This window comes from Achromobacter sp. ACRQX (genome assembly GCF_022346505.1).
GTDB lineage: Bacteria > Pseudomonadota > Gammaproteobacteria > Burkholderiales > Burkholderiaceae_B > Achromobacter > Achromobacter animicus.
In genome coordinates this window covers 56937-113719 of the sequence record NZ_JAKRML010000014.1, presented here as the reverse complement: position 1 = coordinate 113719, position 56783 = coordinate 56937, and the positions used below count along the sequence as shown (strand labels likewise).

Sequence of the window (56783 nt, the reverse complement as noted above, 5' to 3'; positions counted from 1 at the left end):
CTGGTTCGTGAATTCCACGATCAGGATGCCGTGCTTGGTGATCAGGCCGACCAATGTAATAAGCCCGATCTGGCTGTAGATGGACAGCGTGCCGCCCGTCAGCCACAGCGCCAGCAATGCGCCGGTCATGGACAGCGGTACCGACAGCATGATGATGAACGGATTGCGCCAGCTTTCGAACTGCGCGGCCAGCACCAGATAAATGAACGCCAGCGCCATCGCGAACACCAGATAGATGCTGCCCGACGAATCGCGGAACTCGCGCGACTGGCCGTCCAGGTCCGTGATGATCGTGTTGGGCAGGACCTCACGCGCCACCTGGTGCATGTGTTCCAGCACTTCGCCCAGCGCATAGCCGGGCGCGACAGCCGCGTCGATCTTCACGGCGCGCAGGCGGTTGAAGTGGTTGAGCGACTGCGGCGACACGCCTTCGTGCACGCCCAGCAGGTTGTCCAGCTGGACCATGCTGCCGTCGCGCGCGCGCACGTAGATGCCCGAGATGTCGGTGGGATTGGCGCGGTCGCGCGGCGTGACCTGCACGATCACGTCGTACTGCTCGCCTTCGTCCTTGTAGCGGGTGACCTGGCGGCCGCCCAGCATCGATTCCAGCGTGCGGCCCACGACGTCCACGTTGGCGCCCACGTCGGCCATCTTGTCGCGGTCCACGCGCACGCGCAGCTCCGGCGTGTTCAGGCGCAGGTCGGTGTCCAGGTTCAGCAGGCCGGGATACTTGCGCAGCTCGGTCAGGAAAATCTGGGTCAGCCGCGACAGCTCTTCGTACGAGGCCTGGCTCATGATGATGAACTCCACCGGCTTGGATCGGGCCGACTGGCCCAGCGACGGCGGATTGGTCGGAAAGGCGCGCACGCCCGGCAGCGACGCGAACTGCGGCTGCAACTGCTGCGTGATGGTCTGCTGCTTGCGCTCGCGTTCTTCCCAGGGCTTCAAGCGCAGGATCGCCGTGCCGTCCGTGACCGTGGGAAAGCCCACCGTGACCTGGCTGCCGCTGGCTTCCGGAATGTCGGCATAGAACTTCTCGATGCCCAGCATGCTGTCCAGCGTGTAGTTCAAGGTCGCGCCCTCGGGCGCGTTCACGATGCCGAACACCACACCGCGGTCCTCGACCGGCGCCAGCTCGCTCTTGACCACCTTGAACAGCACGCCGCTGCCCGCGGCCACGGCCAGGCCGATCACCACGACGATCCAACGATGCCGCAGCGACGCGCCCAGCATGCGGCGATAGCCGTTGCTCATGCCGTTCAGCCAGCCTTCGATCAGGTTGTACCAGCGGCTATGGCTGGTCTCATGCCGCAACAGCACGGAACACATCATGGGCGTGAGCGTCAGCGCCACGAAGCCCGACACCAGCACCGCGCCGGCCAGCGCCAGCGCGAACTCAATGAACAGCCGGCCGGTGCGCCCCGTGGCGAACGCCAGCGGCGCATACACGGTGACCAGCGTCATGGTCATGGCGACCACCGCAAAGCCGATTTCCTTGGAGCCGCGCAGCGCCGCTTCCTTGCGTGGCATCCCGTCCTCGATGTGGCGGTAGATGTTCTCCAGGACCACGATCGCGTCGTCCACCACCAGGCCGATCGCCAGCACCATGGCCAGCAGGGTCAGCGTGTTGATGGAAAAGCCGAACAGGTACATCAGCGCACACGCGCCCACCAGCGACACCGGAATGGTGACGATGGGAATGATGCTGGCGCGCAGGTTGCGCAGGAAGAAGAAGATCACCAGCACCACCAGCACAATGGCCTCGATGATCGTGTGGAACACGGAATCGATCGACCGCTCGATGAACACGGACGAGTCGTACGCGATATTCAGCTTCATGCCGGCCGGCAGGGTCTCGTTCAACCGGGCGACTTCCTGGCGCGCCGCCTTGGACAGTTCCAGCGGGTTGGCGGTGGACTGCCGCGTGACGCCGATGTTGATGGCGGGCTTGCCATTGAAGCGGGACAGGATGCGGTCATTGGCTGCCGCGATCTCAACCTTGGCCACGTCGCGCATCCGCACCGGATAGCCCTTCACGTTGGCGACGATCACGTCTTCAAATTGGGCCGGCGTCTGCAGGTCGGTCGCGGACACCACCGAGAATTCCCGCGCGCGCGATTCAATGCGCCCCGCCGGAATTTCCACGTTCTGGCTGCGCAGCGCGGCCTCGACGTCCTGCACCGTCAGGCCGTACGCGGCCAGCTTGTCGCGGTCGACGTAGATGCGCATGGACGGCAGCCGCTCGCCAAAGACGCGCACCTCGGCCGCCCCCGGCAGCACCGACAGACGGGTCTTGATATAGCGGTTGATGTAGTCGGACGTCTGGATGGCCGAGAACGATCCGGATTCCACCGCGATGTAGATGATGGGCTGGGAATCCGCCTCGACCTTGCCGATGATGGGCTCGTCGATCTCATCCGGCAGAAAGCGCCGCGCGCGCGAGACCTTGTCGCGGACTTCGGCCGCCGCGGCGTCCGGGTCGCGCGTCAGGTTGAACTTGATGTTGATCTGGCTGCGCTCTGACCGGCTGCGCGAGGTCATCACGTTGACGCCTTCGATGCCGGCCAGCTGGTCTTCCAGCGGCTTGGTCACCTGCGATTCGATCACCTCGGGCGAGGCGCCCTTGTACGTGGTGTCGACCGACACGATGGGTTCGTCGATCTTGGGGTATTCGCGCACCGTCAGGCGCGAGTACGAAATCAGGCCGATCAGCACGATGATCAGCGACAGGACCGACGCGAACACCGGGCGCTTGATACAGGTTTCCGAGATACGCATGGCGCTATCGCTGAAAGGGTAAGGGGCCGGCTATTGGCCGTTGCCCACAATGGTCACGGGCGCGCCATCGGTCACGCGCTGCAGGCCCGAGACCACCAGCTGGTCGTTCAGGGCGACGCCGGTCAGGATCTCGACGCGGCCCTCGCGGCGCTCGCCGATGGTCACTTCGCGCCGATGCGCCACGCCGTTCTCGACCCGGTAAACGTACTGCGTTTCGCCCGACGGCGATAGCGCAGCCTCGGGCGCGACCAGCGCCTTATCCTCGTTGAACAGCAGTTGCACCCGCGCGAACATGCCGGGGCGCAGCACGCCGTCCTGGTTGGCCACGGTGGCGCGCAGCAGGATCGACCGGCCGCCCGCGTCGACCAGCGGGCTGACCGCGTAGACGAGTCCCCGGCGCTCCTGGCCGGGCAAGGCGTCCAGGCGCAGCGTCAGTTGCTGGCCGACCCGCACCTTGCTCAAGTACATCTCGGGCACGCGGAAATCCACCTTGAGCGGATCGATCGCCTCGAGCGGCGCCAGGTCCTGCCCCTGGTTCACGTAGTCGCCCACCGACACGCTGCGCAGGCCGACGATGCCCGCGAAAGGCGCGGTAATCGTCATCTTGTCGAGCCGCGCCTGGGCCAGCGCCACGGCGGCCTCTTGCACCTTCAGCGTGCTGGCCGACTCGTCGCGCGCCTGCTGGCTGACGAAGCCCTTGCCCTGCAGCTCGACGGCGCGGCGGTAATGGCTTTGCGCCAGCGTGAGGTTCGCGCGCGCCTGCGCAAGTTCAGCGCGCGGCACCGAATCGTCCAGGCGGATGAGCAACTGACCCTGCTTGACGGGCTGGCCTTCTTTGAAATCAATGGCCTGGATGCGCCCGGCCACTTCGGGGCGCAGGACGACGGACTCATCGGAACGCAGGCTGCCCACTGCGGACAGACCGCGTGCAAAGGGGATTTCCTGGACGGCGGCCACGGCCACGCGGGACGGCGCGGCGGGCGCGGCTTGAGATTTGGTGGTGACCGGGGCGGGAGCGGCGGACGGCGCCAGCCAGCGCGGCACAAACACGCCGAGCGCGGCCCCCGCGGCCAACCCTGCCGCGACGGCGGCCAGCAGTACAGCTTTTTTCATGCGCGAAAGTGGCGGTGTTGCGGCGCGGACCGGGCATGCCCCACTCGGACGTCGCCGCAGGAACTGGAGGAAGGGAAGGCACTTTAGCACCCGGATTTACATACTGGAACAATCCTGAAGCGCGATGAAAGAACTAAATCTGCCCTAGTGGGCCGATTTGAGGGTATTTCCGGATGCCGGCGGGGCGGCCCGATACCGTTCAGGCGCGGCGCGCGACGTCGACGCCCATGTTGGCAAGCTGGTCGGCGCGCTCGTTGCCGGGGTCGCCCGCGTGACCGCGAACCCAGCGCCACGACACCGTGTGCCGCTGCACCTGCTCATCCAGCGCCTGCCAGAGCTCGGCATTCTTGACCGGCTTTTTCTCGGCGGTGATCCAGCCGCGCCGTTTCCAGTTGGCCAGCCACTCGGTCATGCCCTTCATGACGTATTGCGAGTCGGTGTGGATGGTGACGACGCACGGACGCTTGAGGGCGCGCAGGCCTTCAATGACCGCCAGCAGTTCCATCCGGTTGTTGGTGGTCTGGAGTTCGCCGCCATGCAGCGTCTTTTCGTGCGCGCCGGCGCGCATCAGCACGCCCCAGCCGCCGGGACCCGGATTGCCCTTGCAGGCGCCGTCGGTCCACATTTCCACTTTCTGATCGTTCGCTTTGTTGTCCTGCATGGTGCTGCGTGCGTGTCCTTGTTCTTGCAATGTGAGGCCGGCCCGGCCGTTCAGGAGGGATCGAAGCCGTCGTCCGCCTGGCGGTTGACCACCACCGACGCCGCGCGTGCGCGCTTGGGTTTGGTCTTCCAGGCAGGCCCGATGATACGCATGCCGGTCACGCGCTTGACCGCCGAGACCATGTAGACCGCCCCGCCCAGGCTCCACCAGCGGGCGCCGGCGGATTCCAGGAAGCCCCAGCGCTGCAGCCATTTTTCGCTGCGGCAGGCCGGCGCGTAGCAGCCGAACTGGCTTTCATCGACCTCCAGCGACAGCAGCTTGAACCAGTCCTTGAGCCGCACAAGCGACACCTGGGACGACGGCGGCTGCGGCAGCCAGGGCTCCATGCCGGGCATGCGGGTGCGCGCGCCCCACATGCTCCAGGGATTGAACCCCGAAATGACGACCCGCCCCTCGGGCACCAGCACGCGCTCGACCTCGCGCAGCACGTTGTGCGGATCGGGCGTGAGTTCGAAGGTGTGCGGCAGGATCAGGAGATCGACGCTTTGCGATTCGAACGGCAGGGCCTCGGGCTCTGCGACGACCACGCGCGACTGCCAGCCAGGCATGTTCTCCGGCGCAGGGGTCTCGGTGCCCACATAACCCTTGAACGGCATCCGGTTCGCCCGCAACAGGTTCAGGTCGGCAAGGCCGACCTGCCAGGCGTAATATCCGAAGACATCCGCGACGGCCGCGTCGAACTGGGCCCGTTCCCAGGCCAGCACGTACTGGCCCGGCGGCGTCTGGAACCATTCGGCCAGTTCTACAATCGGCGGAGTTTCTTCTGCCACGTTTTTTCCTTCGAATCCCATGCAAGCCTTGACCGCCCCCGCAGGCGGCCGCGAACGCAACGCCGCGGTCTTGCCTTTGCCAGCCTTTTCCGACAACTACATCTGGGCAATCGTCCAGGACGGCCTGGCGGCTGTCGTGGACCCCGGCGAAGCCGGCCCCGTGTTGCAGTTCCTGGATCAGCATGGCTTGAAGCTGCGCGCCATTCTACTCACGCATCACCATGGCGACCATGTGGGCGGCGTGCTCGAATTGTCCCGCATCGAGGGCATCACCGTATATGGTCCGGCGCGCGAAAAGCTGCCGCGCTGCGACGTCCGTCTGGCCGAAGGCGACCGCGTGACGCTGCCGGAACTGGACCTGGACCTGACCGTGCTGGACGTCCCGGGCCACACCGCCGGGCACATCGCCTACGCCGGCCGCGCGGCCGGCGTCGAGCACGCGCTGTTCTGTGGCGACACGCTTTTCGCGGGGGGCTGTGGCCGGCTTTTCGAAGGCACCCCAGCGCAAATGTTTGATTCCTTGGAAAAATTTTCCGCTTTACCGCCGGATACAAAAGTTTTTTGCGCACACGAGTACACTCTAGCGAACCTTCGCTGGGCATCGGCCGTCGAACCGGCCAACCGCGACCTGCAAACGTGGCAACTGCGGGCCCAGCAATTACGCGCGGATGGTCACCCCACGCTTCCTTCGACCATCGGCCAGGAACGCGCGACCAATCCGTTCTTGCGCACGCAGCAGCCCGACGTCGTCCAGGCCGCCGCAAGCTGGGCCGGACGCCACCAGCAAACGCCGGTAGAGGTTTTTGCCTCCCTTCGTGAATGGAAGAACGATTTCAAGTGACCACCTGATGAATCTATCCCGACTCCTTCTGCCGCTCATGCTGGCAGTCCTCGCCGGTTGCGCAGGAACCAAAGCCCCCGATAGCAAGAACCTCACCACCAATTCCCAAGGCCGATACATCGCCCGGGACACTTCCCGCACGATCGACCTGACCAACCCGCCGGCCGACGCCTGGGACCGCATCCGCCGCGGTTTCGCGATCCCCAACCTGAATACCGACCTCTCCAAGCAGTGGACCGACTACTACGCGTCCCACCCCGAGGCGGTGCAGCGCATGGCGGAACGCGCGGGCAAATACCTGTACTTCATCGTCGACGAGATCAACCGCCGCGGTCTGCCGACCGAGCTGGCGCTGCTGCCCTTCGTGGAAAGCGCGTACAACCCGACGGCGCTGTCCCGCGCGCAGGCTTCGGGCCTGTGGCAGTTCGTGCCGGCCACGGGCCAGCATTTCAACCTGAAGCAGGACTGGTGGCGCGACGAGCGCCGCGATCCCATCGCCTCGACCAACGCGGCCCTGGACTACCTGGAAAAGCTGTTTGAAATGCAGGGCGACTGGTACCTCGCCCTGGCCTCTTACAACTGGGGCGAAGGCTCGGTGCAGCGCGCCATGGCCAAGAACGAGGCCGCCGGCCAGAACACCGACTACCTGTCGCTGAACATGCCGGACGAGACCCGCAACTACGTGCCCAAGCTGCAGGCCATCAAAAACATCATTGCGGATCCGCAGCGCTATGCCGTGGCCCTGCCGCCCGTTGGCAACACGCCGTACTTCGTGACGGTGCAGAAGAACAGCGACATCGACCTTGAAATCGCCGCCAAGCTGGCCGAAATGCCGCTGGACGAATTCAAGGCCCTGAACCCGTCCTTCAACCGCCCGGTCATCCGCGGCGACCATGGCCCCACCCTGCTGCTGCCGGCCGACCGCGTCGAAATCTTCAACGCCAACCTCACCAACTACAAGGGCGACCTGTCCGCCTGGAAGGTCTACCACTCCCGGCGCGGCGAGTCCTACGCGGCCATCGCCAAGCGCTTTGGCGTGTCCGAGGCTTCTCTGCGCGAGACCAACGACATCAGCCGCCGCCAGAAATCCGCGAACGGCCAGGCGCTGCTGGTGCCGGGCGACCCCGGCACGGGCGGCGTGCAGATCGCATCGCTGGCCCCGCCGGTGGGCGCGCTGGACGCGGCGCCGCAGGACAACAAGGCCGCCGCCCCGCGTGGCCGCACCACGCAGGCGCCCGCCGCCCGCGTTTCCAGCGCCCGCCCCAACGTCCGCAGCCACAAGGTCCGCCAGGGCGACACCCTGTTCTCGCTGGCCAAGCAATACGGCACCACGGTCGACGCGCTGCGTGCGCTCAACAACATCAAGGGCAGTGCCCTGAAGATCGGCACGCAGCTCCGCGTGCCGGGCACAAACGCGCGCGGGTAACCTCCCGCCATAATCGCCGCACACTCGGCGCGACACCCCGGCGCGGCACCCCGCAAGGGGGCCGCGCCGTCTCGCCCGCTGGACCGCCAAATTCCCTAAAATAGGCGGCCTCCAGAAGGGAAAAATTTCAAGGACACATCTATGGGCTTTCTCGCCGGCAAGCGCATCCTGGTCACCGGGGTGCTTTCCAACCGTTCCATCGCCTACGGCATCGCGCGCGCCTGTCATCAGCAAGGCGCCGAACTGGCGTTCACCTACGTGGGCGACCGCTTCAAGGACCGCGTCAGCGAATTCGCCGCCGAATTCGGCAGCAACATCGTGCTGCCCTGCGACGTGGCCGAAGACAGCCAGATCGACGGCGCCTTCGCCGAACTGGGCAAGCACTGGGACGGCCTGGACGGCCTGGTCCACTCCATTGGCTTCGCCCCGCGTGAAGCCATTGCCGGCAACTTCCTGGACGGCCTGTCGCGCGAAGGCTTTCGCATCGCCCACGACATCTCGGCCTACAGCTTTGCCGCCATGGCCAAGGCCGCGCTGCCCCTGATGGAAGGCCGCAACGGTTCCGTGCTGACGCTGACGTACCTGGGCGCCGAGCGCGTGGTTCCCAACTACAACACGATGGGTCTGGCCAAGGCGTCGCTTGAAGCCAGCGTGCGCTACCTGGCCACGGCGCTGGGCCCGCGCGGCATCCGTGCCAACGGCATCTCCGCCGGTCCGATCAAGACCCTGGCCGCCAGCGGCATCAAGGACTTCTCGGCCATCCTGAAGTTCGTGGAAAACCAGTCCCCCCTGCGCCGCAACATCACCATCGAAGACGTCGGCAACGTCGCGGCCTTCATGCTGTCGGACCTGGCTGCCGGCGTGACCGGCGAGATCACCCACGTGGACGGCGGCTTCTCGACCATCGTTCCGGGCATGGAAGAGTAAGACTTTCCTGGGGCGGGGCCTGGCGCCCCGCCTTGCCGAACGGGGCCGTTTTCTACGGCCCCTTCTCAGATTTCCTGTTTCTCAGTCCGGCCGCACGATCAGCGTGGACACCTGCACGTCCACGGCCGTCATCAGCTTGTGGATCGGGCACTTCTCGGCCACCGCCAGCAATTCGTCGATCTGCGCATCGGACAAGTCGCCGTGCAGCGTCAGCTTGGCGGTCAGACGGTAGATGCCACGGCGTTCCTCGCTGGCATCGCGCACCACTTCCACCCCCACCGATTCCAGCGGCAGGCCCTTGCGCTGCGCGTAGACCATCAGCGTCATCGCCTTGCAGCCGCCCAGCGCGGTATCGAAGTAATCGTGCGGATCCGGCCCCTCGCCTTGCGGCTTGGGCATGTCCAGCGGCAGGTCGTGGCCTTCGGCCGTTGCGGTGAATTGCAGGGACTGGGGCGCATTCTGGCGCACGCGGATGCTCATGGGTCGGTTCTCCTGTGTTGGGACTACCAGGGACAGCCTTGGATGATCTGGCTGCGCCTGCGTGGGGCGGCCGGTCGGCCGGCGACAAGGACGGTTGTAGCACTTGCCGCAGCCTTCCGGGGCCGGATCAACCGCCTGACGGTTAGCTGAACTTCCTGCGACGGCCACGGTCCGATATCCCTGACCGACCGTTTTACAGGAGGCCGCATGAGCGCCCGGCAATTACTTGATCAACTGTTGCAGTCCGGACAAGGGCTGCTTTCCGACACGACGAACCGCGTGCAGAACGCCACGGGCGGCAAGGGATCGTCCCTGCTTTCCGGCTTGGGCGGCGGCGCCCTGGGCGCAGGCGCCCTCGGCCTCTTGATGGGCAGCAAGAAGGCCCGCAAGATCGGCGGCAAGGTCGCCATGTACGGCGGCATGGCCGCGCTGGGCGCATTGGCCTATCGCGCCTACGGCGACTGGCAGCGCAAGCAGGCGGGCGCGCCCACTGCCCCGCCCCAGACGCTGGACCGCCTGCCCGCCCCCGAGGCCGAACAGCACAGCAACGCCGTCCTCACCGCCATGATCGGCGCGGCCAAGGCCGACGGCCACATCGGCCCCGAGGAGAAAACCCTGCTGGAAACGGAACTGGCCAAGCTGTCATCCGACGCCCAGGACCGCCGCTGGCTGGAAGCCGAGCTGTCCCGTCCGCTGGATCCCAGCGTCATTGCCCAGTCGGCCAAGACGCCCGAAATGGCGGCGGAAATGTACCTGGCCAGCCTGCTCGTCGTGGACGAGGAAAGCTACATGGAGCGCGCGTACCTGGATGAGCTGGCGCGTCAGCTCAAGCTGGAACCGGGCCTGAAGGAGCAATTGGAGCAGCACGCCAAAGCGGCTGTCTGATAACAGCGGCTGACGCTGCAACCGTAGTTCCAGCCCCCTCCGCGGCCGATTCCGCGCATCACGCGCCGGATCGGCCGCTTTGCCGTTCAATCTGCCCGCAATCCGATCGCCTCGGTCAGCGCCGTATAGCGGTCGATGTCCGCGCCGATCATCTGCTGAAACTCTTGCGGCGAGCTGCTGGCAGGCGTAAAGCCCTGCTCACGCAGTGCGGCCTGCACATCCGGCCGCCGCACGATCTTCCCCACCGCCGCATTCAGCTTGTCGACCACTGCCGGCGGCGTCGCCGCCGGGGTCAACAGGCCGTGCCACTGATCCAGCGCATAGCCTGACACGCCCTGCTCGGCCACCGTCGGCACGGTGGGCATGAGCGGTGACCGCGCGGGCGACGTCACGGCCAGCGCGCGCAGCTTGCCCGCGGCGATCAACGGCGCCGCGCTGGAAGCCGTCACTACCCCCACGCCCACCTGCCCCGCCATCACGTCGGTCAGCGCCGGGCCGCATCCCTTGTACGGCACCTGCTGCATCACCGCGCCCGTCTTGCGCGACAGCATCTCGCCCGCCAGATGCTGCGGTGTGCCGTTGCCGCACGTCGCAAACGCCAGCGGCTTGTCCGGCACGGCGGCCACGATCACGTCATCAAGATTGCGCAAAGGGGACGCCGCCGGCACGACAAACACCGAGGGCACGAAAGCCACATTGATGACCGCCGAAAAATCCCGCTTCGGCGAGAAGCCCAGATTGCGATAGACGCCCGGGTTGATCGCAAACGAGCTGTTCACCATCAGCAGCGTGTAGCCGTCCGGCGGCGACTCGGCCACGATCCGGGCACCGATGTTGCCGCTGGCGCCCGGCCGGTTCTCCACCACCACCGGCTGACCCAACGACTCCTGCAGACTGGCGCCGATGCGGCGTGCAAGCAGATCGGTCCCGCCGCCGGGCGGAAACGTCACGACGATCGTGATGGGATGCGACGGATACGACGCATCGCCCGGCGCCTCGCCCGAGGGCGGATTACCGCAGGCGGTCAGCGACAGCACAACAAGCGTAAGAGACGAAAGCAGCAGGCGTTTCATGTTCGCGACCAATAAAATGTCAGGCGTCCAGACCAATGTCCAGCACCTTGGCGCTGTGCGTCAGCCAACCCACGGCGATCTGGTCCACGCCGGTAGCGGCCACGGCCGCCGCGGTTTCGGGCGTGATCCGGCCCGAGGCTTCCGTAATCGCCCGGCCCCGCGCCATCGCGACGGCGCGGCGCAGGTCATCCAGGCTCATGTTGTCCAGCAGCACCACGTCTACGCCCAGCGACAGCGCCACTTCAAGCTGCTCCAGCGTGTCCACTTCCAGCTCGATCTTCACCATGTGGCCCACGCCGGCGCGCGCCCGTTCGACGGCCGTCGCCACGCTGCCGGCCAGCGCAATGTGGTTGTCCTTGATGAGCACCGCGTCGTCCAGCCCATGACGGTGATTGCTGCCGCCGCCCACGCGCACCGCGTACTTCTGCACCGCCCGCAGCCCCGGCATGGTCTTGCGCGTGCACGTGACACGCGCGCCGAAATCCGAGATGGCCCGGGCGATCGACGCCGTGGCTGTCGCCACGCCGCTCAGGTGACACAGAAAATTGAGCGCCACCCGCTCCGCGCTAAGCATCGCGCGCGCATTGCCCTGGATGCGCGCGATCTCCATCCCGGGCTCGAGATCGCTGCCATCGCGGCGCGACACCGTGAATGCCAGGTTCGGGTCCATCGTGCGGAACGCCAGCCGGGCCAGATCCAATCCCGCCAGCACGCCCTCCTGCCGCGCCACGAGCCGCGTTTCGGCCGTGGCATCGGCCGGCACGATGGCGTCGGTCGTCAGGTCGCCAGCGCGGCCCAGGTCCTCCAACAACGCCGCCCGCACGAGCGGCTCCAGCATGACGTCCGGCAGCGGCGGAACGGGAAGGCGATCGGCTGCGAGAGGCTTTGCGGCTTTAATGCTCATTTTGAGTATTTGTAGCGTAAAAAAAGGCGCGCAAGAATTGCGCACCAATTATGCTAATTATGAGTATAAGCCTTGTCAAGCATCAAACGACGCGCGACACCGGCAGCTTGCTGCCTGCAATGGCCCGCTCCAACAGCACGTCGCGCCGGAACCGGAACAGTTTGGCGGGCCGGCCGGCGGTGCCGGTCGCCATGGCGCCGGTCTCTTCGACCAGATCCTGCTGTTCGATGAAGCGGCGGAAGTTCTGCTTGTGCAACCCACGCCCCGCCAGCGCCTCGACCGCCATCTGCAGCTGCAACAGCGTGAACTCGTCCGGCATCAGTTCAAACACCACCGGGCGGTACTTGATCTTGGCGCGCAGCCTCGCAATGCCGGTGGCCAGGATGCGCCGGTGGTCGTGGCGCATCGGCTGTCCGGGTACCACCGCGGTTTCGCCGGTGCGCCGCACCGCCTCGGGCACCAGCCCGGCTTCGAACAACAGTTCGTAGCGCTGCAGCACCATGTCCTCATTCCACGCCGCGCCATCCAGTCCAAAGGTGATCGCCGCGCGCTGCTGGCGGCGCGCGCGGACCGATGCGTCCGCGCTGCCTTCGCACCACGCGGTGAGCCGCGGCACGATCACCTCCTCGACGAGCGCCGGCGTGCCCGCGCGGCGGTCTTCCCACGGAAAGTAGCGATACCAGTCCTGCCAGCCGACTTGCGCAACGCCCGTCTCGCCCGCTTCGCGCGTGAGGCCCAGGTAGCTGACCGAGATGACCCGCCCGCCGGACTCATCCGAGCGATCGCCGTCCGCAAAGGTATACAGCTGCTCGACATACCCCAAAGGATGATGCGTCTGCGCCTCGACCCAATCGCGCAGGCCGGCCTGCAGCGACCGGTGCGACAACTCGAACGGCCCGGCCGGCAACGCCCTGGCATCGTCCGTCGTCAGCACCCGCGGCTCGCCGTTGGTCACCGCAACCAGCACGGCAACGAGTTCAGCATGGACGGAGCGTTCGACGGATTCGGTCAAGGTGGGCGTGGGGGTATCGAGGATGGGCGGTCGGCAGAAAATGGCGGCGCGAAGCTCGAGATTATAAGGACGCAGTGTGGCAAGTTTTGATGGCCTCGTCCTGCAACAGCCCCTTGCAATCGTGACATCCAGAACGCTGCCTCACCGGGATGGGGGTTCTAAGATGGACCAATGTCCAGGCGCGGCGCCATCCTGGCCTCGCGCGCAGTCGGAGCAATCGCCATGCTGAAAACCACCCCTGATCCCACCACTGCGTCCAAGGGTGCGGACGAACAAAAGCCCCCGACCGACCCGCGCAAGGGTACGGAGACCCTGCCCATGCCGGATGAAAGCAACGTCGTCGCAGGCATGCCGCGGCGGGGCCGCGCCATTGCGGAACCCGGGGAGCCGGGTGTCATCACGCCGGAAGACGACGTGCTGGATACGTCGTACGACACACCCAAGACGTGACACGCACGGTGTTCCGCGCATAGGGATCGCCGGCGCAAAGCCGGCGATCCCTCAGTCCAGCTTCACCTTCGCACCCTCGATCACAGGCTTCCACTTCTGGTAGTCCTGCTTGATGGTCGCCGCGAACTGTTCCGGCGACGTGGGCATGGCCTGCGCGCCCTGAGCCGCCAAGGCCTCCTGCATCGCCGGCAATGCCAGCACCTTGTTGAGCTCCGTGTTCAGCGTCTGGATGATGGGCTTGGGCGTCTTGGCGGGCGCCAGCAATCCATACCAGACCCGTACGTCAAAGCCGGGATAACCCAGTTCCGCCACGGTCGGCACGTCGGGCAGCGCCGGGCTGCGCTGCGGCGAGGTGACGGCCAGCGCGACCGCGCTTCCGGCTTTGAGCTGCGGCGCCGCCGACGGGATGGACGTGAAGATCACCGGCACCTGCCCGCCCAGCAGATCCGCCATGGCGGGCCCCGACCCCTTGTACGGCACGTGGACCAGCTTGACGTCCGCGCGCTGCTGGAGCAGTTCGGCAGCCAGGTGCGTGATGGTGCCGGCGCCGGGCGACCCGTAGTTGACGGCCCCCGGCGCCTTGCGGGCCGCTTCGATCAGCGCCTGCAAGGTCTGGTAGGGACTGGATTTGCCCGCCACGATGACCAGGGGCGCTTCGCCCACGATGCCAATCGGCGCAAAGTCCTTGATCGGGTCGTAGGAAAGCTTGCTGTAGATGGAAGGCGCCACCGCCAGGTTGTCGACCTGCCCCATGACGATCTCATAGCCGTCCGGCTTGGCCCGCGCGGCCGCGCCGATGCCGATGGTGCCGCCTGCGCCCGGCCGGTTCTCGGCCACCACGTTCCATTTGGTCGTCTCGCCCAGCTTGGCGCTCACTGTGCGCGACAGGAAGTCCGTGCCGCCGCCTGGCGTGAACGGCACGATGATGCGGATGGGTTGATTCGGGTAGGACTCTTGGGCGTGGGCGCCTGCCGCGACGCCCAGCACGCAAGCTGAAAGCAGAAGGTTGCGTAGCATGTCGTTTGTCTCCGTCGTTATTGCTTTATGGGCAGGCTGTGTCGCCTTGGTGGTCCTGCCGCGGCGCATTCAGATGACGCCGCGTTCCTGCAAACCGCGGATGTCGTCCTGCGCGAATCCGAATCGCAGCAGCACATCACGAGTATCGGCGCCCAGCGCGGGCGCGGCTTGCACGGGCCGGGCTTCGGCCTGCGCAAACTTGATCGGGAAGCCCAGCATCCGCACATCGCCGTGGCCGCCATGCGGCACGTCGATGGCCATGCGCTGGTCCTGCACCTGAGGATCCTCGAACACTTCCTGCAGGTTCAGCACCTGACCGCACGGCACGCCGAACCGGTTCAGGCGTTCGATCCAGTGGGCGCTGGTGTGCTGACGCGTGCGCGTCTGGATGGCCTCGGTGATGGCACCACGATTGCGCATGCGATCGGCGTTCGTCGCAAAACGGGGATCGGCGCGCAGTTCCGATAGCTCCAACGCGTCCAGCAGCTTGTGATAGACGACGTCGTTGCTGGGCGCGATTGCGACCTGCCCGTCGGCCGTCTCGAACAGCCCGTAGGGCGACGCGATGCCGTGATCGTTGCCCGTGCGCGCAGGCAGCCGGCCGTCGGCAAAATAGTTCGACGCCTGAAAGCTCAAGAGGCCGATCATGCTGCCCAGGAGGCTCACGCTGACGCTGTCACCCTGCCCGGTGCGCTCGCGCCGCAGCAGTGCCGCCACGATGCCGAGCGCGCCATTCATGCCGGCCACCAGATCGCTGATGGGGGGGCCCGCGCGCATGGGCGGCTGACTTTCCGCGCCATTCAGGCTCATGAACCCGCTCATCGCCTGCGCGATGAAATCGAATGCCGGCCGGTCGCGATAAGGCCCCGTCGTACCAAAGCCGTTGATGCTGCAATGAATGATGTCGGGCTTGAGCGCCTTGAGCGCCTCGTCGCCCAGCCCCATCTTCTGCATTACGCCCGGCCGGTAGTTCTCGACGATGACATCGCATTCGGCGATGAGGCGCCGCAGCACGGCCTTGCCTTCCTCGCTGTAAAGGTCGAGCGTGACAGATTTCTTGTTGCGGTTGTAGTTGGCGAAGTACCAGCTCAGGCCGTCGCGTATCACGCCCTGGGCGCGCACCGGGTCGCCTTCGCCCGGCGTCTCGATCTTGATGACCTCTGCGCCCATGTCGGCAAGCAGAGAGGTGCAGAACGGACCCGAGATGATGCGGGTCAGGTCCAGAATGCGGAATCCGGATAAAGGCATGGGTTCTTTTGAATCCAGGGTTGCGGAAATCAGCCGACGGCGGCCACGGCGCCGTCGTAATCGTGCAAGGCAAGACGCGGCCCGGCCTTCATCACCTGTCCTGACAACCGGCGCTTCATCACCTGCTCAAGATGCCGCGACGCCTGGATCAGCGCCGCCAGGTCGATGCCCGTCTCGATGTCCATCTCGTGCAGCAGGTTGACCGTGTCCTCGGTGCAGACATTTCCCGTCGCCCCGGGCGCGAAAGGACAGCCGCCCAAGCCGCCCAGCGACGATTCAAAGGATGTGATGCCGGCATGCAGCCCCTCGACCACATTCACCAGCCCGAGGCCGCGCGTGTTGTGAAAATGCAGCGAAAAGTCCATGGCCGGAAACGCGGCGCGCAGCGCGTCCACCGTCTTGCGCACCAGCCGCGGCGTCGCCATGCCCGTCGTGTCGCCGAGCGTGACGGCGTCGAAATCCAGGCGGGCAAACTCGGCCACGATGGTCTTCAACGTGGCGATATCGACATCGCCTTCAAACGGACAACCGAAAGCGACCGCGATGGCGCCCTTGCGCCGCATGGGATGTTCCTGCAACAGCGCCGCCACATCCTCGATGTCGCGCAGCGATTGCTCCACGGACCGGTTCAGGTTCTTTCTGTTGTGGCTTTCGCTGGCCGACAGGAACACCACGACCTCATCGGCACGCGATGCCAGCGCGCGTTCAACGCCGCGCGGGTTCGGCGCCAGCGCGCTCAACACGACGCCCGGCCGCTTGTCCGCCAGCGCCAGCAACTCCGCGGCGTCGCGCATCTGCGGCACCGCCCGGGGCGACACGAACGAGGTTGCCTCGATGTGGCGCACGCCGGCGGCAATCAGTTCATTCAGGATGGCAGCCTTGGTGTCGGTGGGCACGAACTCGGACTCGCTTTGCAGTCCGTCCCGCAGTCCCACCTCCACGATCTGCACTCGGCTTGGAAGGCTCACGTCTCTCTCTCCTCGCGCCCGCGCGGCGGGCGGTCCATGGGCTTGATGAGCCATCTTCCGAGGTCCGCCGGCGTGGCACAAATCGCGATTCTTCAGCGGGGCATCGCCATTCGCGATGGCTGCGCGCGGCGGCGCCTGCATTGGCCGTCCGGATTTTGCTACGCAACATCCGGATCCGAATCCGGAAAGACCTGCCTCAATTGCTGGAGGCGGCGGCCTCTTGCAGCAGGTGCTCCATCAGCAACCTGGCAGCGCCGGACAGGGGCTCATTGCTGCGCACGCACAACTTGAGCTGGCGACGCGCCCACGCGTCCGTCAAAGGGATAATCCGTAGATCGCCGCAATCGAAGAGGGACAGCGCCTCCACGGGCACGATGCCAATGCCCAGCTCGCAGCGCACCATCGACACCAGCGCATCGTATGACGTGACCTGGAACCGCAGCCGCACCGTCCGATTGATGGCTGCCGCCTCGCGCGTGAACAGGTAGTTCGCCGCGCTGCCCCGGTGCATGCCGACGTGGTCGTATTCCAGCGTGTCGGCAAACGCCACGCGCTCCCGCGCAGCCAGCGGATGAGACCGGTTGGCCAGCAGCGTCATCACATCGCGCCGGTACGGAAAACTCTGCAGCCCGCTGTCGTCGTCGGTCTGGGTATAGATACCGATATCGCTCATGTTCTGCTGCACCGCTCGCGTCACCGCGGAACTGACGTTCTCCTCCAGATCGATCTGCACGCCGGGGTGCAGCGTCAGAAAGCGCCGCAGATCCTGGGGCAGGAACTGCGTGATGGAAGAGAGGTTTGCCGCGATGCGCACATGCCCGCGCACGCCCGACGAAAAATCGCGGATCTCGTCGGTGAGGCCGCGCGCCTGATGCAGCAGCGCCCGCGCATGGCGCGCCAACGCATGCCCCGCGCCCGTCGCCGCCACCCCTCGAGCATGCCGCGTGATCAGCACCACATCCAGGATGCGCTCCAGCTCCGACAGCCGCTTGCTCAGCGCCGAGGGCGCAATGTGCTCACGCGCGGCGGCCGCGGCAATGCTGCCCTCTTCGACCACGGCCACAAAGACCTGCAGGCTGTAGAGATCCAGGCGAGGCGCGGATGATCGAATCGGCAGGTCGAAAGTCATGGCACGAGCGTACCGTAACGATTCCCGGAAATGCAAAAGGCCCCGGTCTCTGGGAGATCGGGGCCTTTTTTGGCTTGGCCGCTTTTTAGCGGGCTTGGCGGCCTTGCCAGGATTCCTGGCGGACAGAGGGGGATTCGAACCCCCGATACGCTTTTGACGTATACACGCTTTCCAGGCGTGCGCCTTCAACCACTCGGCCACCTGTCCTACTGCACTTCCAGGGGCCTTTCGGTGCTGATGAAGGGCGCTGCTGAAAATGCGAATCCGCGATTCTAGCAGAATCGGCAACAGCACAGCAAGCGGGCAAACAAAAAGGGACGCACTACGCGCGTCCCTTCCCCTGCCGGCGCCATTACTTCGACGCGGGCGGGTCCTGCTCCCGGTAGGAGCTGATCGTGCCGTCCGGTTCGGTTTCTTCCAGCCGGACGCGGAATCCCCATAGACGTGCCAGATGCTTCATGACCTGTTCGGCATCTTCACCGGCCAGCGGTCGGCCGCGGCTCTTCAAGTGGCGCAGCACCAGCGAGCGGTCGGTGTCGCGGTTGAAGCGGACGACCTGGATGTCGGGCACCAGGTTGTCGCGATTGTGCTGCGCAGCGAGCAGGCGCCGGATGTCGCGGTAGCCCTCGTCGTCGTGGATCGCGGCCACTTCCAGCTTGGGGTTGGCCTGGTGGTCCGAGATCGCGAAGAAGCGGAATTCGCGGATCAGGCGCGGGGACAGATACTGCGAGATGTAGGACTCGTCCTTGAAATTACGCATGGCGAAGTCCAACGTCTTCAACCAGTCGCCGCCCGCGATGTCGGGGAACCAGCGGCGGTCTTCGGGCGTGGGCGCTTCGCAGATGCGGCGGATGTCCGACATCATTGCAAAGCCCAGCGCGTACGGGTTGATGCCGCCATAGCCGCGCTCGTCAAAGCCGCGCTGGCTGACGACGTTGGTGTGGCTTTGCAGGAACTCCATCATGAAGCCGTCGTTCACCAGACCCTTCTCGTGCAGGCGGTTCAGGATCGTGTAGTGCCAGAACGTGGCCCAGCCTTCGTTCATGACCTTGGTCTGGGTCTGCGGATAGAAATACTGCGCGACCTTGCGGACGATGCGCACCAGCTCCTTCTGCCACGGGGCCAGCTTGGGCGAGTACTTCTCGATGAAGTACAGCAGGTTTTCCTCGGGCTCGGGCGGAAACACGGACGCCGCGACGCGCGTGTCCTTGTCCGCTTCGATGCGCGGCAGCGTGCGCCACAGGTCGTTGTACTGCAGGCGCGCGTGTTCCTCGCGCTCGGCCTGGCGGGTGGCCTCTTCCTTGAAGGAGACCGGCGTGGGACGCTTGTAGCGGTCGACGCCGTGATGCGACAGCGCATGGCACGAGTCCAGCAGCGACTCCACGGCGTCGATGCCGTAGCGGTCTTCGCACGCCATCACGTACTTGCGCGCGAACACCAGGTAGTCCAGCACGCCGTCGGCGTCTGTCCATTGCCGGAAGAGATAGTTGCCCTTGAAGAAGGAATTGTGCCCGTAGCAGGCGTGCGCGATCACCAGCGCCTGCATCGGCATGGAATTCTCTTCCATGAGGTAAGAAATGCACGGGTTGGAATTGATGACGATTTCGTACGCCAGCCCCTGCATGCCGCGTCGGTAGTACTGCTCGTTGCGGATGAATTCCTTGCCGTACGACCAATGCGGGTAGCCAATAGGCAAGCCCGCCGACGCGTACGCGTCCAGCATCTGTTCCGAGGTGATGACCTCGATCTGGTTCGGATACGTGTCCAAGCCATATTCGCGCGCAATCTGCGAGATCGCGTCGTCATAGGTCTGGATCAGTTCGAACGTCCATTCGGAACCCTGCGAGATCGGCCGGACACCGCCGTCCGATCCCGGCTCCACGAGCGCACCCATGTTGGCGTTCATGCGGTCTCCTTCTTGAACAGGTCGTGGAACACGGGAAAGATTTCCCCGCGGTCGCAAATGCGCCGCATGACGAAGTGCGGTTCCAGTTTCTGTTCATACTCGGCCCACAGACTGCTCTTGCGGGCTTCCTGCGAGTCGGGGATTTCGATGTAGGCAAAGTAGCGCGACGAAGGCAGCAGATGCTCGGCCAGGAATCGTGCGCTCTTGCCCGCATCGGCGCCAAACGAGTCGCCGTCGCTCGCCTGCGCCGCGTAGACGTTCCACGCGGACGGCGGATAGCGCTTTTCCAGGATCTCGCGCATCAGCTCCAATGCCGACAACACGATCGTGCCGCCGCTCTTGGGGTCGTAGAAGAACGTGTGCTCGTCCACTTCCTCGGCGTTGTCGGTGTGGCGGATGAACACCAGATCGACGTGCTCGTACTTGCGCGACAGAAACAGGTAGAGCAGCGTGAAGAAGCGTTTGGCCAGATCCTTCTTGCCCTCGTCCATCGAGCCGGACACGTCCATCAGGCAGAACATGACGGCGCGCGCCATGGGGATGGCGACCGACACGCGGTTGCGATAGCGCAGATCCAGGTCGTCCAGAAACGGCACGCGCGCCAGACGCTCGCGGCAATCCTCGACCTCCTGTTCCAGCTCGCGGATTCGAGCCTGCGACACACCCGCAGCCTTGGCCTCTTCCAGCGCGTCCTCGGCATCGCGCAGGTCGGCACGCGCCTTCACGCCCAGCGACACGCGACGCGCCAGCGATGACTTCAGCGTGCGGCTGATGCTCAGCGTGCTGGGCGAGCCGGTGGTGGTGTAGCCGGCGCGCTGCCACTTTTTCTGGCTGACTTCGCCCAGCTGGTTGCGCGCCAGGTGCGGCAGTTCCAGATCCTCGAAAAAGAGGTTCAGAAATTCGGCGCGCGACAGGCTGAAGGTGAACTGGTCCACCGATTCACCTTCACCCGGCTCGGAGCCGCCCTCGCCCTGCCCGCCCTGCGGCCGGTCGAAGGTGTCGCCCTTGGCGAATTCGCGGTTGCCCGGATGCACCATTTCGCGGTCGCCGCCCGCGCCGTGCCGGAATGTCGGCTCGGAAATATCGCGGGCGGGCAGATTGATCTCACCGCCTTGATCCATGTCCTGGATCGAGCGGTCACGGATCATCCCGTGTACCGCCTTGCGGATCTGATCCTTGTAACGCCGCAGAAAGCGTTCCCGGTTAACGGCGCTCTTGTTGCGACCGTTAAGACGGCGATCGATCAGTGAATTCATGATTCACCTCGCTCAGGAAGACTTCCTCACACGGAGATACCACTCGCACAGCAGCCTGACCTGCTTTTCCGTGTAGCCCTTCTCCACCATCCGGTCGACGAAGCTCTGGTGTTTCGTCTTGTCCTCGGCCGAGGCCTTGGCGTTGAACGAAATCACCGGCAGCAGGTCTTCCGTGTTCGAGAACATCTTCTTCTCGATCACTTCGCGCAGCTTTTCATAGCTGGTCCAGTTCGGATTGCGGCCGCTGTTGTTGGCGCGCGCCCGCAGCACGAAGTTCACGATCTCGTTACGGAAGTCCTTGGGATTGGCAATGCCTGCGGGCTTCTCGATCTTTTCCAGTTCATCGTTCAGCGCGCTGCGGTCGAAGCTTTCGCCGGTTTCAGGATCGCGGAACTCCTCGTCCTGGATCCAGCAGTCGGCAAACGTGACGTAGCGGTCGAAGATGTTCTGGCCGTATTCGGAGTAGGACTCCAGGTAAGCGGTCTGAATCTCCTTGCCGATGAACTCCGCGTAACGCGGCGCCAGGAAGCCCTTGATGAATTCCAGATAGCGCCGGCGGATTTCGTCGGGATAGTCTTCGCGGCCGATGCGCTGCTCCAGCACGTACATCAGGTGCACCGGATTGGCGGCCACTTCGGTCTGGTCGTAGTTGAAGACGCTGGAAAGGATCTTGTACGCGAAACGCGTGGAGACGCCGGTCATGCCTTCATCCGTGCCCGCGTAGTCCTTGTATTCCTGCAGCGCCTTGGCTTTGGGATCGACGTCCTTCAGGCTTTCGCCGTCGTAGACCCGCAGCTTGGAATAGATGCTGGAATTCTCGGGTTCCTTCAAGCGTGTCAGCACCGAGAACTGCGCCATCATGTCCAGCGTACCGGGCGCGCACGGCGCTTCGGACAGCGAGCTGTGATGCAGCAGTTTTTCGTAGATGCGGACCTCTTCGGACACCTGCAAGCAGTAAGGCACCTTGACGATATAGATACGGTCAAGGAACGCCTCGTTGTGCTTGTTGTTGCGGAAGGTCTGCCATTCCGATTCGTTCGAGTGGGCCAGGATCGTGCCGTTGAACGGGATGGCCGAGAAGCCTTCCGTGCCCTTGAAGTTACCTTCCTGGGTAGCCGTCAACAGCGGATGCAGCATCTTGATCGGGGCCTTGAACATTTCCACGAACTCGAGCAGACCCTGGTTCGCCAGGCACAAGCCACCGGAATAGCTGTACGCGTCCGGGTCGTCCTGCGAATGGCGGTCGAGCTTGCGGATATCAACCTTGCCCACCAGCGACGAAATGTCCTGGTTGTTTTCGTCGCCCGGTTCGGTCTTGGCGATGGCGATCTGCCGCAACACCGACGGATTCAAACGCACCACACGGAACTTCGAGATGTCGCCGTCGAACTCCTTCAGGCGCTTGACTGCCCACGGCGACATGATGCCGGTCAGGTAGCGCTTGGGGATGCCGTATTCCTTTTCGAGCGTGTCGCCGAATCGCTCCGGATGGAACAGCCCGAGCGGCGATTCGTTCACCGGCGATCCCTTCAACGCGTAGATGGGAAAACTTTCCATCAGCGCCTTGAGCCGTTCCGCGATGGACGACTTGCCGCCGCCCACCGGCCCCAGCAGATAGAGGATTTGCTTACGCTCTTCCAGTCCCTGCGCGGCGTGTTTGAAGAACGCGACGATCTGTCCGATCACGTCCTCCATGCCGTAGAACTCCTGGAACGCGGGATAGCGCCGGATGGTCCGGTTGGAAAACAAACGGGAAAGACGTGGGTCGTTGCGCGTATCCACGATTTCAGGTTCACCGATCGCGGCAAGCATGCGCTCAGCGGGGCTGGCGTAGGCCATGGGATCGCGCTTGGCGAGGCTCAGATACTCCTCGAGCGAGAGCTCTGATTCCTGCTCTCTTGCATACTGCGACTTGAAGCCTTCGACGATGTTTTGCACGGAAACCTCCTACATACAACACGCGAAAAATTCAATACGTCCCTACATGCCCATTGTGCATCAGCGCCTGCGAATTACTAAACAACTTCGCTGTTGGCGTTTTCGGCAAGTTGTTATGTTGCTTTCGCCACACATCAACCATAAGCACGATCGGACCCTTTGTGTTTAGGCTGCACCCCTTTCGCACTAGTTCCGTCAGGGATTGCAACTAACGTGAGCAAGTTAACTCGTCGTCTCGAGCATAGACCCGCATATAGCGTGCCTGACGCAACCGCACATGAAATGGTCGGCAACGAAACGACGGAATGAGCGATATCCGATGGATTCTTGTTGGCCCGGGATAAACCCGGAGCGTTCGCCATGCGATCGCAGCGAACGGGCTGAACGGCGCTGGGCGACTTCGTTCAGTGGCGTGCCGGTCGGTGTTGAACTGCGCCGATTCGCGGCACGGGAATCCGTGGTGACGAGGGCGCGAAGCGGCTGTGCGGGTGGTCCGTGAGCGCGTAGCGCCAAGTCATGCTGCTTATGCTAAGCCCGTGACTCTTTTGTGGCAATTCATTTTGCGCGAATAATTGCTCGTGTAATCACGCGAAACGCCTTCGTGCGCGGTGTGGTGCGCGCCCACCGCGCATGCCGATCCGCACGCATCGATAGGGTGAATCGTGCAGACGCAAGCTGTGCGCGGCTTTCAAACGATTGGCAGCCGAACGCGCGGAGTGCTAACAGCAAATCCGTTACGACAACGTGGGCAACGCGACGCTTTCCATCAATTGCCGCCACGTGCCTGCCACGCGCGCGCGCACAGACAGATCGGCGCCAACGCGCGCGATATCGGTAAATTCGTAGCGCCGCGCGGCGTCCAGGTGTTCGAGCATCGGCAAGCGCACCATGCCCGCCGCGTCGCCCAGCAGCACCGGCGCCAGATACAACAACAGTTCGTCGACGCAGCCGGCCGACACCAGCGCACCGCTCAGGCCCGCGCCTGCCTCGACGTGAACCTCGTTGAACTGTTGCTCTGCCATCCAGCGCATCATGGCAGGCAGATCGACGCGGCCAGGTTCCGTGCCCGGCAAGCACACTACGCGCGCATTCTTGTCCGCCAGGCGCGCTGCCTTCGCGGCATCTTCGCGCGCGGTGAACACGATGACCTCTGCGCCATCGAACAGCCGCGCGGTCTCCGGGATCTGGAATTGGCCGTCCACGACGGCCTTGCGCGGCTGGCGCGGCGTATCGACGTCGCGCACGTTCAGCTGCGGATCGTCCTTGAGCACGGTGCCCATGCCGGTCAGCACGACGCAGCTGCGCGCCCGCCAGCGGTGTCCGTCGGCCCGCGCTTCCGGTCCGGTGATCCATTGCGACATGCCGTTATGGAGCGCACTGCGGCCGTCCAGCGACGCCGCCATCTTCATCCACACCCACGGCAGGCCGCGGCTCATACGCGAAATGAAGCCGGCGTTCACCGCCAGCGCTTCTTCGCGGCAGACGCCGGTCGTCACCGCGATGCCCGCTTCGCGCAGCCGCGCCAGCCCCTGCCCGTTGACGAGCGGATTCGGATCACCCATGGCGACCACCACGCGCGCCGGCCGCGCCGCCAGCACCGCATCGACGCATGGCGGCGTGCGGCCGAAGTGGCTGCACGGTTCCAGCGTGACATACAGCGTGGAACCGGCGACCGTCTCGCCACGCGCTTGCGCATCGCGCAGCCCGCAGATTTCCGCGTGCGGGCCGCCCGGCGGCTGCGTCGCGCCTTCGCCCAGCACGCGGCCGTCACGCACGATCACGCAGCCGACCCGAGGGTTGGGCGCGGTGGTGAACATGACGGTGTGCGCCAGCGCCAGGGCGCGTCGCATCCAGAAGAGATCGTCAGAGTCGCGGGTAATGTCCATGCCGAGGATTGTATGTCCGCCGCGCACGAATCTGCCGCGCGGTCCGGGCGCTTTCCGGCTGCCACCCCGCCATGTCCGTTTTGGGCCGCCGGCCGTCTTGGAACGCGCTCGCGGATCCGGCCAATCGGGAGTAAAAATGGCGTCACCCCCACGAATCCATGGCCAGGAGGCCCGGAAATGAAACAGGCACTTATCGTCATCGACGTCCAGGAATCCTTTCGCCAACGTCCGTTTTGGGACGAATCGGAGTATCCGGCGTTCATTTCGCAGATCCAGCCGCTGATCGACGCCGCCGCCGCGAAGGACATGCCGGTCCTGCAGGTATTCCACACCAGCCCCGCCGACGACCCCGCCAATCCGTTTTCGCTCGCCTCCGGCCACGTCAGGACGCTCAAGGAGTTGCGAATTTCTCCCACGGCGGTGTTTCACAAGACAGCGCATTCGTCGCTGTACGCCAAGGACGAGCATGGCGCCTCGCTGCACGATTGGCTGGTCAAACACGGCGTCGAAGGCATCATCGTGGCCGGCATCCGCACGGAACAGTGCTGCGAAACGACGTCGCGCCATGCCAGCGACGCCGGCTTCAAGGTGGTGTTTCCCACCGATGCCACGCTGACCTTTGCCATGCAAAGCCCGTCCGGCAGGAACTACACGCCGGCCGAGATCCGCGACCGGACCGAGCTGGTCCTGCAGGGCCGCTTTGCCCGCATCGTGCGCGCGGCCGACGCGCTGGCCGCGTAGCGTCCGGCGGGAGGCGCAGATGATCCCGGTGTATTTCGTGGTGCCGCGGGGCATCGTCCTGCTGGACCTCGCGGGTCCGGCGGAAGCCTTCCGCGTGGCCAACAAGCTGTGTCCGGGCACGTTCACGCAGCATTTCTGCGGCCCTTCCCGCGACGTCGAAAGCGGCATTCCGGGCCTGCATTTGGCGCACGTGCAACCGCTGCCGGCGGCCGTGCCCCGCAATGCGCTGGTCATCATCTCGGGCGTGGTGGGCAAACACACGCGCCTGGAAGACGACGATGCGCGCGCCATCGTCGACTGGCTGGCGGTTCGCCACCCGGCCGACGGCTTCACGTTGATGACGGTCTGCGCGGGCGCGCTGTTCGCGGCCGCGGCCGGCCTGACGCGGCAGCGCGAGTGCACCACGCATCACACCTGTCTGGAACAGCTTGCCGCGTTGGATCCCACTGCCCGCGTGCTGGATAACCGCATCTTCGTCGAGGACGGGAATCTGGTCAGCAGCGCGGGCATCACGGCCGGGATCGATCTGGCATTGCACATGGTGTCGCGCCATTGCGGCCCGCGCGCGGCCAGCGAGGCGGCGCGCGACATGGTCGTCTACCAGCGCCGGGCGGGCTCGGATTCCGCGTTGTCGCCCTGGCTGGACCATCGCAGCCATATGCACCCGGGCGTGCACCGGGTCCAGGATGCCGTCATCCGCGATCCGGCTGCGCCCTGGTCGGCCCAGTCGCTGGCGGATCAGGCGCACACCAGCGCCCGCCATCTGACGCGCCTCTTTCGTGAACACGCCGGCTGCACGCCGATGGACTACCTGTATCAGATCCGCGTGGCGCTGGCGCGCGACCTGTTGCGCGACACCCGGCTGGATCTGGAACGCGTGGCGGAAAAGTCCGGATTCGGGTCGGCGCAACACATGCGCCGGGTATGGCGCAAGTTTCAGCCCCTGACGCCAAGCCTGATGCGGGGGGAGTTCACGCCTGGAGATGGCCCGCGCGGGACGCCAATGCAATGAACGGCGCCCCAGGCGCCGTTCATGATCGGTCAGGGCGCGCCGTGTGGCGCTAGTCCTTGCGCAGCTTGCCGGGCAGCAGCGGCCCCTGCATCTCGCGGATCGCCTCGACGAACTCGCCGATGTCCTCGAAGCTCTTGTAGACCGAGGCAAAGCGCACGTAGGCCACCTTGTCGAGCTTGCGCAGTTCGTTCATGACCAGTTCGCCGATGTGTTCGGACGGCACTTCGCGCTGGCCGCTGGCCAGCAGTTGTTCCTCGATGCGCGCGACGGCCGCATCCACGTCCTCCGTGCTGACGGGGCGCTTGCGCAGGGCCAGGCTCAGGCTGGCGCGCAGCTTGACCGGATCGTATTCGCTGCGGCTGCCATTGCGCTTGACGATCGAAGGCATGGCGAGCTCCACCCGTTCATAGGTGGTGAACCGCTTGTCACAGGACAGGCAACGGCGGCGACGGCGAATGGCGTCGCCCTCTTCGGAGACCCGGCTGTCGACGACCTGCGTTTCGGCATTGCCGCAAAATGGACACCGCATGTGTGATCCCTAAAGGCGCTGAAGGCAAAAATTGAGCATATTGTAACGACGGCATGATGCAAAGCGGCATTAGGGACGAATCCGACGCCGCCGCGACATCGGCGCATCGTGCGGCAGATGCCAACGCCTGCCCGCCATAAAGATCAAGGGACGGCACCTTGCGGCGCCGTCCCTTGGTATGACTCTGCCCGGAAGCGGCCAGGCCGCGTCCGGGGCACCTGCTTACTTCTTGCCGTAGACCGGCAGACGCGAGGTCAGTTCATTGACCTTGGCGCGCACGGCGGCGATGTTCGCTTCGTCGCGCGGGTTGTCCAGCACGTCGGCGATCAGGTTGGCGGTCAGCTCGGCGTCGGCTTCGGTGAAACCGCGGGTGGTCATGGCCGGCGTGCCCAGGCGGATGCCGCTGGTCACGAAGGGCTTTTCCGGGTCGTTCGGGATGGCGTTCTTGTTGACCGTGATGTGGGCCTGGCCCAGCACCGCTTCGGCTTCCTTGCCCGTGATGCCCTTGGAACGCAGGTCCACCAGCATGACGTGGCTTTCGGTACGGCCCGAGACAATGCGCAGGCCACGCTTGACCAGCGTGTCGGCCAGCACCTTGGCGTTCTTGACCACTTGCTGCGCGTAGTCCTTGAACGAGGGTTCCAGCGCTTCCTTGAAGGCCACGGCCTTGCCGGCGATGACGTGCATCAGCGGACCGCCCTGGATGCCGGGGAAGATTGCCGAGTTGATGATCTTCTCGTGCTCGGCCTTCATCATGATGACGCCGCCGCGCGGGCCGCGCAGCGACTTGTGCGTGGTCGAGGTGACGAAGTCCGCGTGCGGGACCGGGTTGGGGTAGGCGCCGCCGGCGACCAGACCTGCGTAGTGGGCGATGTCGACCATGAACAGCGCGCCGTTTTCACGGGCGATGCGGGCCATGCGTTCGAAGTCGATATGCAGGGCGTAGGCCGAAGCGCCCGCCACGATCAGCTTGGGCTTGTGTTCCTTGGCCAGCTGCTCGACCTGGTCGTAGTTCAGGACTTCGTTTTCGTCCAGGCCGTACGAGATGAAGTTGTACAGCTTGCCCGACGCGTTGACCGACGCGCCGTGCGTCAGGTGACCGCCTTCGGCCAGGCTCATGCCCAGCACGGTGTCGCCCGGCTTGAGCACGGCCATGTACACGCCCTGGTTCGCCTGCGAGCCGGAGTTGGGCTGCACGTTGGCGGCCTCGGCGCCGAAGATCTGCTTCAGGCGGTCGATAGCCAGTTGCTCGACCACGTCCACGTATTCGCAACCACCGTAGTAGCGCTTGCCCGGGTAGCCTTCGGCGTACTTGTTCGTGAGCTGCGTGCCTTGCGCTTCCATGACGGCCGGGCTGGCGTAGTTCTCCGAAGCGATCAGCTCGATGTGCTGCTCTTGGCGCTGATCTTCCTTCTGGATGGCGGCCCAAACGTCCGGGTCAGCCTTGGACAAGGTGAGGTTGCGGTCAAACATGACGGGGGTTTCCTGAGGCGGTAAAAGGAAAAAACGAGAGAGAAGAAAACGGCGTCGGGCGGGTAAACCCGCAGAATGCTGAGTAGTTTACCCCGTCATGCGGGATCATTTGCGCTCAAAACGGCCTGAACCGGCCCAATTTCCGGCGGACGGGCGCGAAAACCACGGCATCGCCGCGGGCCGGGAAACGGCTCTCATGACGACTTGAGAAAGATTCATGCAAAGGGCGCGGGCAATAAAAAGGGCCGCGCTTGGCGGCCCTGCGTACATGGCGGTGTCGATCAGGCCGACGTGGCCCCGATTTGCTTGGGCGCCAGCGCCGGATTGAGCGTATAGGTGCCGGTCAGCGACGCTTGCGCGAGCACATGCTTCTGAATGGCCCGCAGCGCGTCTTCGCCGGTGAAAGAGCCCTGCAGGTTCAGGCTGGGCACGTCCAGGGCGTACAGCGTAAAGATGTAGCGATGGACCAGGGCATCGTTCCAGGGCGGGCACGGACCGTCGTAGCCGAAGTACTCGCCGCTCATGTCGTGGTCATTGGCGAACCACGACGAATAGGAATTGATGCCTTGGCGCGCGTCCATGGGGGCCAACGGGCCGCCCTTGCCGCGCGGCGTGATGCCGTTGGAAAACGCGCCTTCGTCGATCTCGCGCAGGTCGGCCGGCAGATCGACCAGCACCCAATGGAAGAAATCCACGCGGGCGAGGTCGGCAGGCACTTCGCGGCCTTCCTGGTTGACGTCGTCAGGACGCGAGGGCACATCGGGATCGTGGCAGATCAGTGCAAACGACTGCGTGCCCGCGGGGACGTCGTCCCAGGAGAATTGCGGGTTGCAGTTGTCTGCCAGCGCGACGTGCGATTGCGCATCGATCTTGCCGAAAGCATAGCGTTCGGGAATCGACTCGTGATCGGAAAAAGACAAACTCGAAAGTTCCATGTCGTGCTCCTTTAAATGCCGCAAAGGCGCCAGGCGTTTGTATGTACCCTGAGCGTATCAAAACTTCGCATTTACGGGTTCAAGTTAACACGCGCAAACTTGCGCTTGCCCACCTGAACGACGTAAGTCCCGGCCGGCAATTGCAACGATTTGTCTTCCACGCGATCGCCGTTGACGCGCACGCCGCCTTGCTCGACGTTGCGCTGCGCTTCCGAGCCGGAAGCGACCAGCCCCGCTTCACGCAACAGCTTCAGGATGCCCACCGGCGCGCCGCCGATGTTGACTTCGGGCATGTCGTCAGGAATGGCGCCGTCGCGGAACCGTGCCTCAAACGAGGCCAGCGCGTCGTCCGCCGCCTTGGCGGAATGGAACCGCGCGATGATTTCCTGGGCCAGCATGACCTTGGCGTCGCGCGGATTGCGGCCGCCGTCGATCTCCTGCTTGAGCGACGCGATGTCCTCAAGCGAGCGGAAGGACAGCAGCTCGAAGTATCGCCACATCAGCGTGTCGGAAATCGACATGAGCTTGCCGAACATGGAATCGGGCGACTCCGAAATGCCGATGTAGTTACCCTTGGACTTGGACATCTTCTCTACGCCGTCCGTCCCGACCAGGAGCGGCATCGTCAGGATGCACTGCGGCTCCTGTCCATATTCCTTTTGCAGCTCGCGTCCCACCAGCAGGTTGAACTTCTGATCGGTGCCCCCCAGCTCCAGATCTGACTTCAGCGCGACCGAGTCGTAACCCTGCATCAGCGGATACAGGAATTCATGCACCGAGATGGGGATGCCGCCCTTGAAGCGCTTGGTGAAGTCTTCGCGCTCCATCATGCGGGCGACCGTATAGCGCGATGCCAGCTGGATCATGCCGCGCGCGCCCAGGGGATCGCACCATTCGGAGTTGTAGCGGATCTCGGTGCGGGCCGGATCCAGCACCAGGCTGGCCTGGGCGTAATAGGTCTTGGCGTTGGCCTCGATCTGCTCGCGCGTCAGCGGCGGGCGCGTGCTGTTGCGGCCGCTGGGGTCGCCGATGGTCGAGGTGAAATCGCCGATCAGGAAGATGACGTTGTGCCCCAGGTCCTGCAACTGGCGCATCTTGTTCAGCACCACCGTATGACCCAGGTGAATGTCCGGCGCGGTCGGATCCAGGCCGAGCTTGATGCGCAGCGGCACGCCGGTGGCGCGGCTCTTGGCCAGCTTGCGGGCGAATTCGGACTCGACCAGCAGTTCATCGCAGCCGCGCTTGGCTATACGCAGATCCGCTTCGACTTCGGGGGTGATGGGGGCTTCGGTGGGTGACATGACAGGGGGCCCAAGGCGGCTTCAGCCGACAAAAAGGTGTAAAAAGTGACGAAAACTATCGTAAATTCTAGCCGAATCGGCTAGGATACCGGCCTAATCATACGCAACTGCCATATGTACGCAGGTGCGTTCGCTCTACCATCCCTTGTTCACAGATGCGCCCCCGCGCCAGCCCTTGCCCCGGAAACGTGGCGCGCGAGGGCCGTTCGTGTACCGCACCCTGCGAGTTCAAGCCACCTGAGAGGGTATTTTCACGATGACTCGTGGCCTCCACGAACTGGCGAGTGGCCTCAAGCGCAAAGTCGCTGCCGTATTTGCGCCCGTTGAGCCCAAGCCCCATCGCTCGGGACTTTTCCGCCGCACGCTTCTCGTCACCGCAATTGGTCTGTTCGCAGGCGCCGCCGCTCTCGGCATGGTGCAGCAACCCGACCGCACCGAACTCCCCCCCTCGCGCGTCATCCAGAGCATTCTGCCGCTGACCGCCGAGCAAGTCGAAGTCAGCACCCCCAGCGCCGCCCCCTACATCAGCGAAACCCGGATCCGTCCGGGCGACACGCTGTCGGCAGTGCTGCAGCGCCTGGAACTCGACGCGCCCAACCTGCAATCGTTCCTGACGCACGACGCCAGCGCCCGCAGCATCTACAAGCTGTATCCCGGCCGCTCGGTGCAGGCCGCCACGGACGAACAGGGCAATCTGGTCTGGCTGCGCTACATCCACACTCCCGGCAATGAAACCGACGGCCAGGTCGTGACGCGCATGCTGCACGTCGCCCCGTCCGGCGACAGCTACAAGGCCGAGGAAGTCACCGAAAGCACCGAACGCCAGACCCGCGTCGCCGTCGGCACCATCAAGTCCTCGCTCTTCGGCGCCACGGACTCCGCCGGCATCCCGGACTCGGTCACCATGCAAATGGCCGACATCCTCAGCGCCAAGATCGACTTCCTGCGCGACCTGCGCCAAGGCGATCAATTCCGCGTGGTCTACGAAGTGCGTTCGCACGACGGCCGCTACGCTGGCGCCGGCCGCGTGCTGGCCCTGGAATTCATCAATGGCGGCAAGACCTTCAACGCCGTCTGGTTCAGCCCCGACGAAAAGTCCGGCTCCTATTACGACTTCGACGGCACCAGCCTGCGCGGCGCATTCCTGCGCACCGCCCTGAAGTTCAGCCGCATCAGCTCGACGTTCGGCATGCGCATGCATCCCATCCACAAGACCTGGACGGGACACAAGGGCGTCGACTACGCCGCGCCGTCGGGCACGCCGATCCACTCCACCGCGGACGGCACGGTCGAATTCTCGGGCTGGCAGAACGGCTACGGCAACGTGGTCATCGTCAAGCACCACGGCAAGTATTCGACGCTGTACGCGCACCAGAGCCGCATCGCCGAAGGCGTCACCAAGGGCTCCAAGGTCTCGCAAGGCCAACTGCTGGGCTATGTCGGTTCCACCGGCTGGGCCACCGGCCCCCACCTGCACTACGAATTCCGCGTCGACAACCAGCCCATCGACCCGCTGTCGGTGGACCTGCCCGTGGCGCGCGCCCTTGAACCCGCGGAAGTCCGCGCGTTCAACCAGGCGGTCGGACCCTACAAGCAGCAGATCCAGTTGCTGACGCAATTCCAGCAGACGCTGCCTGACGCGCTGACCAACGTGGCCAGCCGCTAAGGCAGGTCCGCACTAAACAGGCCCGCGCGCAGCGGGTGCGGCGGCGGGGCGGCAAGCCCCAGCCGCCTTTTTTATTTGGAGGCGCCCGTGAATGCCACCCTGCCCCTGCAGCAAGACCGTCGCCCGCTCTACATCGGCCTGATGTCGGGCACCAGCGTCGATGGCGTCGACGGCGTGCTGGCCCGCCTCGAAGACGGACAACCGCCGCAGGTGCTGGCCAATGCCAGCCTGCCCATGCCGGAGAATCTGCGCCGGGAGTTGCTGGCACTGAACGTTTCGGGAGGCGACGAGCTTGCCCGCGCCGCGCTCGCGGCCAATGCACTGGCGCGCGTGTATGCCCAGGCCGTGGCAAAGCTGCTTGCGGATGCCGGCGTGGCCGCAGCCGACGTCAGCGCCATTGGGGCACACGGCCAGACCGTGCGGCACCGACCTGACCTGGGCTACACGCTGCAGCTCAACGCGCCTGCCCTGCTGGCGGAACAGACCGGCATTTCGGTGATCGCCGACTTCCGTACGCGCGACGTCGCCGCAGGCGGCCAGGGCGCGCCGCTGGTGCCCCCGTTTCACGCCGCCATCTTCGGCGCCAGCCACGGCCGCGCCGTGCTGAACCTGGGCGGCATTGCCAATGTGACACTGCTTGAGCCGGGGCAGCCAGCGCGCGGCTTTGACACCGGTCCAGCCAACGTGTTGCTGGACGGCTGGTGCCAGCGCCATCTGGGCCGACCTTACGACGCCGGCGGCCGCTGGGCCGCGACGGGACAGGTGCTGGCGCCCTTGCTCGAACAACTGATCGGCAGCGAGCCGTGGTTCGGTTTGCCGCCCCCCAAATCCACGGGCCGCGACCTATTCAACATGCAGTGGCTGGACACCCGACTGGCGGAGTTCGACGGTGCCGCGCCCGCCCCTCAAGATGTGCAGGCGACGCTGCAGCGGCTGACCGCCAGGACGGTCGCCGACGCGATCGATCGGGCCGCGGCGGGGACGCAGGAGGTCTTTGTGTGCGGCGGCGGGGCGCACAACGCCGGCCTGATGCAGGAACTGGCGTATTGCCTGCAACGCCCCGTTCGTCCCACCGATGCGCTAGGCGTGCCGGCGCAGCAGGTGGAGGCCTTGGCATTTGCGTGGCTGGCGCATGCGTTCATGATGCGCAAGCCGGCCGGCCTGCCCAGCGTGACCGGCGCACGCGGCCCGAGGATACTTGGAGCGCTGTATCCGGCTTGAGCTCCGCATCAGGCCCAGGCGGCGATCTGGGCTTGGCGCCAGGCCCACCGTAGGGACGCACCGCATCGCGCGCGGAATCCCCGCCGCGCACCAAGCGCCGCCCCAATGCAAAAAGCCCTTCGGAAAACCGAAGGGCTTTTTCCTTTCCTGCCTTGGCGTTTACACCGAGAACGAGGAGCCGCAGCCGCAGGTGGTGCTGGCGTTGGGATTGCGGATGACGAACTGCGCGCCTTCCAAGTCTTCCTTGTAGTCGATCTCGGCGCCGACCAGGTATTGGAAGCTCATGGGGTCGACGAGCAATTGCACGCCGTCCTTGTCCAGCACGGTGTCGTCTTCGTTGACGACTTCGTCAAACGTGAAACCGTACTGGAAGCCGGAACAGCCGCCGCCCTGGACGAATACGCGCAGCTTCAGTTCGGGGTTGCCTTCTTCGGCCAACAGGTCTTTCACTTTGGCGGCAGCCGAGTCGGTGAACACCAGGGGAACAGGCGGGGGGGCCTGAAGGTCGACGGTTTCGGTCACTGCATTCATGGTTCACTCCTGGCCGATTCGGCCATATTTCAGTGAGCGGCGTCGCCGCTCGTATGGTGTCACTATAGCGCAGGGCTTGACCAGACTCAAAGTTCCAGTTTGACACTGCGCGATGCGCGGACGGTTTCACCCTCGAGGACGCTAACGGTCACACTTTCGGGGACAAATCCCTCGGGCACGGCCAGGATGCCCTGGCTGCGCTGGTATTGGTCGAACTGCAGGGCAAGCGAGGCGGCGGCCAGGTTTTCGCCCGTGGCCGTGACGGGACCGGTTTCGGCCTTGACCTGCATGGGCGCGAGGTCGACGGTGACGGTTTCGCCCTTGAGCACGCCTGTGGCCTGAAAGCGCAGGGCGCCCGCGAACGGCGTGCCGCCATTGCGGCCACTGCGCATCAGCAGCACCTTGTAGCGCAGACCGCCACCTTCGCGGTCGATCTGCACGCCCCGGATGTCCACAGACCCTTCAGGACCGGGCGGCAGCAGTTGCTCATAGAACGCGAGCTGGTCGCGTACGCGACCGACTTCGGCTTGCGCGGCGTGGAGCTGGGTTTCGAGTTCCTGGCGCGCAGATCGTTCGATGACCAGTTCGCCGTCGGCGGTATCGAGTTGGCCGCGGATGTAGCGCAGCTGCGTGGCCTGCTGGCGCATGGCCTCGTCCTGGGCTTCGGCCTGCTGGACGCTGATGACCACGGCGTCCTGCGGACGGTAGAGGTGCCGCGCGTGAAAGAACCCGGCGGCGCCACCCGCAAGCACGCCCAGCAGCAGCATCGCGCAGAGACGCACGATGGCGCCATAACGGGCGCGAGGCGGGGAACTGACTGACGGATCTGCAGGCATAAAGAGCAATATTGGCGGCCCGCCGAGCGGGCCGCCCTGGCCTTACGGCAGGATGGCGACCTGGTCGAGGCCGACCGTTTCGGGGATGCCGAACATGAGGTTCATGTTCTGCACCGCCTGGCCGGCGGCGCCCTTGACCAGATTGTCCTGCACCACCATGACGATCAGCAGGTCGCCGTTGTCCGGGCGGCTGAGCGCGATGCGCAGGTTGTTGGAACCGCGCACCGAACGCGTTTCGGGATGGCTGCCGGCAGGCATGACGTCCACGAAGGGCTCGTCGGCATAGCGCTGCTCGAACAGCGCCTGGAAATCGGTGTCGCGCGCTTCGGGCTTGATGCGGGCATAGATGGTGGAGAACATGCCGCGGATCATCGGCACCAGATGCGGCACGAACGTCAGGCCCACCTTGCCGCCGGCCAGCTTTTCGAGCTGGGCGGAGATCTCGGGGTGATGACGATGACCGGCCACGCCGTAGGCCTTGAAGTTGTCGGAGGCTTCGGAGAACAGCGAGCCCACTTCTGCCTTGCGGCCCGCGCCGGACACGCCCGACTTGCAGTCGGCGATCAGGGTTTGCGTATCGACCAGCGCCTTGCCGCCTTCAAGCAGCGGCGCCAGGCCCAGCAGCACCGTGGTCGGGTAGCAGCCGGGGTTGCCGATGACGCGCGCCTTGGAGATGGCTTCGCGGTTCAGTTCGACCAGACCGTATTGCGATTCGGCCAGGATGTCCGGGCAGGTATGGGGAATCTTGTACCAGCGTTCGAACGTGGGAATGTCCTGCAGGCGGAAGTCGGCGGCCAGATCGATGACGCGGGTGCCGGCAGCGATGAGCTCTTGCGCCTGCGCCATGGCCACGCCGTGCGGCGTGGCAAAGAAGACGACGTCGCAGTCGGTCAGCGAGGCCTTTTCCGGGGCCGAGAAGGCAAGCTTCACACGGCCGCGCAGGTTGGGATACATGTCGGCGACGGGCAGGCCGTCTTCCTTGCGGGACGTGATGGCAGTCAGTTCCACGTTGGGATGCTGCGACAGCAAGCGCAGCAGTTCGACGCCGGTATATCCGGTGCCGCCGACGATACCAACCTTGATGCGGGTGTTCGATGCTTGGGCCATGATGGATGCTCTTCGGAGAACGAATGACGATTGTATCGCTCGGGAAACGGCGGATTGCACCGGCGTGCCGGATTTGGCACTGCAAACCTTTTTTCCGACCGGGCGGGTGGCGCGGAGTTCCGCGCGGGGCCGGCGATGACGCATTGCCGGCCCAAAAACAAAAAGCCCGCCGAAGCGGGCTTTTTGCAGGGCATTAACGCTTGCTGAACTGCTTGCGACGACGCGCCTTGCGGAAGCCGACCTTCTTACGTTCGACTTCACGGGCATCGCGCGTGACGAAGCCAGCTTGCGACAGCGAGGGCTTCAGCGTGGCGTCGTAATCGATCAGGGCACGCGTGATGCCGTGACGGATTGCGCCGGCTTGGCCGGTTTCGCCGCCGCCGTGCACGTTGACCTTGATGTCAAACGATTCCAGGTGGCCGGTCAGTTCCAGCGGCTGGCGCACGACCATACGGCCGGTTTCACGAGCGAAGAACTCGTCGACGGGCTTGCCGTTGACGACGATCTTGCCAGTGCCCTTCTTGATGAAAACGCGAGCCACCGAAGTTTTGCGACGGCCGGTTCCGTAATTCCAGTTACCGATCATGGCGTTTCCTTAGATATCCAGCGTCTTGGGCTGCTGGGCGGTATGCGGGTGCTCGGCACCGGCATAGACCTTAAGCTTCTTGATCATGGCGTAGCCCAGAGGACCCTTGGGCAGCATGCCCTTGACGGCCTTCTGAATGGCACGGCCGGGAAAACGCTCTTGCATTTTCTCGAAGTTCGTTTCACGGATACCGCCCGGGTACGTCGTGTGGCGGAAGTACTTCTTGTCCTTCGCCTTGGCACCGGTAACAACGATATCGGACGCGTTGATGATGACGATGTAGTCACCGGTATCAACGTGAGGCGTGAATTCAGGTTTGTGCTTGCCACGCAGACGACGTGCGACTTCGCTGGCCACACGACCGAGGACTTTGCCCTTGGCGTCGATCACAAACCAGTCACGTTGGACTTCATGCGGCTTGGCCACAAAGGTCTTCATGATGGTTCCTAAGAATAAAAATTTGCTCTGGCCGGAACATCCCGCCAGTGTTCTTTCCCAAACTAGGCCGCGTATTGCAGCGCTTTGACCACAAACTGCAGCCCTTAATCGCCCCCCGCCTAAGCGTTATGAATCCGCCCGTGCAAAGGTCAAAATGAGGGAAAGCCTGAAATTCTAACACGGTTGCTCAAAAAATGGGCAAGCGGAAAGAATTCGGGTGACTTGCGGCTGGCCGCCACCAGACGGCAGCCGCAATTTGGATAAGGGGACAAATGATGCCCCCTGCCCCGTCAGGCGCCCAGGTAGGCTTCCAGGACGCGGGGATGGCCCAGCAGTTCGCGGCCGGTGCCCTTCAGCGCCAACGCGCCGTTTTCAAGCACGTAGCCGTGTTGCGCGATCTTCAAGGCCTGGCGCACGTTCTGCTCAACGAGGAACAGCGTGAGGCCGTCGGCATTGATGGCGCGCAGCGAACGGAAGATTTCCTGGACCACGATCGGCGCCAGGCCCATCGACGGTTCGTCCAGCAGCAACAGGCGCGGCTTGGCCATCAAGGCGCGGCCGATGGCCAGCATCTGCTGTTCGCCGCCGGACAGGTTGCCGGCCATGCCGTTGATCCGTTCCTTCAGGCGCGGGAACAGGTTGAACACGTATTCCAGGTCGGTGGCGACGTTCTTCAGGCCGCGGCGATAGGCGCCGAGTTCCAGGTTTTCCAGCACCGTCATGGTGGTGAGGATGGCCCGGCCTTCCGGCACCTGCACGATGCCGCGCGCGACCAGCTGGTTCGGCGCGAGGTTGGTGACGTCTTCGCCCTCGAAGAGGATGCGGCCGCGCGCTTTGGGCAGGAGGCCCGACAGCGCCAGCAGCGTGGTCGACTTGCCGGCGCCGTTGGCGCCGACCAGGGCGGTGATTTCGTTGGCGTTCAGGTCCAGATCGATGCCGCGCACGGCTTCGATGTGGCCGTAGTTGACCTCGAGTCCGCGGACTTCCAGCATTGCGCTCATTTGGCGGCCTCCGCTTGTTCGGTGTCTTCGTCGTCTTCGCGACCCAGGTAGGCCTCGATGACCTGCTCGTTGTTGCGGATTTCCTCGGGACCGCCGCAGGCGATGATCTTGCCGAAGTTCAGCACCGCAATGCGTTCGCACAAGCCCATGACGAAGCGCATGTCGTGCTCGATCATGAGGATGGTGTAGCCGCGGTCGCGGATCGCCAGGATCTCGCGCATCAGTTCGGCACGTTCGCCGGTGTTCATCCCGGCGACGGGTTCGTCCAGCAGCAGCAGCTTGGGCTCGGTGGCCAGCGCGCGCGCCAGCTCCAGGCGGCGCTGTTCGCCGTAGGACAGGTTGTCCGCCAGATCGTTGGCCTTGTGATCCAGGCGCATCCACGTCAGCAGTTCATGTGCGCGTTCGCGGGCGCGCTGCTCGTGCTCGCGGTAGCCGGGCAGGCCCAGCAGCAGGCTGGGGAAACCGTAGTTCATGTGGCGGTAGGCGCCCACGACGACGTTCTCCAGCAGCGTCATTTCCTTGAACAGACGGATGTTCTGGAACGTGCGGGCGATGCCCATGCGCGTGATGCTGTGCGGCTTCTTGCGCAGGACGCTTTCGCCCTGGAACGTGATGGTGCCGCCGCTGGGCGGCAAGAGGCCGGTGATCAGGTTGAAGACCGTGGTCTTGCCGGCGCCGTTCGGGCCGATCAGGCCGAAGATGGCGCCTTCGGGCACGGACAGGCTGACGTCATGCAGCACATGCAGGCCGCCAAAGCTCTTGGAGACGGAGGACAGCTCAAGCATGACGCTTCCCTCCCTGGCGGCTTTGACGCATCCAGCGCTTGAAGCGCGCCGGATCCCAGATGCCTTGCGGCAGGAACAACACAATCACCACCAGGATCACTCCATTCGCGATCAGGCGCAGATCCGCAAATCCGCGCAGCAATTCAGGCAGCACCGTAATGATGAAGCTGCCGATCACGGGACCGGCCAGGCCGCCGATGCCGCCCAGGATCGCCATCGTCAGGATTTCGACGCCACGGTCGAAGCCGTATTCGTTGGGACCGATGAAGAACGTCAGGTGCGCGTTCAACGCGCCAGCCAGGCCGGCGATCATGGCGCCGGCAACAAAGGCCAGCATCTTGTTCGAACGCACGTTGATGCCCATCAGGCCCGCCGCCGTCTCGTCGCCACGGATGGCGTCGAAGGAGCGGCCGATCTTGGAAGCACGCACGCGCCACAGCACGAACAGCACGATGATGACGGCCAACAGGACGTGCCACCACTGCGTGAGTTGCGGGATGCCGTTCAGGCCCAGCGCGCCGCCGGTGAGGGACTCGGTGTTCAGGATGGTCACGCGGACCACTTCACCGAAGCCCAGCGTGGCCATCGCCAGGTAGACCCCGGACAGCCGCAACGTCGGCAGGCCAATCAGGGCCGCCACCAGCGCGGGCGCGGCCATGCCGCCAGCCAGCGCCACCGTGAACGGAGCGTCGTAATTCATGGTGAGCAGCGCGGCGGTGTAAGCCCCGATGCCCATGAAGGCGGCGTTGGCCATGGCCAGCATGCCGCAGGCCAGCGTCAGCCAGATGGAGAGGGCCAGGAGTGCATTGGTGCCAAGCGTCAGCACCAGGTTGCCGTAGATGGCCCAGAAATTTTCGAATCCGCTCATACCTTAAGCCTTGCGTTGAACCACTTTGCCGAACAGACCTTGCGGGCGGACCAGCAGGATCAGGAACAGCAGGCCGAAAGCCACCGCGTCGCGCATGGTGGAGCCGATATAAGCCACGGACAGCACCTCGGCGAAGCCCAGGAAGAGACCGCCCAGCATGGCGCCGCGAATGTCTCCCATGCCGCCCAGGATGATGACCGCGATGCCCTTGTGCAGCATCGGCTGGCCCATCAGCGGGAACAGAGCGTTCGAGTACAGGCCGATCAGCACGCCGGCCACGCCGCCCAGGGCGGCCGCGGCGAACGAGGTGGTGATGAACAGCTTTTCGACGTTGATGCCCAGCAGCCACGCGGCCTTGGGCGATTCGGCGATGGCGCGCAGCGCGCGGCCGAACTGCGTGCGGCGCATGACGTACATCAGCACGGCCATCAGCGCGAACGACAGGAAGATGATGCCCAGTTCGATGACGGTCAGGTGCAGGCCGGCGACTTCGATGACTTCCTCGGGCACGGTGCCGTGCGGGAAGCGCAGGTTGCTGGCGCCAAAGATGCTTTGGGCGCCGTTGTTCAGGATGATGCCGACACCGATGGTGGCGATCATGGGAATCAGGTGGGGTGCGTTGCGCTTGCGCAGCGGCTTGAGGACCAGGTAGTCGATGATGACCCCGGTGAAGCCAGCGACGAAGAACGCGACCATCAGCGCCGCCCACAAGGGCAGGCTGAACTGCTCGACCACGACAAGTGCTGCGTAGGCGCCAACCATGAAGACGGCGCCATGCGCCAGGTTGATCACCCCGAGCACGCCGAAGATCAGCGTGAAGCCCAGCGCGAACAGTGCATACACACAGCCCAGCGACAAGGCATTGACGAATTGTTGTTCGAACATGATGGGACTTTCCAGATCTGAGAGGGCCACCTCGCTGTGCCCACAGCGAGGTCTTTTCTGCTTCCGGGGAAGCTTTTTACTTGGGACGGCCCTGCGATAAAAAGCGCCTTGCAGACGGCCGGCAGGCCATCCGCAAGGCGCATCCCCCCGCGCGGGGATGCGTACTGCTTACTTCTCGATGACGTACTTGCCGTCCTTGGTCACGCTGACGATCGGCGCCTGGTCGGCGTCGTAACCGGCCGGCTTGCCGGCGCGGTCGTTGGCCTGGCGGAACTTGAACGGGCCGGTGGCGCCGGTCCAGGTCACGGACGGCAGGGCATCGCGCAGGGCAGCGCGATCCTTGGCCAGTTCGCCGGTGATCTTGGTGTTCTTCAGGGCCTGGGCAACGATGTACATGGCGTCATACGACTGCGCCGCGAACTGGTCGGGGGCATTCGTGAACTTGGCCTTGTAGGCGTCGATGAACTTGACGTTCTCGGGGGCCTTGTTCTCGATCGACCACGGGCTGCCGATCCAGAGATTGTTCGACGCGCCGCCGGGGGCCAGGTCGAAAATCTTGACCGAGTTCATGCCGTTGCCGCCGATGACCGGCACGTTCAGGCCGAGTTGGCGGGCCTGGACCATGATCGGGGCGCCTTCGGCCAGCAGTGCGGACAGCACGATGGCGTCGGGGTTGGTGCCCTTGATCTTGGTGAGCTGGGCCTTGAAGTCCACGTCGCCCTTGGCGAACGTTTCGGTCGTGGTGACCGGGATCTTCTGGTCTTCCAGGGCCTTCTTGAAGTTGTCGTAGCCGCTCTTGGTGAAGACGTCGTCGTTGCCGTAGAGCACCGCCACGTTCTTCAGGCCGGTCTTGGCCTTGACGGTGGAGATGGTGGCGGGCAGCACGTCGGCTTCGGTGACCGAGTTGCGGAACACGTAGTTGCCGATGGAGGTGATGCCGTCAGCGGTGTTGGAGGTGCCGAAAGCGACCGTCTTGGCGGCCTGGGCGACCGGGTCGGCGGCCTGGGCGGAGTTCGACAGGGTGGGACCGAAGACCATCAGGACGTTGTCCTTGAAGATCAGCTTCTTGAAGACGTTGATGGCTTCTTCTTTCTTGCCTTGTTCGTCTTCGATCACCAGGACGATCTTGTTGCCGTTGATGCCGCCTGCGGCATTGATTTCATCGGCAGCGAGCTGGAAACCGTTGCGGATCGACACGCCGTACTGGGCGGCGCCGCCGGACAGGGCTTCAGCCACGCCCAGCTTGATGTCGGCAGCGTTGGCGGCCGGGACGATACCGGCGGCGATCAGCGCGGCCAGCAGCTTTTTGGTCTTGGATTGCATGGTTGTTACCACCTTAAAGTCTGTCTCGGAATATTGGTAATCCGGGCTGATGTAATCCTGCCGGATTGACGTCGATGCCGCCTAAAGGCCGCATGTATGCGCGTCAAGACCCGGGATATTACTCCTTTGTATCAGGCCGAAACTCGAATGCCGTTCAACAAAAGCCTCAAAACCGCCCATTTTTTTGTAAAAAACGTGTGGTTACTAGCACAAACCCTGAAACTCACCGAATGCCATTCGGCACCGGCTTCCTCCTAACTCCTGGCCGACAGCGCCACGCCCAGGTACTGGCCGAACGCGCCTTCGGTCAGGCGAAACCACGGCATCTCGCTGTCGCGAAAGCCCATGTAACTATCATGCAATGCCTTGAATCTGGGGTCTTTGGCGCTCAAGTCCTTGTAGACCTGCTGCGATGCTTCAAACGCGGCGTCCATGATTGACCGGGGGAATGCGCGCACTTGCGCGCCATTCGAGGTTAATTGCGCCAGCGCCTGCGGATTGAGGGCATCGAACCGCGCCGTTGCCGAGGTGTGCGCAGCCAGCGCGGCGGACTGCACGACGGCCTGGTAGTGCTTGGGCAACTGGTTCCAGACCTCGTCGTTGATATAGAGCGACAGCTGTTCGCCGCCCGCCCACCAACCAAGTGCGTAGTAATACTTAGCTACTTTATTCAGTCCAAGCTTGGCATCTTCATACGCGCCCGCCCCCGCCACTGCCTGCAGGCCCTCTTTTTCGAAGAGCTCGGCCAGCTTGGCCAGATCGGCTTGCTGGGGGACAACGCCCAGACGGGACAGCACGTCGCCGGCCAAGCCGCCGACTCGCATCTTCAGGTCTTTCAGGTCCCCGGTGCGCTTGATTTCCTTGGCGTACCAGCCGCCCATCTGGGCGCCGGTGTTGCCCAGCGGAAAGTTGATGATCTTTTCGGGCTTGAAGAGTTCGCGCGTCAGGCGCAGGCCCTCGCCTTCGCTCATCCAGGCGTTCATCTGGCGCGCATTCAGGCCGAACGGCACGGCCGCGTCGAAGCTGAACGCGGGATTCTTGGCGTAGTAGAGGCGCGAGGAGACGTGGCCGCACTCCACCTTTTTGGTGGACACGGCTTCCATGAGGTCAGCGGCGGCAACGACTTCGCCGTCGGGGAAGTGGCGGATGTTGAACTTGCCGCCGGTGGATTCGGCAACGAACTTGCAGAAGTTTTCGGCGGCGCCGACGCGCAGGTCCAGGGCGCTGGGAAAGCCTGAAGACAGGCGCCAGCTCACCGAAGGCATGTCCTGGGCGAACGCGGGCGCACTGACGGCGGCGCCAGCGACGGCGCCCAGGCTGGCGCGCTTCAGGAATGAACGTCGTTGCATCACTTTGCTCCTATACGGCAACACCCGGGACTTTGAGCAATACCCGCCGGATATTACACGGTGGCAATGGCCGGAACGGCTAGAGGAAATCCCGAGCGTAAAGGGGTTGCAATGCGCGGGATTGCCATGCGGGGGGATTGCCAAGCGGACAAATGCAGAAATCCGGCGGCGCATTGCGCGCCGCCGGCTCGCGGGATCAGATCCCGGCGATTGCCATCTGCTCGATGAGGATCGAGCCGGTGGTCTTTGTGCCGCGCGAGATCGTGTCGGCGCCGATCGCGACGATCTGCTTGAACATGTCGGCCAGGTTGCCGGCAATGGTGACTTCCTGCACGGCATGCTGGATCTGGCCGTTTTCGACCCAATAGCCGAAGGCGCCGCGCGAGTAGTCGCCCGTCACGTAATTGACGCCCTGCCCGATCAGTTCGGTGACGAGAAAGCCCGTGCCGAGCTTCTTGAGCATGGCTTCGAAATCGTCGCCGCGGCGGGTCTGCGTGGAACTGAACACCAGGTTGTGCGAGCCGCCGGCGTTGCCGGTGGTCGTCATGCCCAGCTTGCGGGCGGTGTAGGACGACAGGAAATAGCCTTCCAGCACCCCGCCCGACACCACGTTGCGGCGGCGCGTGCGCACGCCTTCGTCGTCGAACGGCGAGCTGCCCATGGCGCCGCGGATGTGCGGATCTTCGACCAGATTGATGTGCTTGGGAAAGAGAGGCTTGCCCAGCGAATCAACCAGAAAACTGGCCTTGCGGTACAGCGCGCCGCCGTTGACGGCCTGCGTCAGCGCGCCGACCAGACCAAGCGCCAGCGGCGCCTCGAACAGGACCGGAAACTTGCCGGTGCGCACGCGGCGTGCCGACAGGCGCGACAGCGTACGTTCGGCGGCGTAGCGGCCGATGGCTTCGGGCGAAGCCATCTTGGCCGGATCGCGCTCGGACGTGTACCAGTAGTCGCGCTGCATGCCGTTGCCGCGGCCGGCGATGGGCGCAACCGACAGGCTGTGGCGCGAATACGGATAGCCGCCCAGGAAGCCGCGCGTGTTGCCCATCACGAACTGGCCTTCGTACGTGCCAACCGTGGCGCCGTCGGTGTTGGTGATGCGGGGATCGACCTCGCGTGCGGCGCGCTCGGCGCGCAGCGCCAGTTCGGCCGCTTCCTCGGTGGAGACGGTCCAGGCGCGGTGCAGGTCCAGATCGGGAAATTCGGTGGCCAGCTGGTCGGCGTCGGGCAGGCCGGCGGCCGGGTCGGCGGCGGTATGGCGGGCGATGTGCCAGGCGGCTTCGACCGTCTGGCGCAGGGCGGCCTCGGAGAAGTCGGACGTCGACGCGGAGCCGCGGCTTTGGCCGGCGTAGACCGTCAGGTCCAGCGCCCGGTCGCGCGTCTGCTCAACGGTTTCGATGTCGTTCTTGCGGACCGAGACGGACAGTCCCAGGCTTTCGGAGACTTCCGCGGCGGCGTCGGAAGCGCCGATCTGGCGCGCGTAGGCCAGGGTTTGTTCGACAAGTTCGGAAAAACGCGCGTGATTCGCCGCCAGCGGCAAGGATGAGGAGGTTTTAACCATTGCAGTCCAATTTGCAGAGACGGTTATCATAGCCAAGTCTGTCATTGCGCAGTTTTCCATGAATTCCCATCCCCAAGAAGATTCCGTCGACGACGGTTACGACGAGAACGGCTACGACCGTCCCAGCAAGTCCCAGGTCAAGCGTGAGATGCACGCCCTGCTGGACCTGGGCAAGCAATTGATCGCGCTGTCGCCCGAACGTCTGAAGCAACTGCCGCTCGAAGAACGGCTGTACGAGGCCATCCGCATGGCCCAGCGCACCACCGGCCGCGAGGGTTTGCGGCGTCAGGTCCACTTCGTGGGCAAGCTGATGCGCGACGCGCCGGCTGACGTCATCCGCAAGCAGCTCGACGTCTGGGAGAACGGCTCCCGCGAGGAAACGGCCGCCATGCACCGCCTTGAAGGGCTGCGTGACCGCCTGCTCGACGACGACGACGCCCTGACCCGCCTCTTGACCAACAACCCGCAGGCCGACGTGCAGCAATTGCGCACGCTGATCCGCGCCGCGCGCAAGGAAAAGCTGGCCAACGCATCGCTATTGCAGGGCCAGGAGCCGCAGAAGAAGCATTACCGCGCGCTGTTCCAGGCGCTCAAGACCCTTACCCTCTGATAATCCCAACAGCCCGTCCATGACCGCACCCGACCTGCTCGACTGCATCGAGATCGAAACCGCCCCCAATCCCACGCACGCCGTGATCTGGCTGCACGGCCTGGGCGCCGACGGCAACGATTTCGCGCCCATCGTGCCGGAACTGCGCCTGCCCGCCGGGCGTGGCGTGCGCTTCGTGTTTCCGAATGCGCCGGTTCAGCGGGTCACCATCAACAACGGCATGTCGATGCGTTCCTGGTACGACATCCTGGTGATGGATCTGGTGCGCGTGGAAGACGGCCGCGGCATCCGCGCCTCGGAAGCCGCCATCCACCAATTGATCGCGCGTGAAAACGCGCGTGGCATCCCGACGTCGAACATCGTGCTGGCCGGGTTCTCGCAAGGCAGCGCGATGACCCTGCACACGGGTCTGCGCTTGAAAGAGAAGCTGGCCGGCATGATGGCGCTGTCTGGCTATCTGCCGCTGCTGGACACCGCAGAAGCTGAGCGTCAGCCCGCCAACAATGCCACGCCTATCTTCATGGCGCATGGCCAATACGATCCGGTGGTGTCGCTGGCGCGCGCTGAAGCGTCGTTGGCGGAATTGAAGCGCCTGGGTTACGACGTGCGCTGGCGCACGTATCCGATGCCGCACTCGGTCTGCGCCGAGGAAGTGGCGGATATTTCGGACTTCCTGAACGAAGTGCTGGTCTAGCGCAGCACGGGCCAGGAACGAAAACGGGCGGCGTGCAAGACGCGGCTCGTGTTCCTGGCTGATGGGCGCGCCGGCATTGCGCGCCTACGATGGGATGAGCCCTGCCCCGTCACGATTCAAATCTGAAGCGGCTCAAAATCTTATTTTGTATACCAACTGGTATTCCAGCCTCGCATTGTCCCGGCTCGGAAGGCTTGCGTCCATAGAGAAAAACGCCAATCTCAAAACGCTTGTCGCCTCCTTGTCTTGAATATAGTATTCGATCCAAGTCCTACCGGCCCGGGCCTTCTCTGTTCGGGCTTCCCTGTTGTTGCAGTCGATCCATCCCATTGGCCGTGTTGCGCCGATCCGTCGGCGCATTCAAGACGCAGGAGAAAGTCCCGTGAAGACCTTGCCCTTGCCCCGCCTGGCAGGCGCGGCGCTGCTCGCGCTGCTTGCCCCTCTGGCCGCTCAGGCCGAAGCCCTGAACCCTCCCGTGAAGGTGCGCTACGAAGAAGTGGTGCGATCGATCCTTTACGTGCCGAAGTATGTCGCGCTATCGCAGGGCTATTTCAAGGACGCCGGCCTGGACGTGTCCATGAAAACCTCGCAAGGCACCGACAAGGGCATGACCGCCCTGCTGTCGGGCAGCGCGGACATCGTGCTGATCGGGCCCGAGGCGTCCATCTACGTGCAGAACAGCGAATCACCGGTCAAGCCCAAGATCTTTGCCGGCCTGACCGCCACGGACGGCTTTTTCCTGCTGTCGCGCAAGCCGGTCGACAAGTTCGACTGGTCCATGCTCAAGGGCAAGGAAGTGATCGGCTTTCGCCCGGGATCGAATCCCATCGTGTTTCTGGAGACCGCGCTGCGCAAGCATGGCCTGGATCCGCAAAAGGACGTGAAGCTGCTCAACAACATCGGCATCCCCGCGCGCGCCGGCGCCTGGATGGCGGGCCAAGGGGAGTACGGCATCTTCCTGGAGCCCGAGGCCGGCGAACTGGTGCGCAACGGCAAGGGGCACATCGTCGCGTCCGTGGGACATGAAGTGGGCCAGGTGGACTACACGGTCTTCACCGCCACCGACAAATACATCCGCGACAACCCCAAGGTCATCCAGGCCTGGACCGATGTGGTCGCGCGCGCCGAGAAATACGTGAAGGACACGCCGGCCGCCACGCTGGCCCCGCAGATCATGACCTTCTTTCCCGGCATGGACCAGGCCGCGGTGACCGAGGCGATCGAACGCTACAAGCAATATCAGATCTGGAAGACCACGCCGCTGGTGACCGCGCAGGCGATGACGCAACTGCAGGACATGCTGGTGGCCAGCGCCGTGATGAAGGACACCGCCCGCGTCAAGTACGAGGACGTGGTGATCGCCGACTTTGCCAAAAAGGCGCAATGATGGGCGCCGCCATCCATAACCTGAAGCCGGCGACCGCGACGGCCAAGATCGAACTGCGCGAGGTCTGTCTTTCGTACTTCACACCGGAAGGCGAGACCGAGGCGCTGTCCAACGTCTCGTTCAGTCTGGCGCCGGGCGAGTTCGTCAGCCTGATCGGGCAAAGCGGCTGTGGCAAGAGCACGCTGCTGTCGTTGATCGCGGGTTTGATTCCGCCGACCTCGGGCGCGGTGCTGGTCGACGGGCAGGCGGTGACCAAGCCGAATGCCCGCATCGGCTACATGCTGCAGCAGGACTATCTGTTCGAGTGGCGCACCATCCTGGACAACGTGATGCTGGGCGCCGAGATCCAGGGGCGGCGCGACGCGCGCAGCGAGGCGCGCGCCGTGCACCTGCTTGAAAAATGCGGCCTGGGCGCGTTTTTGTCGCACACGCCGCGACAGCTGTCCGGCGGGATGCGTCAACGCGCGGCGCTGGCGCGCACGCTGGTCACCGAGCCCGACGTGATCCTGCTGGACGAACCGTTTTCGGCATTGGATTCGCAGACGCGGCTGGCGATTTCCGACGAAGTGGTGGACATCCTGCGGCGCGAAGGCAAGACGGTGGTGCTGGTGACACACGATATCGGCGAGGCCATCGCCATGACTGATCGCGTGATCGTGCTGTCGCGCCGGCCGGGACGTTTAAAGAGCCAGTACCGCATTCATTACGGCGACGGCCAGGTCCGACCCACGCCGTTCCAGGCGCGCTCGCGGCCGGAGTTCAACACCTACTTCAAACAGCTCTGGGACGAGCTGGATGTTCACGTGGAGGGCTGACCCATGAACGCGCCGATTGCCAATACCGTTCCGCTGCGCGCCGTGCCCGGCCCCAGCGAGAAATACCTGAACTACCTGCGCCGCGACCGCGCGCGCCGCCGCAACATCCGCGTGGCCCAGGCACTGCTGCTGGTGGTCTTTCTATGCGCGTGGGAAATCCTGCCGCGCATGCACATCGTCAATCCGCTGCTCACCAGCTATCCCAGCGCGCTGTGGCCCACGTTCCTGGAACTGTGGAACCACGGCAGCCTGGGCAAGCACATCATGACGACGCTGTCGGCCACGCTGGTCGGCTTTGTGCTCAGCATGGGCATCGGGATCGTGGTGGCGGCCGCACTGTGGTGGTCCGACTTTCTGTACAAGGTGCTGGACCCTTTCCTGGTGGTGGCCAACGCCATGCCCAAGATCGCATTCGTGCCGATCTTCTATCTGTGGCTGGGTTCCGATTACGCGGTCTACGGCATGGCGGTGGCCATTGCGGTGTTCGTGACCATCATGGTCGTGTACGCGGGATTCCGCGGTATCGACCTGAACAAGGTGAAGCTTGCCCACACCTTTGGCGCCAGCCGTTGGCAGGTGCTGACCAAGGTCGTGCTGCCGGGCAGCGTGCCCACGTTGATCGCGGCCGTGAAGATGAACATCGGCCTGGCGCTGGTGGGCGTGATCGTGGGCGAGTTCCAGTCGGCTGATTCGGGCCTGGGCTTTCTCATCATGAACGGCAGCCAGGTGTTCAAGCTGAACATCGTCATGACCGCCATCGTGATGCTGGCGCTGATTTCCAGCGTCATGTACCTCATCATCTACCGCGTCGAGTCCGCCGTGGCGCGGCGTTACGGCTAAGGAGGCAGCATGGAATTCCCCCAGTGGGTGAAGGATCGCGTCATGGCCCGTCAGGGCTGCCTGCATCCCTATGACGAACTGCCGGCCGCGCGCACCGCGGTGGTGGTGATCGACATGCAGCAGTATTTCCTGATGCCGGGTTATCAGGGCGAATGCGCCCCCGCGCGCGAGATCATCGACCCCATCAACCGCCTGTGCGGCGCCGTGCGCGATGCGGGCGGGGTCGTGGTGTGGGTGCAGACGGCGTCGGACAACGCGGACGTGTTCTGGTCGCATCATCATGGCGTGATGCTCACGCCCGAACGCAGCGCCCGCCGCCTGGAGACCCTGCGGCGCGATTCGCCGGGCTTTGCGCTGCATCCGGACCTGCACGCGCAGGCCACGGACCCGCGCGTGGTCAAGCGCTTTTACAGCGCCATGGCGCCGGGGTCGTCGGAATTGGAACCGCTGCTGCGCGGGCTGGGCGTGGATACCCTGCTGATCGCCGGGACGGTCACCAACGTGTGCTGCGAATCCACCGCGCGCGACGCAATGATGCGGGACTTCCGGACCATCATGATCGACGACGCGCTGGCCGCGGTGACGCCGGCCGAGCACGAAAACGCGCTGCACGGCTGGATGCTGTTCTTCGGCGACGTGCTGTCGGTGGACGAAGCGGCCGCGCGGCTCAAACCCGCGCAGCCGACGCGCCGGACCGCCTGAAGCGATCCGGCGCGACGGGTGACGGGTCCAGACCCGGGCCCAGCCCAAGGTCCAGACCCAGATCCTGAATCAGACTCAGCCCAGGTCCAGCCAGACCCGGCGCATCGTCGGGTCCTCGGGATCGCGATCGTTCGTGAAGCCCAGGCTGGTCATCAGCGCCAGCATGGGCCGGTTCGTCGACAGCACCAGGCCGTCGATGTATTCCAGGCCCTGCTCGCGCGCGGCGTCGATCAGCGCGGTCATGAGCTGACGTCCCAACCCGCGCCGTTGCCAGTCGTCGCCGATCACCAGCGCGTATTCCGCCCCCCGCCCGTCGGGATTGCGCAGGTAGTGCGCAAAGCCCACCAGCACCTCGCGCGGATGGCCGCGATTGGCGGGATTGGGCACCTGCGTCGCCGCCACCAGGGCCAGTTCGCGGTGATAGTCCACCTGTGTGTAGCGCGACACCATGCGCGGCGTGAGTTCGCGCATCATCGACACGAACCGCATGTAGCGCGACCGCTCCGACAGGCCGCGAATGAATTCCTGCAGCGCCTCGCCGTCTTCGGGGCGGATCGGGCGCAGCACCCACGGGATGCCGTCATCGAACCGGCGCACCTGCACCAGCCGAGCCGGATACGGGTGGATCGCCATGTGCGGGTAGCCCGTGGTCTGCGGCGAAGCGCAGCCCGGCGTATCGGTCAGCGTCATGCGCAGGCCGCCGGCGCGCAGATGCGTTTCGCCGGCGTAGAGCGGATCGATGTCCAGGGATTCGATGTCGGGCAGTTCCGACACCAGCTCGGACACCAGCACCAAGGTTTGCTGCAGCGCCTCGGCGGCCAGGTGGCCGACCCGGGGGGCCAGCACGCGCCGCCACAGCCTGCTGCGCTCGATGAGTTGGCGCGCCAGATAGCCGTTCAGCGGCGGCAAGTCCATGCCGCGCTCGGCCAGCGACAGCACCGCGTCCGGCCCGCCCGCGCCAAAGCGGATGACAGGGCCGAATTGCGGATCGCGACGCACGCGGATCGCCATGGGCCGTGATTCGGCTTCGGCTGCCGATGGAGCGGTGGCGTCGGACAACGGCACATAGAACAGCGACAGCAATGTGCGGATTTCGGCCGTATTCAGCTCGCGCCGGCAATCGGCGCGCACGCGCGCAACGATTTCGCGCGCCGCCGCCAGGTCCGGCACGTGGCTGGCAGGTTCGGGCGGCTGCGTCTGCAACAGCAACTGCTGGTTGTAGTGGTGCGACGCCAGCACGCCGAACGCGTCCGCGGCCGACTCGGGCGTGCGGAACGCCGACGTGCCCGCATCGTCCAGCATGCGCCGCAACGGACGCATGCCGGCGTCGCCCATAAAGCAGGTCACCACGGGTTTCTTGGCGGACGGCGCGATCTGGGCCAATTCGCGCGCCACGGCGGGCATGTCGGCCAAGGCGTCGGGCGCCAGCAGCACCAGCACGCCGTCCACGCCGGCGTCGTCCAGGACGGCTTCCAGCATGGCGCGGATGCGCTCGGGCGTCATCGGCAGATAGGTGATGACGGGGTTGGCGGTGCCGGCGTCGGGCTCCAGCATCTCGGCCAGTGCGCGCTGCGTGGCGGGCGCCAGGTCGGCGCGCAGGACGGCGGCGTCGGGGCCGATCAGATCCATGGCGAGCTGCGGGGGTCCGCTGCCGTTGGAGATGAGCGCCACCCGGCGGCCCTTGGGGCGGCGCGTGTAGCCCAGCACCTTCACGGCCGAGAAGAGCTGCACGAAGTAGCGCACACGCACCGCGCCAGCCCGACGCAGCGCCGCATCGAAAACGGCGTCGCTGCTGTCGGCATCGGAGCGGCCGGCCTTGAGCACGATGACCGGCTTGATGCTGGCCGCGGCCCGCAGGGTGCTCATGAACTCGCGGGCGGGCCCGACGTCTTCCAGGTAGAGGACGATGCTGTCCGTGCGCGGATCGCTGGCCAGGTAGTCCAGCAGCTTGGGCAGGCCCACCACGGCTTCGTCGCCCAGCGACACGGCGGTGGAAAAGCCGATGTGCACGTCCTCGGCCCAGTCCATGACGGCGGCCATGATGGAGCGCGACTGCGCCACCAGCGCCACGCGGCCGCTGCGCGCCAGCACCGGGTGCTGGCTGAAGTTCAGGCCCGCGTGCGGCCGCTGCGCGCCGAAAGAGCGCGGCCCCAGCAGTTCGCAGTGGTTTTCCTCGGCCCAGGCCCGGCACAACGCCAGCGTGCCGCGCGGGTACGGGTCGGGCAATTCGTGCGGCAGCAGAATTACGGCGCGAGGCGACAACGGCGCCAGGCGGCGCAGCGTTTCGGGCAGCACGGCAGGCGACACGCAAACCAGGGCCAGATCAGGCCGGTCGCCCTGGGCTAGGCCTTCAAGCCTGTCCGGCAGGTCGGGGGCTGCACCGGGTTCGACGGCGACAACCGTGGTCTTTGTCTTCAGGGCGGGAGACAGGGAACTTGCCGCGGGCAGCGGCCGATCGGCCACGATCACCAGCGAGGCGGGTTCGAACATCGGCGCAAGAGCGTGTCTCAACATGGGGAGGTCGGGCCAGGGCCTGTTCACACTAATCTAAAATAGCGTTCATCGTATCAAGACAAGCCCGCTGTCCGCTTGATGAGGACACTGCCCGACGCCGCTTTGTGGCGCCGCAGCCGCTAACACTGCCACCTATGACTTCCAACGCCACTACACCCATTCGCACCCGCTTTGCGCCTTCGCCCACCGGTTTCCTGCATCTGGGCGGCGCGCGCACCGCGCTGTTCTCCTGGGCCTTCGCGCGCCACCACAAGGGCACCTTCGTGCTGCGCATCGAGGACACGGACGTCGAGCGGTCCACGCCGGAAGCGGTGCAGGCCATCCTGGACAGCATGGAATGGCTGGGCATGCAGCCGGACGAAGGCCCCTTCTACCAAATGCAGCGCATGGACCGGTACCGCGAAGTCGTGGCCCAGATGCTGGCCGCCGGCACCGCCTATCACTGCTACAGCTCGCCCGAAGAAGTCGAAGCGATGCGCGAGGCTGCCCGCGCCCGCGGCGACAAGCCGCGCTACGACGGCACCTGGCGCCCGGAACCCGGCAAGATGCTGCCCGCCATCCCCGAAGGCCGCAAGCCGGTGGTGCGCTTCAAGAATCCCCAGGACGGCGCCACGTCCTGGAACGACATGGTCAAGGGCACGATCAGCTTCGACAACACCGAGCTCGACGACCTGATCATCGCGCGTCCGGACGGCACGCCCACCTATAACTTCTGCGTCGTGGTCGACGACTGGGACATGGGCATCACGCACGTGCTGCGCGGCGATGACCACGTCAACAACACGCCCCGCCAGATCAACATCCTGCGCGCGCTTGGCGCCACCCTGCCGGAATACGGCCACGTGCCGATGATCCTGGGCCCGGACGGCGAAAAGCTGTCCAAGCGCCACGGCGCGGTCAACGTCATGGAGTACGACAACGAAGGCTATCTGCCCGAAGCCATGATCAACTACCTGGCCCGTCTGGGCTGGAGCCACGGCGACGACGAACTCTTTTCGCGCGACCAGCTCGTGTCGTGGTTCGACACCAAGCATCTGTCCAAGTCCGCGTCGCAGTGGGATCCCAAGAAGCTGAACTGGGTCAACGCCCACTACATCAAGCAGATGGACAACGCCGAACTGGCCGAACGCGTCGCCACGCGCGTGGCGACGCGCGGCGGTTATCCCGAGCAGATCGACCTGCCGGGCGTCATGGGCCTCCTGAAGGACCGCGCCGAAACGCTGGAGCAACTGGCCGACGGCGCCATGCTGTTCTGCGGCGAATTCAAGGGCGCGCCGGCTGAGCTGGCCGAACAGCACCTGACCGCGCCGGCCCGCGAGGCGCTGGCCGATTTCGCGCAGCGCGCGCAGGATGCGGAGTGGACGCGCGAAGCGCTGTCCGCGCTGATCAAGGGCGTGCTGGCCGACCGCGGGCTGAAGATGCCGCAACTGGCCATCCCGCTGCGCGTGGCGGTCACCGGTCAGACGCAGACGCCTGCGGTGGATGCGGTGCTGGCACTGCTGGGCAAGGAAACCGTGCTCAAGCGGCTGTCGGACATTTGAATCCGGGTGTCAGACACTCTCCGAAAGCCTACTGCCCAGGTGTCTGACACCCTTGAGAGATAACGCCACAAACCCGCGACGGTCTCGGCAGGGTGTCTGACACCTGCATAATCCATGGATGCCTGACACCCCCATAAACCAAGGGCCTTTTCATCCAACGATGAACAAGGCCCTTTCTGTTTTCAATCTGGCGTAACGCCAACGCCCTCACCCCTGCTGCATCCCCGCCCTCGCCTTGAGCGCCCGGGCAAAGAACGCCCCCAGCAGCGGCAACAGCACGGCCGAGCCGCCGAACAGCGCGCCCGGTCCGATCTCGTCCACCACCGCCCCCGCCAGCGCCACGCCGGCCGCCTGCCCCATGAACAGGCACGACGCGAACCACGCGACCGCCGTGCCACGCGCCGACGGCACCATCTGCGTTGCGTTCGTCTGCAGCGTCGCGTGAAGCAGGTAGTACCCAAAACCCGCCAGGACACTTGCCAGCAGGCTCCACATCCACACCGGTCCCAACAGGTACGACAGGAATGCCACGCCCAGCACCAGTCCGCCCGCGACAGCCAAGCCGCGCTCGCCGAGCCGCTTGAGGATGCGCCCCGCGACGACTGTATAGATCAGCCCGCCCACCGCGTACACGGCCACCAGCGCGCCCGCGGCCGTCAGCGAGATATCGAAGCGCTCATGCAGGTACGACGGCGCAAAGGCCAGCGCGCCGAACACCAGCAAGCCTTCGATGAACACCGTCGCCAGCACCACGCGCGCCCACCGCGTGCCGAGCACCAACCGCGCCTGCGCGATAAAACCTTGCCGTGGCGCACCGGGGTCGACCTGCGCAAATCCGGCCGCGCGCTGGCGGCGCACTTCCAGATGCAGCAGCACGCCCACGATCAGATAGCCCGCCACGAGCGCGGCAAAGGCCCAGCGCCAGCCGACGGTATCGGCGAACAGGCCGCCCGCAAGCTGGCCGGCGGACATGCCGAGGATGGTGCCGGTCAGAAAGCGCGCCAGCGTCGCCTGCCGGCGTTCATAGGGGACGTTGTCGCCGATCCAGGCCATGGACAGCGGCACGATGCCCGCGCCCGCGGCGCCCGACAAGGCGCGGCAGAACACCAGCATATCGAGCGATCCGGCCATGACGGCGCCGGCGCTGCCCAGCGCGCACGCCACGGTGGCGACGCTGACCACGCGGTATTTGCCGTAACGGTCGCCCACCGGACCGAAGAACATCTGCAGCACGCCATACGCCACGGCAAACGCCGTGACCGCGCGCGCGGCCTGGCCGGTGGTGGTGCCGAATTCCGCCGCCAGTTGCGGCAGCATGGGATCACAGATTCGGAAAGCGCTGGCGCTGACGAAGGCGGCCAGCGCCAGCAGCGCGATCGCGCGTGCTTCGGAGGACAGGGCGGGCATGGGTAACCGGCGGCGGGGCGAAAGTCGAAGCCCGCACCTTACCGCAGCCCGGCCCGCTTGGCGAAACCGCCGGGCGTAGTGTCCGCCCGGCGCAACGCTCAGTAGGCGAGGCGATAGCCCGCCGGCATGCGGCGCGCGGTGAGCAGCATGCCACCGCTCTTGAGTTCACGCAGCGCCAGCTTGGATTGCTCGACCTTTTCGACGCGGTAGCGGTTCAGATAGATCGGATCGGTGGGGTCCACCGGCTCGCCGGCCGACTTGGTGGTGCGCATCGTGTAGACGCCGTTCTCCACGCTCCAGCAGCCCGTCTCGCGCAGCGCGGGACGCGTCTTGCGGCCGATCTTGAGCAGGGATTCGTAGGACATCGTGCCGTCGGCCGACAGCACGATCAGCGCTTGCATGTCGCCGGCCACGTCGCGCGGACGCGAATTCGACAACCAGGTGCCGACCATCGGATCACCAGCCTTGGCGGGCGTGCAAACCACCGGCTTGGGCGGATCCGCAGGCTGGGCCTCGGTGATGGCGGCGGGCTTCCTGGCGGCGCAACCGGCCAGGATCACGAGGGCGCAGGCAACGCCTGCCGTACGCAAAAACACACTGCTCATGACTTCCTCAAGACGTCCGCCGACGCGCCGCGCCGATCACACCGGCACGTCCCAGGCGCAGCGGACTTCACGCACTCTAAATAGGCGCCAGGGAAGAATCAACGAGGATCCGCGCCGTGTGCAAATGCGCAACAGTGCGGCCGCGAGCGCGCCCAGAATCCGCGCGGAAACCGCAAAAATGCGTTGGTTTCAAGCGACAGAGCCTCTCTATATATAGAGCGCCCCGAAACGGCTACAGCGGCAGCCGCTGTTCGTGCTTGATCTCGCGCAGCGCCACGATGGTGCGTGTCTGCCGGATGCCCGGCATGTTGAAGAGGAACCGGTGCAGGAAGCGGTCATAGGCTTCGGGGCTTTCCACCAGGATTTTCAACAGGAAGTCCGAATCCCCGGTGACCGCATAGCACTCCAGGATTTCCGGCGCATCGCGCACCGACCGCTCGAAGTGTTCAACGGTGTTGGCCGAGTGCCGCTCCAGGCTGATCTGCGCAAACATGCAGCCCAGCCCCACCTTGCTGCGGTCGACCTGGGCGCTGTAGCCCTGGATCACCCCGCTCGCCTCCATTGCCTTCACCCGCCGCCACACCGGCGCGGCGGACAGCCCCACCTTCTCGGAAAGCTGCTGCGCCGAGGCCCGGCCGTCTTCCTGCAGGGCCTTGAGGATGCCGATATCGGTCTTGTCCATTCGTTTGTCTCCTGATTTTTTTGGAATACGAAATGTTCATTGCGAATTATAGGGATAGCACGATCCAAAAACGCAATAAACCTGATCCCTCGCGAACCTATCATGGTGCC

52 protein-coding genes and 1 tRNA gene (1 of these 53 only partly in view) are annotated in these 56783 nt (G+C 64.9%); 16 read left to right on the top strand and 37 right to left on the bottom strand.

From position 1 onward, the window contains the following. The 4 genes from MHZ91_RS14785 to MHZ91_RS14770 all read right to left on the bottom strand — a co-directional run. Window positions 1-2778: the 5' portion of an efflux RND transporter permease subunit gene (locus MHZ91_RS14785; protein WP_239214309.1), read on the bottom strand. Its footprint begins 321 nt before the window's first position; 2778 of the gene's 3099 nt are visible here — the first part of the coding sequence; it begins with the start codon at window positions 2776-2778; its stop codon lies beyond the left edge, outside the window. A 30-nt stretch (window positions 2779-2808) separates the two neighbouring features. After that, the gene (locus tag MHZ91_RS14780) at window positions 2809-3891 is read right to left on the bottom strand and encodes an efflux RND transporter periplasmic adaptor subunit (protein WP_175186377.1); all 1083 of its coding nucleotides are present in this window, start codon (window positions 3889-3891) and stop codon (window positions 2809-2811) included. A 199-nt stretch (window positions 3892-4090) separates the two neighbouring features. Next, the gene (rnhA, locus tag MHZ91_RS14775) at window positions 4091-4552 is read right to left on the bottom strand and encodes a ribonuclease HI (RefSeq protein WP_175139095.1); all 462 of its coding nucleotides are present in this window, start codon (window positions 4550-4552) and stop codon (window positions 4091-4093) included. A gap of 50 nt (window positions 4553-4602) precedes the next feature. Continuing rightward, window positions 4603-5382, bottom strand: a complete 780-nt coding sequence (locus MHZ91_RS14770) for a class I SAM-dependent methyltransferase (RefSeq protein WP_175139096.1) — start codon at window positions 5380-5382, stop codon at window positions 4603-4605. A 19-nt stretch (window positions 5383-5401) separates the two neighbouring features. Between MHZ91_RS14770 and gloB the strand changes: the two genes are divergently transcribed. The 3 genes from gloB to fabI all read left to right on the top strand — a co-directional run bounded on the left by gloB (window position 5402) and on the right by fabI (window position 8576). Next, entirely contained in the window at window positions 5402-6223 is an 822-nt protein-coding gene (gene gloB / locus MHZ91_RS14765; RefSeq protein WP_239214306.1) for a hydroxyacylglutathione hydrolase, read from the top strand. Between the two features lie 7 nt (window positions 6224-6230). Beyond that, entirely contained in the window at window positions 6231-7649 is a 1419-nt protein-coding gene (locus MHZ91_RS14760; RefSeq protein WP_175139097.1) for a transglycosylase SLT domain-containing protein, read from the top strand. A 141-nt stretch (window positions 7650-7790) separates the two neighbouring features. Further along, a complete protein-coding gene (gene fabI, locus MHZ91_RS14755; RefSeq protein WP_175125419.1) occupies window positions 7791-8576 on the top strand; it encodes an enoyl-ACP reductase FabI in 786 nt (261 codons plus the stop codon). Window positions 8577-8657: 81 nt separating this feature from the next. Here the strand turns inward: fabI and MHZ91_RS14750 are convergent, their stop codons facing one another. Continuing rightward, window positions 8658-9056 (bottom strand): OsmC family protein, encoded by a 399-nt coding sequence (locus tag MHZ91_RS14750; protein WP_239214304.1) that lies wholly within the window; start codon window positions 9054-9056, stop codon window positions 8658-8660. A 207-nt stretch (window positions 9057-9263) separates the two neighbouring features. Here MHZ91_RS14750 and MHZ91_RS14745 point away from each other — a divergent pair, with 207 nt between their 5' ends. After that, on the top strand, window positions 9264-9941 hold the full coding sequence (locus MHZ91_RS14745; RefSeq protein WP_175139099.1) for a tellurite resistance TerB family protein: 678 nt from the start codon (window positions 9264-9266) through the stop codon (window positions 9939-9941). A gap of 86 nt (window positions 9942-10027) precedes the next feature. On the opposite strand, the gene MHZ91_RS14740 is transcribed toward MHZ91_RS14745, so the two are convergent. The 3 genes from MHZ91_RS14740 to MHZ91_RS14730 form a co-directional block, all read right to left on the bottom strand. After that, window positions 10028-11014 (bottom strand): tripartite tricarboxylate transporter substrate binding protein, encoded by a 987-nt coding sequence (locus MHZ91_RS14740; RefSeq protein WP_239214301.1) that lies wholly within the window; start codon window positions 11012-11014, stop codon window positions 10028-10030. A gap of 19 nt (window positions 11015-11033) precedes the next feature. Next, complete coding sequence (nadC, locus tag MHZ91_RS14735; RefSeq protein ID WP_175125433.1) at window positions 11034-11918, bottom strand: carboxylating nicotinate-nucleotide diphosphorylase; 885 nt, start codon at window positions 11916-11918, stop codon at window positions 11034-11036. Window positions 11919-12000: 82 nt separating this feature from the next. Beyond that, window positions 12001-12930 carry a hypothetical protein gene (locus MHZ91_RS14730; protein ID WP_239214298.1) on the bottom strand — a complete coding sequence of 310 codons (930 nt, stop codon included), beginning with the start codon at window positions 12928-12930 and terminating at the stop codon, window positions 12001-12003. A gap of 222 nt (window positions 12931-13152) precedes the next feature. Here MHZ91_RS14730 and MHZ91_RS14725 point away from each other — a divergent pair, with 222 nt between their 5' ends. Beyond that, window positions 13153-13380 carry a hypothetical protein gene (locus MHZ91_RS14725; protein WP_175125437.1) on the top strand — a complete coding sequence of 76 codons (228 nt, stop codon included), beginning with the start codon at window positions 13153-13155 and terminating at the stop codon, window positions 13378-13380. 51 nt (window positions 13381-13431) lie between these two features. Here MHZ91_RS14725 and MHZ91_RS14720 read toward each other — a convergent pair whose 3' ends face one another. The 9 genes from MHZ91_RS14720 to ribD all read right to left on the bottom strand — a co-directional run bounded on the left by MHZ91_RS14720 (window position 13432) and on the right by ribD (window position 24692). Then, on the bottom strand, window positions 13432-14397 hold the full coding sequence (locus MHZ91_RS14720) for a tripartite tricarboxylate transporter substrate binding protein (protein ID WP_239214295.1): 966 nt from the start codon (window positions 14395-14397) through the stop codon (window positions 13432-13434). A 69-nt stretch (window positions 14398-14466) separates the two neighbouring features. Beyond that, on the bottom strand, window positions 14467-15645 hold the full coding sequence (locus tag MHZ91_RS14715) for a CaiB/BaiF CoA-transferase family protein (protein WP_239214293.1): 1179 nt from the start codon (window positions 15643-15645) through the stop codon (window positions 14467-14469). A 29-nt stretch (window positions 15646-15674) separates the two neighbouring features. Continuing rightward, complete coding sequence (locus MHZ91_RS14710; RefSeq protein WP_239214291.1) at window positions 15675-16613, bottom strand: hydroxymethylglutaryl-CoA lyase; 939 nt, start codon at window positions 16611-16613, stop codon at window positions 15675-15677. A 196-nt stretch (window positions 16614-16809) separates the two neighbouring features. Beyond that, window positions 16810-17742, bottom strand: coding sequence for a LysR substrate-binding domain-containing protein (locus MHZ91_RS14705; RefSeq protein WP_239214290.1), 933 nt, complete (start codon window positions 17740-17742; stop codon window positions 16810-16812). A gap of 116 nt (window positions 17743-17858) precedes the next feature. Continuing rightward, window positions 17859-17949 (bottom strand) — tRNA-Ser (locus MHZ91_RS14700). 145 nt (window positions 17950-18094) lie between these two features. Further along, the gene (locus MHZ91_RS14695) at window positions 18095-19648 is read right to left on the bottom strand and encodes a SpoVR family protein (RefSeq protein WP_175125455.1); all 1554 of its coding nucleotides are present in this window, start codon (window positions 19646-19648) and stop codon (window positions 18095-18097) included. Then, entirely contained in the window at window positions 19645-20904 is a 1260-nt protein-coding gene (locus tag MHZ91_RS14690) for a YeaH/YhbH family protein (RefSeq protein WP_175125456.1), read from the bottom strand. The genes MHZ91_RS14695 and MHZ91_RS14690 overlap by 4 nt, the downstream gene beginning before the upstream one ends. Before the next feature lie 12 nt (window positions 20905-20916). Continuing rightward, window positions 20917-22833, bottom strand: a complete 1917-nt coding sequence (locus tag MHZ91_RS14685; protein WP_370633001.1) for a PrkA family serine protein kinase — start codon at window positions 22831-22833, stop codon at window positions 20917-20919. Window positions 22834-23576: 743 nt separating this feature from the next. Then, on the bottom strand, window positions 23577-24692 hold the full coding sequence (gene ribD / locus MHZ91_RS14680) for a bifunctional diaminohydroxyphosphoribosylaminopyrimidine deaminase/5-amino-6-(5-phosphoribosylamino)uracil reductase RibD (protein WP_370647816.1): 1116 nt from the start codon (window positions 24690-24692) through the stop codon (window positions 23577-23579). Between the two features lie 213 nt (window positions 24693-24905). On the opposite strand from ribD, the gene MHZ91_RS14675 reads away from it, so the two are divergent. After that, the gene (locus MHZ91_RS14675; RefSeq protein WP_239214288.1) at window positions 24906-25469 is read left to right on the top strand and encodes a cysteine hydrolase family protein; all 564 of its coding nucleotides are present in this window, start codon (window positions 24906-24908) and stop codon (window positions 25467-25469) included. A gap of 19 nt (window positions 25470-25488) precedes the next feature. Continuing rightward, a complete protein-coding gene (locus tag MHZ91_RS14670) occupies window positions 25489-26481 on the top strand; it encodes a GlxA family transcriptional regulator (RefSeq protein ID WP_239214287.1) in 993 nt (330 codons plus the stop codon). Window positions 26482-26530: 49 nt separating this feature from the next. Here the strand turns inward: MHZ91_RS14670 and nrdR are convergent, their stop codons facing one another. The 4 genes from nrdR to tyrS form a co-directional block, all read right to left on the bottom strand. After that, window positions 26531-27010, bottom strand: coding sequence for a transcriptional regulator NrdR (gene nrdR, locus MHZ91_RS14665; protein WP_056327845.1), 480 nt, complete (start codon window positions 27008-27010; stop codon window positions 26531-26533). 222 nt (window positions 27011-27232) lie between these two features. After that, a complete protein-coding gene (gene glyA, locus MHZ91_RS14660) occupies window positions 27233-28483 on the bottom strand; it encodes a serine hydroxymethyltransferase (protein ID WP_239214286.1) in 1251 nt (416 codons plus the stop codon). A 281-nt stretch (window positions 28484-28764) separates the two neighbouring features. After that, on the bottom strand, window positions 28765-29418 hold the full coding sequence (locus MHZ91_RS14655; protein WP_175139112.1) for a YbhB/YbcL family Raf kinase inhibitor-like protein: 654 nt from the start codon (window positions 29416-29418) through the stop codon (window positions 28765-28767). Window positions 29419-29489: 71 nt separating this feature from the next. Then, complete coding sequence (tyrS, locus tag MHZ91_RS14650) at window positions 29490-30719, bottom strand: tyrosine--tRNA ligase (protein ID WP_175125464.1); 1230 nt, start codon at window positions 30717-30719, stop codon at window positions 29490-29492. Window positions 30720-30975: 256 nt separating this feature from the next. Here tyrS and MHZ91_RS14645 point away from each other — a divergent pair, with 256 nt between their 5' ends. Both MHZ91_RS14645 and MHZ91_RS14640 read left to right on the top strand, forming a co-directional pair. Beyond that, the gene (locus MHZ91_RS14645) at window positions 30976-32385 is read left to right on the top strand and encodes a peptidoglycan DD-metalloendopeptidase family protein (protein WP_175139114.1); all 1410 of its coding nucleotides are present in this window, start codon (window positions 30976-30978) and stop codon (window positions 32383-32385) included. A gap of 87 nt (window positions 32386-32472) precedes the next feature. Continuing rightward, the gene (locus MHZ91_RS14640) at window positions 32473-33606 is read left to right on the top strand and encodes an anhydro-N-acetylmuramic acid kinase (RefSeq protein ID WP_343736954.1); all 1134 of its coding nucleotides are present in this window, start codon (window positions 32473-32475) and stop codon (window positions 33604-33606) included. Window positions 33607-33765: 159 nt separating this feature from the next. Here the strand turns inward: MHZ91_RS14640 and erpA are convergent, their stop codons facing one another. The 12 genes from erpA to pmbA all read right to left on the bottom strand — a co-directional run bounded on the left by erpA (window position 33766) and on the right by pmbA (window position 44876). Next, a complete protein-coding gene (gene erpA, locus MHZ91_RS14635) occupies window positions 33766-34137 on the bottom strand; it encodes an iron-sulfur cluster insertion protein ErpA (protein ID WP_063951957.1) in 372 nt (123 codons plus the stop codon). Between the two features lie 86 nt (window positions 34138-34223). Next, window positions 34224-34973 carry a DUF6776 family protein gene (locus tag MHZ91_RS14630; protein WP_175139115.1) on the bottom strand — a complete coding sequence of 250 codons (750 nt, stop codon included), beginning with the start codon at window positions 34971-34973 and terminating at the stop codon, window positions 34224-34226. A 42-nt stretch (window positions 34974-35015) separates the two neighbouring features. Beyond that, window positions 35016-36080 (bottom strand): N-acetyl-gamma-glutamyl-phosphate reductase, encoded by a 1065-nt coding sequence (gene argC, locus MHZ91_RS14625; protein ID WP_175125472.1) that lies wholly within the window; start codon window positions 36078-36080, stop codon window positions 35016-35018. Between the two features lie 193 nt (window positions 36081-36273). Continuing rightward, entirely contained in the window at window positions 36274-36666 is a 393-nt protein-coding gene (gene rpsI, locus MHZ91_RS14620) for a 30S ribosomal protein S9 (RefSeq protein WP_008163098.1), read from the bottom strand. Between the two features lie 9 nt (window positions 36667-36675). Beyond that, window positions 36676-37104: a 50S ribosomal protein L13 gene (gene rplM / locus MHZ91_RS14615; RefSeq protein ID WP_008163100.1), complete on the bottom strand. Its 429-nt coding sequence runs from the start codon at window positions 37102-37104 to the stop codon at window positions 36676-36678. Between the two features lie 290 nt (window positions 37105-37394). Beyond that, on the bottom strand, window positions 37395-38105 hold the full coding sequence (locus tag MHZ91_RS14610) for an ABC transporter ATP-binding protein (RefSeq protein ID WP_175139116.1): 711 nt from the start codon (window positions 38103-38105) through the stop codon (window positions 37395-37397). Continuing rightward, entirely contained in the window at window positions 38102-38890 is a 789-nt protein-coding gene (locus MHZ91_RS14605) for an ABC transporter ATP-binding protein (RefSeq protein ID WP_175139117.1), read from the bottom strand. The genes MHZ91_RS14610 and MHZ91_RS14605 overlap by 4 nt, the downstream gene beginning before the upstream one ends. Beyond that, window positions 38883-39758, bottom strand: a complete 876-nt coding sequence (locus tag MHZ91_RS14600) for a branched-chain amino acid ABC transporter permease (RefSeq protein WP_175125479.1) — start codon at window positions 39756-39758, stop codon at window positions 38883-38885. Before MHZ91_RS14600 ends, MHZ91_RS14605 begins: the two co-directional genes overlap by 8 nt. Before the next feature lie 3 nt (window positions 39759-39761). Further along, on the bottom strand, window positions 39762-40643 hold the full coding sequence (locus MHZ91_RS14595; RefSeq protein ID WP_239214285.1) for a branched-chain amino acid ABC transporter permease: 882 nt from the start codon (window positions 40641-40643) through the stop codon (window positions 39762-39764). A 168-nt stretch (window positions 40644-40811) separates the two neighbouring features. Next, window positions 40812-41966 (bottom strand): ABC transporter substrate-binding protein, encoded by a 1155-nt coding sequence (locus MHZ91_RS14590; RefSeq protein WP_175186498.1) that lies wholly within the window; start codon window positions 41964-41966, stop codon window positions 40812-40814. A 254-nt stretch (window positions 41967-42220) separates the two neighbouring features. Further along, window positions 42221-43315, bottom strand: coding sequence for a TRAP transporter substrate-binding protein (locus tag MHZ91_RS14585; protein WP_239214283.1), 1095 nt, complete (start codon window positions 43313-43315; stop codon window positions 42221-42223). A 196-nt stretch (window positions 43316-43511) separates the two neighbouring features. After that, complete coding sequence (gene pmbA, locus MHZ91_RS14580) at window positions 43512-44876, bottom strand: metalloprotease PmbA (RefSeq protein WP_175125485.1); 1365 nt, start codon at window positions 44874-44876, stop codon at window positions 43512-43514. A 58-nt stretch (window positions 44877-44934) separates the two neighbouring features. Here pmbA and yjgA point away from each other — a divergent pair, with 58 nt between their 5' ends. The 6 genes from yjgA to MHZ91_RS14550 all read left to right on the top strand — a co-directional run bounded on the left by yjgA (window position 44935) and on the right by MHZ91_RS14550 (window position 49924). Further along, entirely contained in the window at window positions 44935-45486 is a 552-nt protein-coding gene (gene yjgA / locus MHZ91_RS14575) for a ribosome biogenesis factor YjgA (RefSeq protein ID WP_175125487.1), read from the top strand. Between the two features lie 19 nt (window positions 45487-45505). Beyond that, window positions 45506-46180, top strand: a complete 675-nt coding sequence (locus MHZ91_RS14570) for an alpha/beta hydrolase (RefSeq protein WP_239214281.1) — start codon at window positions 45506-45508, stop codon at window positions 46178-46180. A 382-nt stretch (window positions 46181-46562) separates the two neighbouring features. Continuing rightward, window positions 46563-47567 carry an ABC transporter substrate-binding protein gene (locus MHZ91_RS14565; RefSeq protein WP_175125491.1) on the top strand — a complete coding sequence of 335 codons (1005 nt, stop codon included), beginning with the start codon at window positions 46563-46565 and terminating at the stop codon, window positions 47565-47567. Beyond that, window positions 47567-48382, top strand: a complete 816-nt coding sequence (locus tag MHZ91_RS14560; RefSeq protein ID WP_175139146.1) for an ABC transporter ATP-binding protein — start codon at window positions 47567-47569, stop codon at window positions 48380-48382. Before MHZ91_RS14565 ends, MHZ91_RS14560 begins: the two co-directional genes overlap by 1 nt. Before the next feature lie 3 nt (window positions 48383-48385). Beyond that, window positions 48386-49222: an ABC transporter permease gene (locus MHZ91_RS14555; protein WP_191578201.1), complete on the top strand. Its 837-nt coding sequence runs from the start codon at window positions 48386-48388 to the stop codon at window positions 49220-49222. A 9-nt stretch (window positions 49223-49231) separates the two neighbouring features. After that, window positions 49232-49924 carry an isochorismatase family cysteine hydrolase gene (locus tag MHZ91_RS14550; RefSeq protein ID WP_239214279.1) on the top strand — a complete coding sequence of 231 codons (693 nt, stop codon included), beginning with the start codon at window positions 49232-49234 and terminating at the stop codon, window positions 49922-49924. Between the two features lie 75 nt (window positions 49925-49999). Here MHZ91_RS14550 and MHZ91_RS14545 read toward each other — a convergent pair whose 3' ends face one another. Further along, the gene (locus tag MHZ91_RS14545; RefSeq protein WP_239214276.1) at window positions 50000-52438 is read right to left on the bottom strand and encodes a GNAT family N-acetyltransferase; all 2439 of its coding nucleotides are present in this window, start codon (window positions 52436-52438) and stop codon (window positions 50000-50002) included. Window positions 52439-52572: 134 nt separating this feature from the next. Here MHZ91_RS14545 and gltX point away from each other — a divergent pair, with 134 nt between their 5' ends. Further along, the gene (gltX, locus tag MHZ91_RS14540; RefSeq protein ID WP_239214273.1) at window positions 52573-53979 is read left to right on the top strand and encodes a glutamate--tRNA ligase; all 1407 of its coding nucleotides are present in this window, start codon (window positions 52573-52575) and stop codon (window positions 53977-53979) included. A gap of 207 nt (window positions 53980-54186) precedes the next feature. Here gltX and MHZ91_RS14535 read toward each other — a convergent pair whose 3' ends face one another. From MHZ91_RS14535 to MHZ91_RS14525, 3 genes are all read right to left on the bottom strand, one after another. Next, window positions 54187-55386: an MFS transporter gene (locus MHZ91_RS14535; RefSeq protein ID WP_218342178.1), complete on the bottom strand. Its 1200-nt coding sequence runs from the start codon at window positions 55384-55386 to the stop codon at window positions 54187-54189. 98 nt (window positions 55387-55484) lie between these two features. Next, entirely contained in the window at window positions 55485-55991 is a 507-nt protein-coding gene (locus MHZ91_RS14530) for a hypothetical protein (protein WP_239214270.1), read from the bottom strand. Window positions 55992-56223: 232 nt separating this feature from the next. Next, the gene (locus MHZ91_RS14525) at window positions 56224-56673 is read right to left on the bottom strand and encodes an Lrp/AsnC family transcriptional regulator (protein WP_175126229.1); all 450 of its coding nucleotides are present in this window, start codon (window positions 56671-56673) and stop codon (window positions 56224-56226) included. Window positions 56674-56783: the final 110 nt, after the last annotated feature.

Excerpts from the sequence above, each read along its gene's own strand:
- MHZ91_RS14780 (WP_175186377.1), bottom strand. The coding sequence starts at position 3,891 with ATGAAAAAAGCTGTACTGCTGGCCGCCGTCGCGGCAGGGTTGGCCGCG.
- rnhA (WP_175139095.1), bottom strand. The coding sequence starts at position 4,552 with ATGCAGGACAACAAAGCGAACGATCAGAAAGTGGAAATGTGGACCGAC.
- gloB (WP_239214306.1), top strand. The coding sequence starts at position 5,402 with ATGCAAGCCTTGACCGCCCCCGCAGGCGGCCGCGAACGCAACGCCGCG.
- MHZ91_RS14760 (WP_175139097.1), top strand. The coding sequence starts at position 6,231 with ATGAATCTATCCCGACTCCTTCTGCCGCTCATGCTGGCAGTCCTCGCC.
- fabI (WP_175125419.1), top strand. The coding sequence starts at position 7,791 with ATGGGCTTTCTCGCCGGCAAGCGCATCCTGGTCACCGGGGTGCTTTCC.
- MHZ91_RS14750 (WP_239214304.1), bottom strand. The coding sequence starts at position 9,056 with ATGAGCATCCGCGTGCGCCAGAATGCGCCCCAGTCCCTGCAATTCACC.
- MHZ91_RS14745 (WP_175139099.1), top strand. The coding sequence starts at position 9,264 with ATGAGCGCCCGGCAATTACTTGATCAACTGTTGCAGTCCGGACAAGGG.
- MHZ91_RS14740 (WP_239214301.1), bottom strand. The coding sequence starts at position 11,014 with ATGAAACGCCTGCTGCTTTCGTCTCTTACGCTTGTTGTGCTGTCGCTG.
- nadC (WP_175125433.1), bottom strand. The coding sequence starts at position 11,918 with ATGAGCATTAAAGCCGCAAAGCCTCTCGCAGCCGATCGCCTTCCCGTT.
- MHZ91_RS14725 (WP_175125437.1), top strand. The coding sequence starts at position 13,153 with ATGCTGAAAACCACCCCTGATCCCACCACTGCGTCCAAGGGTGCGGAC.
- MHZ91_RS14720 (WP_239214295.1), bottom strand. The coding sequence starts at position 14,397 with ATGCTACGCAACCTTCTGCTTTCAGCTTGCGTGCTGGGCGTCGCGGCA.
- MHZ91_RS14715 (WP_239214293.1), bottom strand. The coding sequence starts at position 15,645 with ATGCCTTTATCCGGATTCCGCATTCTGGACCTGACCCGCATCATCTCG.
- MHZ91_RS14705 (WP_239214290.1), bottom strand. The coding sequence starts at position 17,742 with ATGACTTTCGACCTGCCGATTCGATCATCCGCGCCTCGCCTGGATCTC.
- MHZ91_RS14695 (WP_175125455.1), bottom strand. The coding sequence starts at position 19,648 with ATGAACGCCAACATGGGTGCGCTCGTGGAGCCGGGATCGGACGGCGGT.
- MHZ91_RS14690 (WP_175125456.1), bottom strand. The coding sequence starts at position 20,904 with ATGAATTCACTGATCGATCGCCGTCTTAACGGTCGCAACAAGAGCGCC.
- ribD (WP_370647816.1), bottom strand. The coding sequence starts at position 24,692 with ATGCGACGCGCCCTGGCGCTGGCGCACACCGTCATGTTCACCACCGCG.
- MHZ91_RS14675 (WP_239214288.1), top strand. The coding sequence starts at position 24,906 with ATGAAACAGGCACTTATCGTCATCGACGTCCAGGAATCCTTTCGCCAA.
- MHZ91_RS14670 (WP_239214287.1), top strand. The coding sequence starts at position 25,489 with ATGATCCCGGTGTATTTCGTGGTGCCGCGGGGCATCGTCCTGCTGGAC.
- nrdR (WP_056327845.1), bottom strand. The coding sequence starts at position 27,010 with ATGCGGTGTCCATTTTGCGGCAATGCCGAAACGCAGGTCGTCGACAGC.
- glyA (WP_239214286.1), bottom strand. The coding sequence starts at position 28,483 with ATGTTTGACCGCAACCTCACCTTGTCCAAGGCTGACCCGGACGTTTGG.
- MHZ91_RS14655 (WP_175139112.1), bottom strand. The coding sequence starts at position 29,418 with ATGGAACTTTCGAGTTTGTCTTTTTCCGATCACGAGTCGATTCCCGAA.
- tyrS (WP_175125464.1), bottom strand. The coding sequence starts at position 30,719 with ATGTCACCCACCGAAGCCCCCATCACCCCCGAAGTCGAAGCGGATCTG.
- MHZ91_RS14645 (WP_175139114.1), top strand. The coding sequence starts at position 30,976 with ATGACTCGTGGCCTCCACGAACTGGCGAGTGGCCTCAAGCGCAAAGTC.
- erpA (WP_063951957.1), bottom strand. The coding sequence starts at position 34,137 with ATGAATGCAGTGACCGAAACCGTCGACCTTCAGGCCCCCCCGCCTGTT.
- MHZ91_RS14630 (WP_175139115.1), bottom strand. The coding sequence starts at position 34,973 with ATGCCTGCAGATCCGTCAGTCAGTTCCCCGCCTCGCGCCCGTTATGGC.
- argC (WP_175125472.1), bottom strand. The coding sequence starts at position 36,080 with ATGGCCCAAGCATCGAACACCCGCATCAAGGTTGGTATCGTCGGCGGC.
- rpsI (WP_008163098.1), bottom strand. The coding sequence starts at position 36,666 with ATGATCGGTAACTGGAATTACGGAACCGGCCGTCGCAAAACTTCGGTG.
- rplM (WP_008163100.1), bottom strand. The coding sequence starts at position 37,104 with ATGAAGACCTTTGTGGCCAAGCCGCATGAAGTCCAACGTGACTGGTTT.
- MHZ91_RS14610 (WP_175139116.1), bottom strand. The coding sequence starts at position 38,105 with ATGAGCGCAATGCTGGAAGTCCGCGGACTCGAGGTCAACTACGGCCAC.
- MHZ91_RS14605 (WP_175139117.1), bottom strand. The coding sequence starts at position 38,890 with ATGCTTGAGCTGTCCTCCGTCTCCAAGAGCTTTGGCGGCCTGCATGTG.
- MHZ91_RS14600 (WP_175125479.1), bottom strand. The coding sequence starts at position 39,758 with ATGAGCGGATTCGAAAATTTCTGGGCCATCTACGGCAACCTGGTGCTG.
- MHZ91_RS14595 (WP_239214285.1), bottom strand. The coding sequence starts at position 40,643 with ATGTTCGAACAACAATTCGTCAATGCCTTGTCGCTGGGCTGTGTGTAT.
- MHZ91_RS14590 (WP_175186498.1), bottom strand. The coding sequence starts at position 41,966 with ATGCAATCCAAGACCAAAAAGCTGCTGGCCGCGCTGATCGCCGCCGGT.
- MHZ91_RS14585 (WP_239214283.1), bottom strand. The coding sequence starts at position 43,315 with ATGCAACGACGTTCATTCCTGAAGCGCGCCAGCCTGGGCGCCGTCGCT.
- pmbA (WP_175125485.1), bottom strand. The coding sequence starts at position 44,876 with ATGGTTAAAACCTCCTCATCCTTGCCGCTGGCGGCGAATCACGCGCGT.
- yjgA (WP_175125487.1), top strand. The coding sequence starts at position 44,935 with ATGAATTCCCATCCCCAAGAAGATTCCGTCGACGACGGTTACGACGAG.
- MHZ91_RS14570 (WP_239214281.1), top strand. The coding sequence starts at position 45,506 with ATGACCGCACCCGACCTGCTCGACTGCATCGAGATCGAAACCGCCCCC.
- MHZ91_RS14560 (WP_175139146.1), top strand. The coding sequence starts at position 47,567 with ATGGGCGCCGCCATCCATAACCTGAAGCCGGCGACCGCGACGGCCAAG.
- MHZ91_RS14555 (WP_191578201.1), top strand. The coding sequence starts at position 48,386 with ATGAACGCGCCGATTGCCAATACCGTTCCGCTGCGCGCCGTGCCCGGC.
- MHZ91_RS14550 (WP_239214279.1), top strand. The coding sequence starts at position 49,232 with ATGGAATTCCCCCAGTGGGTGAAGGATCGCGTCATGGCCCGTCAGGGC.
- MHZ91_RS14545 (WP_239214276.1), bottom strand. The coding sequence starts at position 52,438 with ATGTTGAGACACGCTCTTGCGCCGATGTTCGAACCCGCCTCGCTGGTG.
- gltX (WP_239214273.1), top strand. The coding sequence starts at position 52,573 with ATGACTTCCAACGCCACTACACCCATTCGCACCCGCTTTGCGCCTTCG.
- MHZ91_RS14535 (WP_218342178.1), bottom strand. The coding sequence starts at position 55,386 with ATGCCCGCCCTGTCCTCCGAAGCACGCGCGATCGCGCTGCTGGCGCTG.
- MHZ91_RS14530 (WP_239214270.1), bottom strand. The coding sequence starts at position 55,991 with ATGAGCAGTGTGTTTTTGCGTACGGCAGGCGTTGCCTGCGCCCTCGTG.
- MHZ91_RS14525 (WP_175126229.1), bottom strand. The coding sequence starts at position 56,673 with ATGGACAAGACCGATATCGGCATCCTCAAGGCCCTGCAGGAAGACGGC.